This window comes from Roseovarius sp. MBR-154 (genome assembly GCF_053628595.1).
This window is the reverse complement of sequence record NZ_JBRJGR010000003.1, coordinates 225,382-283,052: the sequence shown is the minus strand read 5'-3', so window position 1 is coordinate 283,052 and position 57,671 is coordinate 225,382. Positions and strand designations below refer to the sequence as shown.

Below are 57,671 nucleotides of genomic sequence, written 5' to 3'. Positions count from 1 at the left end.
CCCGCCCAACGGGCAGGGCATCGCGGCGCTGATGACACTGGGCATCCTGCGCCATACGCCGGTCCGAGAGTTCGGCCCCGACGACCCGATGGCGCTGCATTATCAGATCGAGGCCACCAAGCTCGCCTTCCGCGACATGGATGCCTATGTCGGCGACCGCCCGGCGATGACCGATATCACCCCCGAGGCGCTGCTCGACGCGGAGTATCTGGCCAGCCGCGCCGCCCTGATCAGGGCCGACGCGGCACAGGATTTCGGCTCGGGCGCGCCGAAACACGGCGGCACGGTCTATCTGTCGGCGGCCGATGCAAGCGGCATGATGGTGTCGTTCATCCAGTCGAACTATGCCGGGTTCGGCTCTGGCGTGGCGGTGCCGGGGACCGGCATTCACATGCAGAATCGCGGCGCGGGTTTCACGCTTCAACCCGGTCACCCCAACCAGGTCGCCCCCGGCAAGCGACCGTTTCAAACGATCATTCCCGGCTTTCTGATGCGGGACGGCGCGCCACTGATGAGCTTCGGAGTCATGGGCGGCCCGATGCAGGCACAGGGCCACGTGCAGATGACGCTGCGCACGCAGCTCTGGGGTCAGGATGTCCAGACTGCAGCAGACGCCCCGCGCTGGCGGGTGGTGTCGGGGCTGGAGGTGGCCTGTGAGGCGGCGATGTCCCCGCAGACCATCGAGCGCCTGCGTGCGCTTGGTCATGCGATCACGCTGGAAAGCCCTGACAACGCCTTCGGTTTCGGTGGCGCGCAGCTTGTCCATCGCCTGCCCTCGGGAGGATACTGCGCCGGCTCAGACCCGCGCAAGGACGGGCAGGCCGTCGGCTTCTGAGAGCATTTGCACGCCACGGTCCATCTCAGGACCAGGCCGCGACGCGATGCCCGTCGGCTACCGCCGTGAGGGTGACGCGCCGCATCGTCGCGTCAAGCGGCAGCACAGGGCTTGGGGCCTCGGGCGCAGGCGGCAGATGCGGGCGGGCGCGCTGTGGATCAGGCACCGGCACCGCCGCCAACAGCCGTTTCGTATAGGGGTGGCGCGGATCGTGCAGCACCGCCTCGCGCGGGCCCTCCTCCATCACCTGACCGAGGCGCAGCACCATGACCCGGTCAGCCACCTGGTCGATCACCGCCATGTCATGGCTGATGAAGAGATAGGACAGGCCGTCGGCATCCTGCAATTCCTGTAGCAATTCAAGAACCTGCGCCTGCACCGACACATCCAGCGCCGAGACGCTCTCATCCGCCACGATCACCCGGGGCGAGAGGCTCAGCGCCCGCGCGATGCAGACCCGCTGCCGCTGGCCGCCGGAAAACTCATGCGGGTAGCGCGCCAGCATGTCGGCCGAAAGCCCGACGCGCCGGAACAGGAACTCTGCCCGGTCCATCAGTTCCGTCCCCTGTGCCAGACCATGCACCCTTAGCGGCTCCACCACCTGCTCGCCCACGGTCATGCGCGCGTCGAGCGAGGCGCCAGGGTCTTGAAACACCATCTGGATCTTGCGCAGCACCGGCCGCATCGCCGACCGCGACAGACCCTTGGTCTGCTGGCCGTCGATCCGCACCGAACCCTCCCACGGGACCAGCCCCAAAAGCGCCTTGCCGATGGTCGACTTGCCGGACCCGGATTCGCCCACCAGCGCCAGCGTCTCGCCCGCCGCGATCCGGAACGACACGCCTTCCACCGCGTGCAGGCGCGCCACGGCACGGTTGAATATCCCCCCGGTCACGTCGAAGCGAACGCTAAGATCGTCGACCTCGACGATGCTCTGCGCGCCATCCTTCGGCGCGCGCGCGGGTGCCGAACCAAGCCGCGGCACCGCAGCCAGCAATTGCCGCGCATAGGCTGACCGCGGTGCCGCGAAGATCCGCCCCACTGGGGCGCTCTCTTCCGGCCTGCCCTCGCGCATGACAATGACCCGGTCGGCCATTTCGGCGACCACGCCCATGTCATGGGTGATCATCAGAACGGCGGTACCGTGATCCTTTTGCAGCAGGCGGATCAGGTCAAGGATCTCGGCCTGTACCGTGACATCGAGCGCCGTCGTCGGCTCATCCGCGATCAGGATCTCCGGCTCGCAGGCGAGCGCGATAGCGATCATCACGCGCTGTCGCATGCCGCCGGACAATTCGTGCGGATATTGTCCGAGCCGCCGTTTCGGATCGGTCAGTTGCAGATCCTCAAGCAGCCCGAGCGCGCGCGTCGGGGCCTCGCCGCGCGGGCACATGTCATGCTCCAGCAGCACCTCGCAGAGCTGTTGTTCCACGGTCATCAGCGGATTGAGCGAGGTCATCGGCTCCTGAAAGATCATCGAGATCCGCTTTGCCCGGATGGCGCGGTAGTGCCGCTCGCCCAGACCGGCAAGCTCACGATCGCCCAGCCGGATCGAGCCGCCGGTGATCCGCGCCATCGGACGCGGCAGAAGGCCCATGATCGCCAGCGCCGTCATCGACTTGCCCGATCCGCTTTCCCCGGCCAGCGCCAGCGTCTCGCCGGGAAAGAGATCGAGCGACAGCCCGTCGAGCACGGTCTTGCCGCCCGCGCCGGTCGCCACCTGCACGGTCAGATCGCGGACCGAGAGGACGGGGCGCGGATCCGCGCCCCGTCCGTTGAGGGCGTCAGGCGTCATTCGAAGACGATCCGCGGGAAGTAGAACGACACCACCCAGTTCGGCATGTCCACGATTTCCGAGATCCGCAGATCCCCCGCGACCGAGCAGAGCAGATAGGCATCCTCCGCCGAGAGCCCGTGCTGCTTGCCCAGCAGGTCGATCATGCCGGAAACCGCGTTGCGCGCGCCTTCCATCATGTCCGGCCCGATCCCCGTCGTGACCTCGTAGCCCTTGGCATCGAGGTGCCGGGTCACCGGCCCGGGCGTCGAGAAGCGCGGAAAGTCGAGCCGTTCCTGCTTGATCAGGTCGAGCGTGATCTCGACATCCATCGGGCTTTCGATGGCGGTGCCGCAAACCTCCCCGTCGCCCTGTGCGGCATGGGTATCGCCCACCGAGAACAGCGCTCCCGCGACCTCGACCGGCAGGTAGAGCACCGATCCGGTGGAAAGATCGCGAATGTCGAGATTGCCGCCCATCCGGCGCGGCGGCACCACGGAATGCAACCCTGGCTCGGCGGGGGCGAGCCCGATGGTGCCGGTAAACGGCTTGAGCGGCACGCTGGCAATGTCGGAAAAGAGCGAAGGGGCCAGCGTATCGGGATCATAGGACCAGACCTTGAGATGCGGATCGGGGAACTGGTCGGCCAGCAGGCCGAAGCCCGGGATATTGGCGGTCCAGCCAAAGCCGGAGGGGTGAAACTGCTCCAGCGTGATCTTCAGCACGTCCCCCGGTTCGGCCCCGTCGACATAGACGGGGCCAGTGACCGGGTTGATCTTGCTGAAATCGAGGTCGGGCACATCAGCCGTGGTGCTGTCGCGGGTCAGTTGCCCGCCTGAGCTGTCGAGGCAGCGGAAATGCACCCGGCTGCCCGGCACCACGGTCTGCGCGGGCGGGAACGCATGATCCCAGCCGTGGTGATGGTGGCCATGGATCGTGTAGTCACAGGTCTTGCACATGGGCTCACTCGCCTGTCGCGGCATGGATGTAATCGTAGTTCACCGGGATATGCACCGGGTCCACGAAGAGGCTGTCATCGCCGGCGATATTGTCCGAGACCAGCGTGAAGCGCTGTTCGTTGAACACCGGCACCCAGGGCGCGTCTTCCATGATATCGACATAGATCGACCGCCAGGCCGCCTCGCGCTCCGCCGTCTTGGCCGGGTCGGCCATCGCGTCGGCGGCGGTGGCGCGGGCGTCGATCTCCTCGTTGCAGTACCATGACCAGTTCCAGCCCCCCGGCACCGCGCCCGCGCAGCCCAGGATGGGGCCGTAGAAATTGGACGGGTCGGGGAAATCGGCGATCCAGGCCATGCCGCCCGACCAGATCATCGGGGCCTGATCGGCCTCGCCCCCTGCCGCGATCACGTTGGCCTGCGCAAGGCTGCGGATTTCGGCGGTGACACCGATCTCGGCCAGATCCTGCTGGATCGCCTGGGCGATGCGCGGGTTCGGATCGACATTCATCACGTAAAGCTCGGTCGTGAAGCCGTCGGCATGGCCCGCCTCGGCCAGCAGGGCGCGAGCGGCCTCGGGATCGAAGGCATAGCCCTCGTAATCGTCGGCATAGCCTGGCATGGTCGGCGGCAAGGGCTGGTTGGCGGGCACCGCGCGCCCGTTGATCATCTGCACGATCCGCGCCTTGTTGATCGCCATGTTGACGGCGCGGCGCACATCGACATTGTCAAACGGGGCCATCCGCGTATTGAGCGTGATGTAGCCGGTATGCAACTGCCCGCCCTCGACCACGTTCTCGGCCTGCGCCGGATCGTTCATCACCTGCAGGAACTGCGCCGGTGGGATACCATCGCCCGGCACATCCGCCTCGCCGTTTTGCAGACGCAACAGCGCGACGGTCGGATCAAGCCCGATATCAAAGGTCACCCGGTCAAGCTTGGGCACACCGGCGCGGTGATAGTCCTCGAACCGCTCGAACACGAGTTTCTGCCCCGGAGTCCAGTCGGCCAGGCGGAACGCGCCCGAGCCAACCGGCTCGCGCCCGAAATCCTCGCCCGAGGCCTCCACCGCCTCGCGCGGGACGATCGAGGCGAAGTTGAGCGCCATGACATGGCTGAAGGTGGCGTCGGGCCGCGACAGGGTGATGCGCACGGTCTTGTCGTCCAGCACTTCAACCCCGCTCAGCCCCTCACCCTCACCCGCGTTCCAGGTATCGAACCCCTTGATCATCCCGAAGAACCCGGCACCGGGGCTGCGGGTTTCGGGGTTGGTCACCCGCTCCAGCGAGTATTGCACGTCCTCGGCGGTGATCTCACGCCCGTTATGGAACTTGATCCCGTCCTTCAGCACGAAGGTATGCACCATGCCATCCCCGGAAATCTCGTGGCTCGCCGCAAGTTCGTTGCGCAGCGTGGTGGTGCCGGGCTCATAGCCCATCAGCCCGTCGAACAGCGACTTGATCATCGACCAGTTCTGCCAGTCATAGCCGATCGCAGGGTCGAGCGTGGCCACGTCGTCCTGATAGGTCACGACCATCTCGCCGCCCTGCGGGGCGTCCTCGTTCACCTGTGCGCGCGCGCCGCCCGCGACAAGCGCCAGCCCGGCGACGCCGGCCATCAATGCGTTTTTCATCGGTCTTCTCTCCTCTGTCGGTTTCATTTTGTCTTAATGCGGGGATCGATCAGCGGGGCCACCAGATCGGCGAGCAGATTGCCGAGCACGATGGCCGTGGCCGAAACCATGGTGACGCCCATGATCACGGGAATGTCGACGCGTTGGATGGCCTGCCAGGCAAGCTGGCCGATCCCGGGCCATCCAAAAACGCTTTCGACGACGACAATGCCCGACATGAACAAACCGATATCGATGCCGATCATGGCGATGATCGGCAGGATCGCATTGGGCATGACATGGCGGGCGACGATGCGCAGTTTCGACAGGCCTTTGGCCCGAGCGGTGCGCACGAAATCCTGTTCCAGAACGTCGATCATCGACGAACGCATCATCCGGCTGTACCAGCCCGCCCCCAGAAACCCGAGGGTGATCGAGGGCAGCACCAGATGCGCGAAGGTGCCATACCCGCCGATGGGCAGCCAGCCGAGCTGCACCGCAAAGACATAGAGCAGCAGGATGCCGATCACGAATTGCGGCGCCGAGATCGACACGAAACTGAAGATCATCAGCGAGTGATCGGCAAAGCGGTTGCGGCGCAGCGCGGCGATGACGCCGATACTCAGCCCGAGGATCAATTCGGTAACGATGGCCGAGACCATCAGCAGCAGGCTAGCGGGCAGGCGCGCGGCGATCAGGTCCGCCACCTCGGCACGTTGCAGGTAGGACCGGCCCATGTCGCCCTGCAAGAGATTGCCGAGATAGCGGAAATACTGCACGAAAAGCGGATCGTTGAGTCCCAGTTGGTCGCGGATATTGGCGACCGTCTCGGCAGTGGCCGAGCGGCCCGCGATCTGCCGCGCCGGATCGGCGGGAATCAGGTAGAGCAGCACGAAGGTCACCAGCGTGATCCCGAGAAGGATCAGAACGCTCTCGAGCAGCCGCCGGATCAGATAGCCGCTCATCCGTGCCGCCCCTTCAATGTCGGGTCGAGCACATCGCGCAGCGCGTCGCCCACAAGGTTGAAGGCCAGCGCCAGCAGCACGATCAGCAGCCCGGGGATGAATACCAGCCAGGGCGCGGTCGAGAAATAGGTCTGGTTCTCGAAGATGATATTGCCCCAGCTTGGCATCGGCGGCTGCACCCCCACGCCGAGAAAGCTCAGCGTCGCCTCGAGCAGCACCGTGGTCGAGATGCCAAGCGTGCCGAACACGATGATCGACGACAGCAGGTGCGGCAGCAGGTGCTTGCCGAGGATACGCAGCGGCGACGAGCCGATGGCGCGCTGCACCTGGATGAATTCACGTTCGGCCAGGCTGCGGGTCTCGGTATAGATCACCCGGCTCATCTGCACCCAGTTGACCATGGCAATCACCAGCGCGACGATCATCAGGCTGGGCTGAAAGATCGCCGCCAGCACGATTGCCAATAAAAGCGCCGGAAACGCCATCATCAGGTCGGTAAAGCGCATCAGGATCGCCGCCGTCCAGCCACCGAAATACCCCGCCGCGATGCCCACGCCCGCGCCAAGAATGACAGCGATGCCGTTTGCCACGACCCCGATGATCAGCGAGGTGCGCGTGCCCAGAATCAGGCGCGACGCCAGATCGCGGCCCAGCAGATCGGTGCCCAGCAGGTACTCGCCGCCCGGCGGCAGCGGGCCTCCCATCAGATCGAGCCCGTCGAAGCTTTGCTCGAACGGATCATGCGGCATGATCCAGGGCGCGAGCACCGCGCAGAGGACCATCACCACGATCACCGCCATGCCGAAGGCCGCGCGCGGGCGGCGCATCAGCTCGCCCATGATGCGCCAAAACCGGCCCGAGGCGCGCGGTCGAAGGGTCTGCGCGTGGCTCATCTCGCCCGCCCCCGCGCGGTGCGCCCCTCGGCCAGCAGCCGGATCGCGGCCTCCTCAAGCGTGATGCGTTCGACCATTGCCAGGGTGCGCAACTGCTTGAGCGCCAGCGCCTCGTCGCGCCCCTCTTCCATCAGCGCAAGCACGGCGCGGATCACGTCGAGCCGGTGATGGTTACGGCGCGCGAGATCCGCCTCGCGGGCGCGCCGCGCGGCCTTTTTCGCGAAAACCTCATGCGCGATGACCATCGCCGAGAACAGATTGCCCAACCCCCCGACCGGCAGGAAGGCGTCCACCTCCTGCGCCAGCGCCCAGGCGAGACGACCGGGGCTTTCCGATCCGACCAGCCCGATCAGCGGCATCGGCGCTTCGGCGCGCGGCCAGGGCAGCATGGCGTCATCGGACGTGTCGATATCGAGGATCACCATGTCTGCATCGCACGCGGTCCGGATGTCGAGCACGTCCTGTTCCAGACAGGCGCGCACGCCCAGCCGGTCGCAACGCGCCTCGATCCGCTGGCCGATTTCCGGCGAGCGATGCAGGACAAGCGCGGTCTGGCCAGAAAAGTTATGCACCGGCGCATGGCTCATTTCACGACCCTCAGCTTTGGTTGAGCCTGCGCGACGGGGGCGGGCCGTTGCGCGGACCGCGCGGTCATGTAGGGATCGGCGGCCACCGGCGCTCCGGCGCATTGCACGACATCGAACTGCCCGTCGCGCGCGATCGCCAGCCGTGGTGTCAGCATCGCATGCCGCAGCACCGGGTCGATCGGCATCGATCCCATTGCGGTGGGCACAGGCGCGTCCGCTGCCGCGCGGAACACCGCCGAGGGCGTGTCGCTTCCTGCTCGCGCCACCGCAGCGGAAATTATCTCCACCGCGGCAAAGGAGGTTGCGAAGAACGACGACACGCGCCCGTTCGGCGCGTGCCGCCGAGCCGAGTCCCGCAACTCCGCGTCGGCATTGGTCTCAAAGAAACTGCCCGCCGACAGCAATCCGTCCGCCGCTCGCCCGATCTCGGCCAGATCGGCCTCGGTCTGGTTGAAGCTGACCACGCGGACCGGCGGTCGGCCTGCCTCATGACGCGCCGCCAGCCCCCGCAGAAAACTGGAATTCGACGGCCCGATCAGGCTGTCGACGACGCACTCGGCCCGCTGATCGCGGATCTCGTCGAGAATTTGCGACGGCGTCTCCGCCCCGAGCGGCACGTGGCGTTCGCCGACCACCTCGATCCCGCGCTCCGTCAGGCATTCGCGCGCCAACCGCAGGGTCTCCCAGCCCCAGACGTAATTCGATCCGAGCAGGAACGCGCGGCGCAGCCCCTCAGCCGCGATCCAGTCGGTCACCGGAACCACATGATGGTTCGGCGAGGCCCCGAGATAGACGACGTGATCGTTGCTCTCGAACCCCTCATAGGGGCAGGGATACCACAGCAGCCCGCCATGCCGTTCGAGCAGCGGAATCATCTCCTTGCGGCTCCAGGAGGTGATCGCGCCGACGATATGCCGGACCCCGCTTTCCAGCATCTCGCGGGTCATCCGTTCATAGGCGGCCAGATCGCCACCGGGATCGGCGATCACCGGCGTAATCGGTGCCGCGCCGCGCCGAGCCAGCCCCTCTATTGCCCCGAGCGCGCCCGCAAGCGCGCTTTGCCCGAGCGCGCCGTAGCTGCCGGTCGTGGAAAAAACGAGGCCCAGGCGCAGCGTCACGACGGTATCCTTCCCATAAAAAAGCCCCGTCCCTCTGAATGAGGAAAAACGGGGCTCGATTGCCGATGGCTTTTACTGCCAATGTGATGCCAGCTTGCGGGATCTTGGCCGCGCTGTCCAGCGTGCCGTCGCCAATCCACCGGGCAGATCACGGGATATGACTGAAAATTGAGCAGAACGGCGTCGGCGAATCCCCGTGGTTTTCCCGACCGGAGGCACGCAGCTTTCCCCGCGCAATTTGATCTGCAACAAAGTCGTACCGTCGATCCGGACGCAAGATAGGATCATGGAACATATCGAACATCTCAGGGCGCTTGGCCTCTTCGACGCGCGCGTGCCGCGCTACACATCCTATCCAACGGCGGCGGTCTTCACTCCGCAGACCGGGGCAGGCTTTCAGGAGGAGGCGCTCCGGGATCTCGATCCGGCTCTGCCGGTATCGGTCTATATCCACATCCCGTTTTGCGAACGCCTGTGCTGGTTCTGCGCCTGCCATACCCAGGGGACCCGCACGCTCGGCCCGGTTGAGGCCTATATCGCCACGCTTGAGGCAGAGCTTGACCTAATGCGGCGCACATTGCCCGTCGGGTTGCGCATGGGGCGGCTGCATTGGGGGGGCGGCACGCCGACGATCCTGCCGCCGCCGCTCATCCATCGCCTTGCCCGCGCGATCCGCGCGGTCTTTCCGCCGCACGACACGTTCGAGTTCTCGGTCGAGATCGACCCGACGATGGTCGACCGTGCCAAGATCGACGCACTCGCCGCCGAAGGCATGACACGCGCCTCGATCGGCATTCAGGATTTCGACCCCGAGGTTCAGGCCGCGATCGGTCGGTTACAGCCTTTCGAGGTCACGCAAGCCTGCGTCGAGGATCTGCGCGCGGCGGGGATCACCTCGCTGAACACAGATCTGGTCTACGGGCTGCCGCATCAGACACCGGAGCGGATCACCGATACCATCGCCAAAGTGCGCAGCTTTGCACCGGATCGCGTGGCGCTCTTCGGCTATGCGCATGTGCCCTGGGTGTCCAAGCGGCAAAAGCTGATCGACGAGGCGGCGCTGCCCGATGACATGGCCCGCTACCGGCTTGCGACCCTCGCCGCGGCGCAATTCGCCGAGGCCGGGCTGACGGCAATCGGTATAGATCACTTCGCCCGTCCGGGTGACGCGCTCGACACGGCCCTCAGGACCGGGCAGCTGCGGCGCAATTTCCAGGGCTACACGGCGGATACCTGTCAGACCCTGATCGGCCTCGGCGCCTCCTCGATCTCGCGCTTTCCGGCGGGTTATGTGCAGAACGCTCCGGCGACGGCGGCCTATATCCAGCGGATCGAGGCGGGCGGCTTTGCCGGATCTCGGGGCTACGCCCTGACCGACGAGGACCGGCTGCGCGCCCGCGCGATCGAGTGCCTGATGTGTGACTTCGCGCTTGATCTTGACGATCTGCGGGCCGAGTGCGGGCCGCGCGCCGAAACCTTGGCGGCCCTCCTTCCGGCAATCGGCGCCAAATATGACGGGGTCGTGAGACTGGACGCACAACGGCTGGAGATTGCGCCGGAAGGGCGTGCGCTGACGCGCATGATCGCCGCCGAATTCGATCAGCACGTCCCCGACCGGATGACCTATTCCCGGGCGTCCTGAGCCGGAACCGGGGCCGACACATGGCCGCAGCGGCGTCGTGTCATCTGACCCGCCGTCGGTAGAGAGCGACGACTTTTAATGGGTAAATATAATACGAATTACTGCCACATGAAGAGCGAGACCGAATACCCCGGCCCTGTGACGCCCACGACGCGCGTGGTGCGTGCCTTGCGTGTCAATGGGGGTTGATCAATGCAGCCTGCGAGCGTGACGGCACAGGGGCGCGGCGCGTCGGCACATCAGAAAAGGAGGTTACGATGATGGAAATCGACCCGCATGGCGAAGCCGAGACACCGACGGCGGCGCTGATCGCGCATATCCTGTCGCGTTACCATGACACGCACCGGCGCGAACTGCCTGAATTGCTCGCCCTCGCCCGCAAGGTCGAGACGGTCCATGCCGATGATCCCAACAGCCCGCACGGGCTGACACGGGCGCTCGAGACGATGATCACGGATCTGGAGGATCACATGCGCCGGGAGGAGGCGGATTTCTTTGCCGCACGCGGTGGCGTGTCGGCCGGCGGTTCCACCGCCGGGTTGCGCGCGGAGCATGGCGGGCAGGAGGCGGCGCTCAACCGGATTGCGGCGATCACCCATGGGTTCCGGCTGCCCGCCTATGCCTGCGGCTCCTGGGCACGGCTCTATGCCGGGTTGGGCAAGCTGGCGGAGGATCTCGACGAGCACAGATATCTCGAGGAAAATGTGCTCTTTCCGCGCCTCGAGGCCGGGCGATGAGCGCGTCCGGCACGAACATGTCATCCCCCCTGGCGACTGGCAGCGGCCTCGTCTCGCGCCTTGCCTGTCGCGTGGTGCAGCCGGTTCTGTCGCGCGTCGTGCGCCGCATCGCGGCGCGGCACCCGTCGCTTTTCGCGCGGCTCGGGGCCCATCAGGGCACCGATTTCCTGATCGACCCGACAGATATGCCCTTTGCCCTGCATCTGCGGCCCGACCCCGAAGCTCTGGTATTTCGGGCCGTGCCGCGCGATGCCGCGCCGAAGTCAGGCGCCACCATCCGGGGGCGATTCATGCTGCTGCTGGAACTGGTCGATTCCGAGGAAGACGGAGACGCCGCCTTCTTCTCGCGCGATCTCGAGGTGAGCGGCGATACCGAGGCGGTGGTGCGGTTGCGCAACGCGCTCGATGATGTCGAGGGCTCTATCGCCGAAGAGACCGCGGCGATGTTCGGCCCCGCCGGTCGCGCCATCCTCGCGCGGCTCAGGCGCGCCTATTCCAATGACACGAACGCACAGGAGGTCGCATGAGCCTTGCCGAACTGATCTGCCCCGCCGGCACCCCCGCAGCACTCCGCACCGCCGTGGACGCGGGCGCCGACGCGGTCTATTGCGGCTTTCAGGACGCGACCAACGCGCGCAATTTTCCGGGGCTGAACTTCACCCCCGGCGAGTTGGCCGAGGCGGTGACCTACGCCCATGCGCGCGGCACCAAGGTTCTTCTGGCGCTCAACACCTACCCGCCGGCGGGCAAGGTCGATCTCTGGCGGCAGGCGGCGGACCTGGGCGTGCGGCTGGGGGCGGATGCCTTCATCGTGGCCGATATGGGCGTCGCCGATTATATCGCGCGCACCCATCCGCACGCGCGGCTGCATCTGTCGGTGCAGGCTGCGGCCTCATCCCCCGAGGCGATCCGCTATTACTGCGCAAATTTCGGCGTGCGGCGCGTGGTGCTGCCGCGCATCCTGACCATTCCTGAAATCCGCCAGATCAAACGCGAGATCCCCTGTGAGATCGAGACCTTCATCTTCGGCAATCACGGGCTGATGGTCGAGGGGCGGTGCAGCCTCACGAATTATCTCACCGGGCAGTCCACCAACATGGACGGTGTGTGCTCGCCCGCCTCGGATGTCGAATATGCCCGGCACGCTGACGGCGCGATGTCCTCGCAACTGGCAGGCATTACCATCGACCGGTTTGGGCCCGAGGAGAAGGCAGGCTATCCCACCATCTGCAAAGGCCGCTACACCGCGCCGCACCGGCCCGAGGGCTATTACGCCTTCGAGGAACCGGTAAGCCTCAACCTGTCGCGGCTCTTGCCGGACCTGATCGAGGCGGGCGTGCACGCGTTCAAGATCGAGGGGCGGCAGCGGTCGAAATCCTACGTACGCGGCGTGGTGCGCGCATTTCGGGCGGCTGTGGACGATATCCGGGCGGGACGGCAGGCCAACATGGCCGATCTGGTCGCCCTGACAGAGGGGCAGAAACAGACGCAGGGCGCGTTCGAGACGAAGAAATGGCGGTGAGAGAGATGACGAAACTGACCCTTGGCCCCATCGCCTATCACTGGTCCGCCGAGAAGCGGCGCGACTTCTACGCGGGCATCGCCGACGAGAGCCCGGTGGACGAGGTCTATCTCGGCGAGGTGATCTGTTCCAAGCGCGCGCCCTTCCACGAGGGCGACCTGCCCGAGACCATCGAGCGGCTGGAGCGCGCGGGCAAGCGCGTGATCGTCTCGACCCTGGCCGAGGTGATGCTGAAACGCGAGCGCAAGGCGACCGCCGATCTCGCGGCGATGGAGACGCCCGAAATCGAGGTCAACAATGCCGCGGGCCTCTATGCCCGAAGCCCTCGCCCGCACCGCATCGGCCCGTTCATGAACGCCTATAATGAGGCCACCATCGCGTGGATGGCGGCGCAGGGCGCGACCCATGTCTGCCTGCCCGCCGAACTGCCGGGTCCCGCGATTGCCGTCGCGGCGCAGGCTGCGCGCGATCTGGGGTTGGGGGTCGAGGTGCAGGTCTTCGGTCGCGCCTCGCTCGCGATTTCGGCACGCTGCTATCATGCCCGCGCGCATGGCCGGACCAAGGACAATTGCCAGTTTGTCTGCGAAGAGGATGCCGATGGCATGCCCCTGCGCACCCGCGACGATGCGCCGATCCTGCGGGTGAACGGCATCCAGACCCAGTCCGAGAGCTATCTCTGCCTGCTGCCCGAAATCCACGGCCTTGTCGCCGACGGCGTGACCCATCTGCGGCTCATGCCGCAGGCGGTGGACATGGTGGCCGTGGCCGGCGTATTCCGCGATATGCTCGACGGTAGTCTGGCTGTGGAAGAGGCGGATCATCGCCTTGGAGAGCTTAGCGGGGCCATGACCCTCAGCAACGGCTTTTACCACGGTGCGGCAGGCTATCGCCGGATTGCCATGGCCGCGCGGGCATGACGGTGCGCGCGGTGGCACGCCCTGCGCGCGGGCATGACGGTGCGCGCGGTGGCACGCCCTGCGCGTGGGCATGACGGTGCGCGCGGTGGCACGCCCTGCGCGTGGCCATGGCTGCATGTCGCGGGGTCGTCACTCAACGGGTTGGGCCGCGCCGGGCGCCCCGACTTGCCCCGGTCTGCAATGCACAGACCTGTTCGCGTGGATGCCCCCGACCGCCGACGCGCCACAGACCAGGCAGGGGGCCAAGTGTCGGATGCTCTCGATTGTCTCCGCCGCCCCCTCGACCCCAGAGGCCGACGCCCGTTACGAGCCATTCGATTTCGGCCATGACCATCTGAAACCCGTATCCGACATGGATCTGTGCCCCACCGCGCGGCCCCCGACAAAGATCTCCGGCACGGCGATGGAGAAGACCGAGAAGGTCCCGAACTGCGCGGGAATCCTCGGCGGCCGATTCTCAAAGCGGTCGCAGGACGACACCTTCGAGGACCTGCAGAAGGAAATCCATGGGAGACAGACGGCCTTTCGCGCGATCTCGATTGCAGCATCGGGCCGGGACATTTCACAAAGGAGCGTTAGGAATGACCACGTGTCAGGCGATCGAACCACAGGACTATGGCTGTGACGGACAGGAGGTGCTCAAGCACCTGATCGACGTCGATGAGGCACTGGCCCGCCTCAAGGCCCATATCGCCCCCGTCACCGGTATCGAGACCGTGCCGCTCGACCGCGCCACGAGTCGGGTGCTCGCCCGCCTGGTCCGGTCGCGGGCCATGGCACCGGGTTTTGATAACGCCGCGATGGATGGCTATGCGCTCGCGACCCATGATCTGACGGGGGATGGCCCGTGATCCCTGCCGGTGGCCGCACGCGTTCCTGCGGGTGGGAATGCGCCCGCCTTGGCGCGCGGCACGGTGGCCCGTATTTTCACGGGCGCGCCTGTGCCCGAGGGGGCCGATGCCGTGGTGATGCAGGAAGAGGTCACGCGCGACGGGGATATCTTCCGTCTCGCCCGCCGCCCTGCCCCGGGCCTGAGCATCCGCCCGGCGGGCAGCGACATGGCTGCGGGCGCGCGAGCACTGGCCGAGGGAACACGGCTCGGGGATCGGGCCATTGCCGCCTGCTCCGCCGCCGGCGCGGATCATGTCGATGTCACTCGCCGGTTGCGCGTGGCGCTGCTGGTGACCGGTGACGAGGTGCGACCGACAGGGCGCGCGCGGCGCGGCACAGATCCCGGATGTGAACGGCCCGATGCTGCGCGCGGCGCTGTGCTGCGTCCAGATCGACCTGGTCGCCACCACCCACGGGGCCGATAGCCGCGCGGGACTGACCCGGCAATTGGGTGACCTCGCCGAGACGGCGGATCTCGTCATCACCACCGGCGGGATTTCGGTGGGCGAGGAGGATCACGTGAAACCCGCCTTTGACGCCCTTGGCGGCAAAATCCTGTTCAGCGGCGTCGCGACAAAACCGGGCAAGCCGGTCAGCCTCGGGCGGATCGGGCCCACCGTCTGGCTAGGCCTGCCCGGCAATCCGCTCTCGGCCTATGTCACATGGCAGGTTTTTGGCCTTGCCCTGATACGGGCGCGGAGCGGCATGGCCGACACCGGCCCGGCCCATCGGCATGTCGTCACCTCCGCCGCGATCTCGCGCAAGCCGGGGCGCTGCGAATTCCGGCCCGCCACCCTTGCCGGCCTCAATGGCGATGGCCGCGAGCTCATCCGCTTCGCTGACGCCACCCATTCAGGCCGGGTCGCGCGCCTGCCATGGGCGGACGGGCTGATGATCCTGCCCGCGGAGACCGCGCATCTGCCCAAGGGGACACGCGTCGCCTTTCAACCGTTCAGCCAGATCTGAGGAGGCTCCAGATGACCCTTGCCTACACCATGGCCCCTGGGCGCGGGGATATCGACCTGCTGCTCGCCGGGCTGGCCGCTGACCTGGCCGCGCGTGGCCTGCGCTGCTGCGGCACCGTCCAGATCAACACCGCGCGCACGGATGCCCAGACCTGCGACATGGATGTGCGGGTGCTGCCCGATGGCCCGGTTCTGCGCATCAGCCAGGACCGGGGGCCGCTGGCGCGCCTGTCGGCTCGACCCGGACGCGCTGGAAGCCGCGGTGGGGCTGGTCGCGGCACGGCTCACAGAGGGCGCGGACCTGCTCATCATCAACAAGTTCGGCAAGCATGAGGCCGAGGGAAGGGGCTTTCGCGACGTGATCGCCGAGGCGCTGTCACAGGGCGTGCCGATTCTCATTGGCCTCAATGCCCTGACCCACGCTGCTTTTGAGGATTTTGCGCACGGGATGGCGCGCCGATTGCCCGCCCAAGCGGGTGCCTTGAGGGATTGGGCGCAGAATGTGGCCGGGACGGCCGCTCAGACCACCTGACGGCCCCCTGCCCCGTCGTCACGCCGCCGGTGACGGGGCAAGCGCGATGTCGGCGAGCGTGGAGCGATCAAGATCGGCGAGAAACGCCGCCTCCGCCGAGCGCAGCCGGGTCTTGAGCCGACAGCGGCCGTCAAGCGTACAGGCCCCGCCATCTGCACCCAGACACTCGACCAGCGGGTGCCCTTCTTCGAGCACGCGCACCACGGCACCAAGCCGGATGTCCGCCGCCGACCGGGCCAGCGCGGCACCGCCGCCGCCGCCACGGCGTGTCGTGATCAGCCCGGCGCGGGCGAGGCGCTGCACGATCTTGGCCAGATGATTGCGCGACAATCCGAGGTCTTCCGAAAGCTCGGCGGTGGAGAACGTGCGCGATGGCGCACCCGCCATCCGCATCAACATGCGCAGGCCGTAATCGGTGAAGGAGGTGAGACGCATGACCGCTGGGCCCTCTGCCGTAAAGGAATTCACAATACCAATTAACATGATCGACACCAGCGGCAACCGGAACTCGGTGCGGCGCGCACCATCCGCCGATATTGTCCGGGGCGGGATGGCCCATGACATAAGACGCAACGCTGTCATGGTGGCGCGCGCCGGGATCAATCCCCCGGACCGACGTGATCTGGAGTGCCCCGGCGAAAGCTGCTTTTCATTACCTTTCCGCGCCAAATGTGTTAGCGCTAACCAAGACCAGTTCTTCAGCCTTGACCTGCCGCTGCGACGGAGGAGATGACATGACAGACGCATTCGCACTCACCAATTTCGGATGGATCGGGTGTTCTGCACCGCGACGCACGCCGCAGGCGAGAGATAGACATATGACCCTCGAATCGATCTTCTGTTTCAAGTGTCCAATATCGGTGATGATCGCCGCACGCGTTTGCCACCAGACAGGAGCCTCAAGATGACCGCAGTGAACGACACCGTACGGCGGGTGACCGACCGGGTCATCGCGCGCAGCGCGCCCACGCGGAGCGCCTATCTTGAGACCATGGCAGCGGCGCGTGCCAAGGGAGTGGCGCGGGCGCATCTGTCGTGCAGCGGGCAGGCGCATGCCTATGCCGCCTCGGGGCCGGACAAGGCGCGGCTGGCGGGCACGAGCGCTGGCAATCTCGGCATCGTGACCGCCTATAACGACATGCTGTCGGCCCATCAACCATTCGAGCGCTACCCCGATCTGATCCGTCAGGCGGCGCGCGCGGCGGGCGGCACCGCACAGGTGGCGGGCGGGGTGCCCGCGATGTGCGACGGGGTCACCCAGGGCGAGGCGGGGATGGAGCTGTCGCTCTTTTCGCGCGACGTGATCGCGCTCGCGGCTGCGGTGGCGCTCAGCCACAACACCTTTGACGCCGCCGTGTTTCTTGGCGTCTGCGACAAGATCGTGCCGGGGCTGGTGATCGCGGCGCAGGCCTTCGGCCATCTTCCGGCGGTGTTCCTGCCCGCAGGGCCGATGCAGAGCGGACTGCCCAATGACGAAAAGGCTAAGATACGCCAGCAATTCGCCAGTGGCGAAGTCGGCCGCGACGCGCTGATGGAGGCCGAGATGGCCTCCTATCACGGGCCGGGGACCTGCACCTTCTACGGCACCGCCAATACCAACCAGATGCTGATGGAGTTCATGGGGCTGCACCTGCCGGGGTCGAGCTTCGTGACCCCCAATACCGACCTGCGCGACGCGCTTACCGTCGAAGGGGCGAAACGCGCCCTCGCCCTCAGTGCCTTGGGCAACGACTATACCCCGGTCTGCGACATTCTCGACGAACGCGCCTTTGTGAACGGCATCGTCGGGCTCAACGCGACAGGTGGGTCCACCAACCTGCTCATTCATCTGATTGCCATGGCCCGCGCGGGCGGCATCCTGCTCGACTGGCAGGATTTCTCGGACCTGAGCGAGATCACCCCGCTGATGGCGCGGGTCTATCCCAACGGGCTCGCGGATGTGAACCATTTCCACGCCGCCGGGGGCCTCGGCTACATGATCGGCGAGTTGCTGGATCACGGCCTGCTGCATCCCGACACTAAAACCGTCGCCGGGGGCGGGCTTGGTCAGTACCGGCAAGAACCGAAGCTCACCCCGGAGGGGCTGACATGGCAGACCGGCACGGGCACGAGCCTCAATGACCGAATTCTGCGGCCGGTCTCTGACCCGTTCCAGCCCTCAGGCGGTCTCGTGCGTCTGGCCGGATCGCTGGGCACGGCAGTGATGAAGGTGTCGGCGGTGGCGCCCGAGCATCGGGTGATCGAGGCGCCGGCGCGGGTCTTTGCCGATCAGGACGCGGTCAAGGCGGCGTTCAAGGCGGGGGATCTGACCGGCGACGTCATCGTCGTTGTGCGTTTTCAGGGGCCCAAGGCCAACGGCATGCCGGAACTGCACAGCCTGACGCCGCTCCTGTCGATCCTGCAGGGGCGCGGGCAGAAGGTGGCGCTGGTCACCGACGGGCGCATGTCAGGGGCCTCGGGCAAGGTGCCGGCGGCAATCCATGTCAGCCCCGAGGCGGTGGAGGGCGGCCCGATTGCGAGGCTGCAGGACGGCGACCTGCTGCGGGTGGACGCGACGCAGGGCACGCTCGACATCCTGACACCGGGCGCGGCGGAGCGTGCCCCTGCCACGGCGGATCTGAGCGCCACCCACACCGGCACGGGCCGCGAGCTTTTTGCCGTGTTCCGCAACACAACCGGTTCAGCCACCACCGGCGCCAGCATTTTCGGAGGCTGATCCCCTGCCCTTCGGCGTTGCCACATCAGGCAGATGACGGTGTCCGGACCGCCCGCCCATCCTCGCGCCATTCCGGCAGGCCACCGTTCATGCGGCGCGCGTTGAAGCCGTGGTGGCGCAGGCGGGCCACGGCCTGATGGGCGTAGATGCAATAGGGCCCCCGGCAATAGGCGACGATTTCGGTCTCGGGGTCGAGCGCGGGCAGGAGCCGGTCTAGATCGGCCAAAGTGGTGTTGCGCGCGCCGGGGATGTGGCCTGCGGCGAACTCGTCCTCGGGGCGGATGTCGAGCAGGGTAACGGCGCCCTGCGCGAGCCGCCGGGCCAGATCGGCGCGGGTGATCGGCTCGGGCGCGGGGGCATCCCCGGAGAGCCCGGCGAGGATATCGGTAACCTGCGCCAGATTGGCCTCGGCCACCTCGCTCAGCAGCCCCATGAGCGCGATGCTGCGCGCGTCCTGCAAGCGGTAGATCACCGCCTTGCCCGCGCGGCGGCCGGTGACGAGCCCGGCGCGGCGCAGCTGTTGCAGATGCTGCGAGGCGTTGGCGACCGTGAGCCCGGTCTTGCGCGCCAGCGTCTCGACCGCCGCCTCCACCTGCGCCAATTGCTCCAGCAGCATGAGGCGCGCGGGAGCGGCCAGCGCCTGCGCGACGAGGGCATATTCCTTCAGCAGGGCCTGTTTCGGGCTGATTGACAGGGCGGGGGTGCGCCTATAATCGTTCAAGTGATTGCTTGAATCATTGCTGCTTGGTGCCACGTCGCAACCCCGAAAAGCCCGCTCATGTGGGACATGCTCCTGAATGCAGAGGCCGCGATCCGTCTCGCGATCTTTCTGGGCATTCTCATCGGCATGATGCTCTGGGAACTCTCCGCGCCGCGCCGACGGCAGGACATCCCGCGCGTGCTCCGCTGGACCAACAATCTCGGGCTGGTGGTGCTGGACACCGTGATCCTGCGGCTGACCTTTCCGGTCCTCGCGGTCGGGCTGGCGGTGATCGGGGGCGAAAAGGGCTGGGGCCTCTTCAACAATATCGCCGCGCCCGGCTGGGTGGCGATCCTCGTCTCGGTGCTGGTGCTCGATCTTGCGATCTACCTGCAGCATGTGCTCTTTCACGCGGTGCCGGGGCTGTGGCGGCTGCACCGGATGCTGGAGCAGCCCTTGCGCGGCCCGGCGAGCGGCGGTGCGCTGGATGTGGATACCATCAGGAAGGAGCGACCGTGAAATACCTGTCCTGCTCCACGATCCGCCCTATGGCACCGAGCGCAGCTGCAATGGGCGGCGGATGGCGCATGCGCTGGCCAAGCATGATGCAGACGCCGAGATGATGGAGGGCACCACGCGCTCGACCATGGACGACCTGACCGAGGCGACGACCGCCGCCGACAAGGTGCTGGTGTTCTGAATGCAAGAAAATTCCGAATTTTCTTGCACATGCCTCGGATGGGGGCGTGCCCTCTCAGCCGCCCGATACCAGCGCGTGCCGTCGCATCCATGCCGCGATGGCGTCGCCGATGGCCTGCGGCTGATCCTCCTGCACGTAATGCAGGCCCGCGCCGATCTCGGTTATCTCCAGATTGGGCAGCCGCGCGCGATAGCCTTGGGCCGCCGCGTGTGGCAGCATCAACCCCGGGTCGGCCTGCAACAGGAGCTTGGGCAGGTCGCTCTGCTCGAGCCAGCGCATATAGGCGGTCTGCATCACATGGACATGCGCAGGCTCGCCGCCGATGCACAGAAGCTGCGGGAACCGGCAGAGGATGTGGCGGCTGGTCTTGTCGGCCCAGGGCATCCGGTAGGCGTCCGTCTCCGCCGCGCTCAGCTCGCGCCGGATCATGGCGGGCAGGATCCCCTCGACGAACTGGTTGTCCTCGACCATCATCCGCTCGGCATTTTCCTGCGAGGCGCGCAGCGTCTGGAAAAAGTCGCGCGTTGCCGGATCGAACGCCTCATAGCCCGGCACCGGATCGAGCAGCGCCTCCATGAAGGCGATCCCCTTGATCCGGTCAGGGTGGCGATGCGCATAGTGAAAGCCCAGAAAAGACCCCCAGTCATGCGTCACCAGCGTGATCGGGTCTGGCCCCAGCGTGTCGATGAAGGCGTCGAGATAGCGGATGTGATCCTCGATCCCGTAGTCCAGATCGGGCTTGTCCGACAGGCCATAGCCGATGAGATCGACGGCGATCAGCCGACCGCAACCCTCCAGCCGGGGCATGACATTGCGCCAGAGGTAGGACCATGTCGGCTGACCGTGCAGAAACAGCACCGTGTCGCCCGCGCCGTGGGCCATGCAATGCATCCGTGCGCCAAGAACCTCGGCGTAATGCGAGGGATAGGGCAGATCGGGCGTGCCGGTGGCGGACATCGGGCAAGGCTCCTCTGGCGATGGCGTGCCCCTGCCTGCGCGGGGCACGCGGCCCTTGTCAACGATCACGCGCGCGGCTCACGCCGGGTTGATCGCGACAGGGGTTGTCAGGGCGTCAGATTGTCCGCAGCATCCCGTCTGCCACAAGGCGGCGCAACCGGTTGAAAGGACAAGGCCATGACCGACACCACCTCGCGACGCGGATTGGCCCCGTTGGCGACCGCCCTGTCGCTCATTGCCTGTTACGGCACGCTGGCGGCAGTGGGGCTTCTGGGTGCGCTCGGCATCGGCATCGCGCTGAACGAGGCGGTGTGGGCCGGGGTCATCGTGCTTCTCGCCGCGCTCGCGGTGGCCGCACTGGCGCTGCGGTGGCGGCGGCACGGGCGCGGCGTGCCGGTTCTGCTGGGCGCTGCCGGATTGGCGCTGATCGGTTTTGCGATGTATGTCAGCTATTCCCTGCCCGCTGAGTTGGGCGGTTTCGCGCTCCTGTGCCTCGGAACATATGCCGATTGGCACGGCGGGCGGGCATGAGCGACGCGGACCTGCCGCCGCTCCTGCGCGACAAGGATCACGGCGCGCCCTCGGCCTTTACGCCTGAGAGTCTCTTGCGCGAGGCGCGGCGGCAGAAGGGCGCAGAGCGGCTGACGGTGCCGCAGATCTGCCTGCTCGATCCCGATGGCGATATCGTCCGCGCGCTCTGTGCGCAGGGTCGTGCACGGCGGCACAAGGGGTGGGTCTGCTATCACACCGAGATGTGGGTGTTCGACCTTGAGGGGCAGGAAATTGGCGTGGTGGGCTGCGCCGTGGGGGCGTCCTTCGCAGTGCTGGTGGCCGAAGAGATGTTCGCATCAGGCTGCCGGTTGCTGATCAGCGTCACCTCCTCGGGGCAGATCACGCCGCAGGGCGCACCGCCCTATTTCATCGTGATCGACCGGGCGTGGCGGGACGAGGGCACGAGCTATCACTACCTGCCAGCCTCGGATTGGAGCGTCGCGCCCGACCATCTTCTGGCACGGATCAGAGGTATGGACGATGATGGCCCGCGCGTCCTGAGCGGCCCGACATGGACCACCGATGCTCCGTTTCGCGAGACAGAGGCCGCCATCACGGCAGCACGCGCTCGCGGCATCCTCGCGGTCGAGATGGAGGCCGCCGCCCTCTATGCCTTTGCAAAGGCGCGCGGGCGCGACGTGATCTGCCTCGCCCATGTCACCAACCAATTGGGCGCCATCGAAGGCGACTTCGAGAAAGGCGCGGAGAATGGCAGCGACGAGGCGCTGCGCGTCGTCGCACGGATCGCGGCACGGCTGAGATAAGCAACACCCGGCGCGCGAGCGGGTCGCACACCGCGCAGCCAGGCACCGTCGTGCCGGAGCATTGCGCGGCTGTCTCGGCCAATGCCGCCTCGATGCGTTGAAGTTCCGCAATCCTTGGCCGGATATCAGCCAGAAGGCGCTCGGTGCGGGCCTTGACGTCGGCGCAGGATGAAACGCAGGCGCACGACATGGCGGCGCAAATAGATGCGGTGGCGCGCCTGCGCGTGCGGCGGTCCGGGCCGCATGCAGAACAGGAGGGCTAGGCCATGACATCGCTCCACGCGATTGAAGAATGCGACATCGCCCTGATCGGCGCCGGATCAGCCGGGTATCCACCACGATCACCGCCGCCGAACGCGGCAGGCGGGTCGCGATGATCGGGCATCCAACGCCGCTCGGGCAGGTCCGCGAACCGCTTCGGCCCATGTCCGCGCACCGAAGTCCGCAGCACCGGTCAGGACAACCGCCGTGGCAAGAGCGACCAGGATCTTTCTCATGTCCATTCTTTGCCTTTAACGGCTGCTCGGCACGATCGGGGACGACCGCGTGCGGCTCGGCGACGGCATACCAACCAGCGGCGGTGATCTTGGCCTCCGCATCCTCGATCGCCACCGGATAGGGCCAACCCGGCTCAGCCTGTCCTTCCTCGACCGAAACCGCCCCGACGAAGAACGCATCGCGCGCTCCCGCGTCGCCGCTCAGCAGAACGCGCGCGACGGAGGTCCAGCCCGTGCCCTGCGCAGGCGCCGTCAGGACGCGCAGAGAGGACAGATCAGGCCACCTATGGCGCAGCACGCAGCCCGTAGCTTCCACGGCAATCTCGGCCTCACGGGCACGCTCGGCGCACTGGATCTCGGAGCGAGGTGGAGCTTATGGGCGTCCCAATTCGTCTTTCTTCCATTCGGTGTCCGCGATCTTGAAACGCTGTATTCTTGAATAGAGGGTCGTCGGTCTGACGCCCAGCAGTTCAGCCGCGCCGCCGGGCCCCGAGACCTTGCCGCGGGCCTCGCGCAGGCAGGCGATCACGTTGTCACGGACCATGTTCTCCATCTCGGTTTCCGTTCGGATAGGTGTCATGTCGCCGCTCGTGCCCGGACGGGTCCGGCCGATTTCGAGGATGATCTTGCCGCCGACCGACAGGATCGCCGCCCGTTCGAGGACGTTGCGCAACTCCCGCACATTGCCCGGCCAGGGATAATCCATCATCTGCTGCACCGCGCGCTCGGTGATGGTCGGTCGCGCGAGGTTGAGCCGCCGACAGGTGACCTCGAGCAGATGCGAGGCCAATAGCGGAATGTCTTCCGGGCGCTGGCGCAGAGGGACGCACGCGATCGAAAAGACATTAAGGAAAAACAAGAGGTCTTCTCGAAACTTTCCGGATTTCACTGCGCGTTCGGGGTCGTCGTTCATTGCCGCGATGACATGCAGATCGAGCGATTTGGCGCGGGTATCGCCAAGCCGGGTCACGGTGCCGGTCTGAAGCGCCTGGAGCAGCCGACCCTGCGTTTCGAGAGGCAACTCCGTGATATCGTCGAGAAAGAGTGTGCCACCATGCGCCAGTTCCAGTTTGCCTGGCTTGTCGCGGGTGGATTCTGCAAAGGCACCGCGCACCTGACCGAAAAGCTCGACCTCGACATCGTCGGCGGACACCGCACCACATTTGAAATTGATCATGGCCCGCCGCGACCGCGCACTGGCCTTGTGAATGGCATTCGCCACAAGCGCCTTGCCGGTCCCGGTCTCGCCAGAGATGAGAACGGTTGCATCGGTCGGGGCGACGAGATCGATCCGCGCGCGAATTTGCCGGATGGCTGCGGATGTGCCGACAATGTCGTGATGTGCGCGCTCGGATGTGATCGCCTCTTGCAGGTAGGCGTTCTCCTGCTCGAGCTTGTCACGAAGCGAGGCGACTTCCTGCAGCGCCTCGTGCAATTTTCTTTCGTTTTCCTTTCTCGCGGTGATGTCCCGGAAAATGACCACCGCGCCCACCAGAACCTGCTGGTCGTAGATCGGGGTCGACACATATTCGACACGGATCGGCTTGCCATCCTTTCGCCAGAACACCTCGTTGTCGATGCGATTGACCTTTTCGAAGCGAAACGACTGGTAGATCTTGCAGTCATGCGCCGGATACAGATCGCCGTTCAGGTGATGGTGGTGGATGATCGCATGGATGTTCCGGCCGAGAAGATCCTCGGCGGTCCAGCCCAGCATTTCGCGCGCGGCGCGATTTACGAAGGTCGTCTTGCCTTCGGCATTGACGCCGTAAATCCCCTCACCCGCGGCGTTCAGAATCAACTGGTTTTCACGCTCGAGCTCCGCAAAGAACCGCTCCGCGCGCTTCCACTCGGTCACTCCCGCACGATGCATCTTTGCGGTTTCGACCCTCGCCGTGCGCCGCTCGAAGGCAGCGAGATCCGTGAGGACCAGCAGCATGAGGCCCGGCTGGTCCGACATAAGGCGCGCACGAAGTTCGCATCGCAACGGCCGCCCGTCCAGCGACACGAGTTCGACATCGCGGGTCCAGCTTTCACCACGGTGGTCCACCTCTTCGACAAAAACCACAAACAGGGGCAGTGACGGTCCCAGCAACGTGGAAAAGCGCACGCCTGCGGGCGTCTCGGTCGCGCCCGTCAGCAGCAAGGCAGCCGACCCGTTCCAGCCCCGCACAGTATCAGATCGCGTGTCAAGGATCAGCGCAGGCTGGGGAAGGGCGGAAACAAGGGAATCGATGGCATCAGACGGAGTGTTCATGCACGCAGCATAGTGGAAACGGGAAATCGGTAATCACGAATTCTCGTGACTTACGATTTTTCGAATTTCTGCACTGCGGCCACAACCCGTTAAATATCTGTTATGCTTGAATTTTCATGGATCGCACAAATTTTAGACACAGGCTTCCCCGGTGACGCTTCCCTTGGAAATATGGGCGCAATCATGTCCGAAAGGAAAGCCAATGACGTTCAAGAGCCTTGGAAATCCGTTTTCCGAAAAAACCGATCTGCGCCACGCGGCTGACTGCGGCTGCGACAGGTGCGAGACGGGGCATGGCCACGATGCTGGCCACGCCGAGCCCGCCAGCATGTCCTCCGAGGACATGCTGGAACGAGCGGTCGAAAGTGCTGTGGTGCGCTCGGTCTTTGGTCATAGCGACATTGGTCGTCGTTCTTTCATGGGGATGATGGGCGGCGGCACGGTCGCCGCGGCGCTGGCGTCGGTATTCCCGCTCGATGCGGCCAAGGCGGCGATCCTCGACAATCTTGGTGCGCCGGAAAAGACCGATCTCAACATCGGGTTCGTGCCGATCACCTGCGCCACGCCGATCATCATGGCGCAGCCGATGGGCTTTTACGAGCGCTACGGTCTCAATGCCAGCGTCATCAAGACCGCCGGATGGGCGGTGGCGCGCGACAAGTCGCTCTCGGGGGAATATGACGCCAGTCACATGCTGACGCCGATGCCGCTCGCGATGACGCTTGGCGCGGGCTCGACCGCTGTTCCCTACATCATGCCCGCCGTCGAGAACATCAACGGACAGGCCATCGTGCTGTCGAACGAGCATCTGGACAAGCGTGATCCCAAGCAATGGAAGGGCTTCACCTTCGGGGTGCCATTCGAGTACTCGATGCACAACTTCCTGCTGCGCTATTACGTGGCCGAGCATGGGCTTGATCCGGATGTGGACATCCAGATCCGCGTGGTGCCGCCGCCCGAAATGGTGGCGAACCTGCGCGCGGGCAACCTTGATGGCTACCTCTCGCCCGACCCGTTCAATCAACGCGCCGTGTGGGAGGGGATCGGCTTCATCCATGTGCTGACCAAGGAGATCTGGGAGGGGCATCCGTGCTGCGCCTTCGCCGCGCCGCTCAGCTTTGCGACCGACCTGCCCAACACCTATGGTGCGCTGCTGAAATCCATCATCGACGCGACGCAATACGCCTCCAAGGCCGAGAACCGCAAGGAAATCTCCGAAGCAATCGCGCCGACCAACTATCTCAACCAGCCGGTGCCGGTGATCGAACAGGTGCTGACCGGCACCTATGCCGACGGTCTGGGCGAGGTGAAACAGGTGCCCGACCGGATAGATTTCGACCCGTTCCCGTGGCATTCGATGGGCGTCTGGATTCTGACCCAGATGAAACGCTGGGGCTATATCGAGGGCGATGTGGACTATCGCGCGGTGGCCGAGCAGGTCTACCTTGCGGCCGATGCCAGGAAAGTCATGGAAGATCTGGGCTACACGGCACCCGACATCACCTATAAATCGCACACCATCATGGGCAAGACCTTCGATCCGGCGGAACCGGACGCCTACGTCAAGAGCTTCGCCATCGGGAAGGGTTGAACGATGGCAACGCTTTCCCTCAATCAACGCGCGCTGCTGCTGTCTGTCGTGATGCTCGTGGTCGGTCTCCTGATCTGGGAGGCCGCCATCCCGGCGCAAAAGGCCGTCGGTGAGTTAACCGAATACGAGCGCCTGACCGGCGGCGGCGCGCAAAAGGCCGGTGTGCCCCCGCCAAGCGCGGTCATCGCCAAGGCCTGGGCCGAACTGAGCAACCCGTTTTATGACGCGGGCCCCAACGACAAGGGCATCGGTATCCAGATCGGCTATTCGATCTACCGGGTGCTGACCGGCTATGCGATGGCAGCGGTGATCGCCATTCCGCTCGGCTTTCTGATCGGCATGTCGCCCGTGGCCTACAAGGCGCTCAACCCGTTCATCCAGGTGCTGCGCCCTATTTCGCCGCTGGCGTGGATGCCGCTTGCGCTGTTCATCATCCAGGATTCCGAGGCAAGCGCGATCTTCGTGATATTCATCTGCTCGATCTGGCCGATGCTGATCAATACCGCCTTTGGCGTGGCCGGGGTCCGTCAGGATTGGGTGAACGTGGCGCGCACGCATGAACTGGGCCACCTCAAGACCGCCTTCATGGTGATCTTGCCCGCCGCCGCGCCCACCATCGTGACCGGCATGCGCATTTCCATCGGCATCGCCTGGCTGGTGATCGTTGCCGCCGAGATGCTCGTGGGCGGCACCGGCATCGGGTATTACGTCTGGAACGAGTGGAACAACCTCGACCTCACCTCGGTCATCTTCTCGATCCTCATGATTGGCGTTGTCGGCATGATGCTGGACGCGGCCTTTGGCGCGCTTCAGCGGGCCGTGGCCTACGCGGAATAGGAAAGGCAAACCGATGTCCATCAAACCATTTCTTTCCATCGAGCATCTGACCCAGCGTTTCCCGGATGGGCAGGGCGGCATACTCACCGTGTTCGAGGATGCGACATTCGGCATCGACAAGGGCGAATTCGTCTGCATCCTCGGCCATTCCGGCTGTGGCAAGTCCACCATCATGAACATCCTCGCCGGGCTGGCAGAGCCCACCAGCGGGGTGGTCAAGATGGACGGCTTCGAGGTGTCGGGCCCCAGCCTCGACCGGGGCGTCGTGTTCCAGAACTATTCGCTTCTGCCGTGGCTGAGCACGCTCAAGAACGTGAGCTTCGGCGTCGCCGCGCGCCACCCCGACTGGTCCCGCGCCCAGGTACTGGCGCATTCGCGCGAGTATCTCGCCATGGTGGGGCTGGAGGGTGACGTGATCCACCGCAAGCCCAGCCAGTTGTCGGGCGGCATGCGGCAACGGGTCTCTATCGCGCGGGCCTTTGCCAATCACCCCAAGCTCTTGCTGCTGGACGAGCCGTTCGGCGCGCTCGACGCGCTGACACGGGGCACGATCCAGGATGAGCTTTTGAAGATTTGGGGCGGTACCGAGCAGACGGTGTTCATGATCACCCATGACATCGACGAGGCCATTCTGCTCGCGGATCGCATCCTGCTGATGTCGAACGGCCCCTTTGCGCGCGTGGCGGAATCGGTTGAGATCACCATTCCGCGTCCGCGCAACCGCACCGAGATCGTGGAGCACCCGAATTACTACGCGATCCGCAATCATCTGGTGCAGTTCCTCGGGCAGCGCTCGCGCGAATTGTCGGGCACCCCGTCCGGTGGTGAGCCGCAGAGCCCCGCGCCGGTCCGCATCGACAAGACCGCGCCGTCAGATGACGACGAACCCCGGCTACTTGCCGTTAACCTTTGAGTGACCCAGGAGAGGAGAGAGAGATGAAGGATAATTACGATATGCCCGGCCTGATGACCAAGGAGGATGTGACCACGCAAGTCCTCATCGCCAAGAAGAAATCCGGCCTGACATGGGAGGCGATCGCGCAGGGCATCGGCATGTCGCCGGTCTGGACCCATTCCGCCTGCATGGGCATGAACGCCATGCCCGCCGACAAGGCCGCAGCACTGGTGAAACTGCTGGACCTGCCCGCCGAGTCCAAGGACGTGCTGGAAGAGTACCCGACCAAGATCTGGGAACAGGCGGTGCCGACCGACCCTTGCATCTATCGCCTCTACGAGATCGTCGGCGTCTACGGCCCGACGATCAAGGCGTTGATCCAGGAAGAGTTCGGCGACGGGATCATGTCGGCGATTGACTTCGACATGCAGATCGAGCGTGTCGCCAACCCAAAGGGCGACCGCGTGAAGATCGAGATGTCGGGCAAGTTCCTGGGCTACAATTCCTGGTGACCAGATTCCCGTGACAGCCCACACCCGTGCGCAGATGCAGGATTGACGGCCATCGAACAGGCTTTCGCGCAAGCGCGGGCCTGTTTTCACTTCGGTCACATGACTGGAAAGATCAGCCATGACAGCGCCGGAAACCAAGCTTTGCAGGAGCGAACCGTCGTGCTTGCTCCGTCCGCATGATCGGGTCGGCGGGCTGGCACCGTGCGGGACAGGGCACCTCACCGCCGTGACGTTTGTCCCCGTCATCCCTGGTGCTGGCCGCCGATCCCCTCGAACATCGCACGCAGATCGACGGTCGCGCGTGTGCCTATGTCGGAGAAGTTGTCATCAAGCCAGCGGGTCGCCGTCTCGCGGCCCATGTCGCGCAGCATGGTCAGGAAATCCCATTCCACATTCATCTTGGACGAGGCGCCAAGGGGTTTCAATTCGGCCTGGTTCTCGATCACATGCACCCGCACCTGCCGGTAATCCTCGGCCGAGAGCTTGCCCTCGCGGATCAGCCGGTCGACGAAGTCGATCGCGCGAAGTTCCTTGAGCAGGCTGCCGTTGAAGCTGATCTCGTTCATTCGGTTCTGGATATCCATCGGCGTCTTCGGCGCGCCCTTGCGCTCGATCGGATTGACCTGGATCACCACGATATCATCGGTTCCGGTCTCGCCGTGAAACGGAAACAGCGACGGGTTACCCATATAGCCGCCGTCCCAGTAGGGCACGCCGTCGATCTCGACCGCCTGATAGAGGTTCGGCAGGCAGGCCGAGGCCATCACCATGTCCACGGTCAATTCCTCGCGCGGGAAGACCTTGACCTTGCCGCTCTCCACATTGGTGGCCGAGATGTAGAGCTTGAAGGCGGTGCAGTTGCGCACCCTGTCAAAATCTATGCTCTCCTCCACCAGATCGCGCAGAGGATTGCTGTTCATCGGGTTGAGCTGATAGGGCGAGGCAATCCGCGAGAGGGCGTCCATGGCGTGATAGATCGGATTGTTCTCCAGCCCCCAGTTGCCGGTCAGCTTGTCATAGAATGTGCGCTTCAAGGGACTGTTCTTCGCGCCATCACTCATGGCGCGCCAGAAACGATCAAGCGCCGCGCGCCCACCTTCGGAACCGTCGCGGTTGAAGCCTTCGGCCAGCGCCACGGCGTTCATCGCCCCCGCCGAGGTGCCGGAAACCCCGGCGATCCGAAGCCGCCCATCCTCGAGGATGCGGTCCAGCACCCCCCAGGTGAAGGCACCATGTGCGCCGCCGCCCTGCAGGGCGAGATTGACAAGTTTGGTCTTGGGTGCCATGTGATTGGCCCTTCTTGGGTTGGGAATGCGCTGACCGCGCGACACTCAGGTCAGATAGTCGTGCACGACGCGCCCATAAGGCAGCGCCAGATCCGCGATGATATGCTGGCCCTCGACGATGCGGCGTACCGGCAGGTCCGCCACCGGCGCGTTGACATGCGGCACCAGATGCAGCCGCGCGCGCCCGCGCCAAAAGCCCTTGACGGTGATCTCGGTCATCTCGAAGGCGACCAACTCGGCGATCCGGGGCTTTCCGGTGACGCAGGGAATGAGCTTGAGATTGACCGCAGTCTTGGCCAGTTTCCTGGCGCATTCTTCGGGATCGTCGCAGGCGGTCTCGTGCTTGTAGACCATGGTCCCCATCGCCACCCGCTGCCCGGCATAATTGAGCGTCCCGGTCAGCGTGTCCTTTTCCACCCGCAGCGACGGCTCACCCCAGCGTTTGGGAAAGCCCCAGATCTCGCGCCCTGCGGTAATGGGGGGCTCGATGTCGAGAAACATCATCGCGGTGTAGTTGACCGGCTCGCCGTTTAGCAGGCAGGGGATCACGATGCCAGACTCCTGATAGGCGCCGAAGCCGGAACTGTCGGGCATGTCGATCCATTCATAAACCACCGTATTCGAACCATCGGGTTCCAGCGGCTCCGGAACCATTTCGCGAATCGCCTCGGGGTCGCTCTCGTAGATGACATTGAAATATTGCCGGTCGACAAAGCGGTAAGGCCCGTGCGGATAGCTCGGGTTGCCCGCCGGCATGCCGGCGAGCGACAGGATGTCTTCTTTTTTCATGATACGTCTTTCGGTTGTGGTTGGAGGTCACGCGCCAGGACCGCAGTCGATGGAATGCGGTGGATTTTCGGAGCGGTGACCCAGCTTCACGCTCAGGTCGCGCAGGGCGCTGCGCAGCCCTTCCTCGATGACAGGGTGATAGAAGGGCATCTCCAGTGCCGTATCCACATCCATGCCGGTCTGCACCGCCCAGGCCAGAAGATGCGCCAGATGCTCGCCCCGCGGCGCGACCATCTCGGCCCCCAGAAGACGACCCGTGCCGCGCTCACCGTAAATGCGCAGCAGGCCGCAGTTTTGGCGCAGAACGCGGGCGCGGCCCTGATCGGCGAAATCCACCTCACCCGTGGCGAAGTCGCACGCGGCGTCGGACAGGTCGGCAAAGGACGCGCCGACCGTGGCGATGTTGGGATCGGTAAAGACGATGCCCAGCGGCGTGCGGCGGCGGTGGGTCTGCACCTTCGGAAAGCGCCCGGCATTATCACCCGCGATACGGCCGTCATCGGCAGCCTCATGCAGCAGCGGGATGCGGGCCGCGACATCGCCTGCAAAGAAAATGTGGCCGCCTTCCGACTGCATGGTCGCCGGATCGACTTCGGGGGCGCCGCGCTCATCGAGGGTCAGCCCCGAGGCGGCAAGGTCAAGCCGATCGAGCGCCGGTGCCCGGCCCGTTGCGGCCAGAAGCCAGTCGAACCGCTCTTGCCGCACTTGGCCATGCTCCGTGAAGTGCACCACCACCTCATCCCCCTCGCGGGTGACCTCCTGCACATCGGCATCCGGATCGAAGGGCAGATCGGCACCGATGGCGGCGGCAGCAGCGTCGCGCACCGCCGGATCGCTCAGCGGGCCGACGCCCCCTCCCTTGCCAAAGAGCCGCACGCGCACGCCGAGCCGGTGCAGCGCCTGCGCCAGCTCCAGCCCAAGAACCCCGCCGCCGAAGACCGCGACCGCACCCGGCAGATCGGACCAGCCGAACACATCGTCATTGACGATCAGCCGGTCGCCGACAGCGTCGAATATCTTCGGGCGGACCGGAGCCGAGCCGGTGGCGATCACGATGCGCGCGGCGCGCACGGTCTCGCCGGTGTCGAGCCGCAGCAGGTTCGGCCCCTCGAACCGTGCACAGCCCCTGAGGCGGTGCGAGGGGTCGATCGCCTCCACCGCCTCAATCACGAAACCGACAAAGCGGTCGCGTTCGCGCCGCACCCGGCCCATCACCTCCGCCCCGTCAATGCGCGGCGCGGCGGCGTGAACGCCGAACCCGGCAGCCTCGCGCACGGCCTCGGCCGCCTCCGCCGCCGCGATCAGCAGCTTGGACGGCATGCAGCCCACACGCGCGCAGGTGGTCCCGTAGGGACCGCCCTCGATCAGGACGATCCGGTCGGTATGTTTGCGCGCCGCGCGGTAAGCCCCCATGCCCGCCGTGCCCGCGCCGATGATGGCAACATCAACCTCAAGCATGATCAATCCATCCGCCAGCCGTGGCTGACCACGATGCTCTGACCGGTCAGCGCGTTGCTCAGAAAGGTGGCGAGAAACAGCGCGGTGTGCGCCACATCCTCGACGGTGGTGAATTCCTTGTCCACCGTCTCGCCCAGCATGACGGTATTGACGACCTCCTCCTCGGAGATGCCGAGATCCTTGGCCTGTTCGGGAATCTGCTTTTCCACCAGCGGCGTCTTGACGAAGCCGGGGCAGATCACATTGGTCCGCACACCCTTTTCGCCGCCTTCCTTGGCGATGGTCCGCGCCAGGCCCATCAGGGCGTGCTTGGCCGACACATAGGGTGCCTTGAGCGCCGAGGCCTCCTGCGAATGCACCGAGCCCATGTAGAGGATCGTACCCGAGCCCTGCTTGTACATCTGCGGCAGCACCGCTTTTGAGGTCAGGAAGGCACCATCGAGATGGATGGACACGACCTTGCGCCATTCGTCGAAGGAGAATTCCTCGACGCGTTTCACAATCTGGATACCGGCATTCGACAGCAGAATGTCCACCTGCCCATAGGTGTCGATCACCGATGCGATGCCGCGTTGCACGGCGCCCTCATCGGTCACATCCATTTCGACACCCATATGCCCGTCGCCGAGCGACGTCGCGGCCTTTTTCGCCGCATCGAGGTCGATATCGGCGATCGCCACCTTGCCGCCCGCCGCCGCAAAGGTCCTGGCGATTTCAAGCCCGATACCGCTCGCGCCGCCAGTGATGACGCAGATCTTGTGTTCGAGGTTCATGGGTATGGTGTCCTTCTTGACGCTTAAAAGAATGAGCCCGTCATCCGCGCCGCGCGCCGGATGACGGGTGTGTTCGACGGGACCAGCTGTCAGATGTTTCTTCAAGCTGCCAGTTGGCCACGGATCGGATAGTCGTTGTCGCGGATGAACTTCAGCCCATTGGCGAGCCCCTCGAGATCCGGGCGGGCGAACGGCGCGTTCGAGATGTCGACGACCTGCAACAGCCCGTCGCCATTGATCACGAATATCCCCGGTTCGGCAAAGGGACGGTCCGTCTCCTTCTCGGAGCGCGGCTCGGACACATAGAGGCCGAGCGTCTGCATCTGCTCCACCGTCAGGCCGTAGCCCACCGGGACTGTGACGCCGATCTCGTCAGTGAAACTCCGGGCGCGATCCTCGGGATCGCTGGATACGGCCACGATCCCCACCCCTGCCTTGGCGAACTCGGGCGCGGTGCGTTCGAGCTCCGCGAGGTAGGTCTTGCAGATCGGGCAGTGCTGGCCGCGATAGACCACCACCATCTGCCAGTCGTGATCGTCCACCGGTTTGCCAAGGGTCATGTCGCCGCCGCCAAGGCGCGCGACGCTGATCTCGGGCAGGCGTTCACCGGATTTGAGCTTCTTCGTCATGATGATCTCCTTCAATTTGCAGAACTTTCATACTCGGCCTTTCGGTCGCGGCCCAGGCACCGCTCAGGGATGTGCGGTCCCGCGGCCCAGCAACATGCCGTAGACCCAGCCAAGCACCGCACCGAACACGATATGCATCACCAGTGTCATCACCGGGGCCATCATGCCCAACTGCATGCCAAAGAGCCCGGCCCCCGCCATGGGCATCATCGCCACCATCATGATGAGCCAGGCGCCGATGGCGAACACGACACCTCTCAGCCACATCTCCTTGCCGGGCAGGCGCGGCTCGAGTACCGCGAATCCGCCGCCCCAGATAACGGTGCCGATCATGAAGTGAATCGCCCAGCCAATCGCCGTCGACACCCCCATCATCATCGCGATCATACCGATCGGATCCAGTGCCGGCATCAGCCCCATCGCCCCCTTCATGAGCATCAGAAGCGAGAGTACGATAGTGGCCGCAAACCCGGCGAGCAGTCCTTTTGCGATATTGGTCATGGTGATGGCCCTTCCTCTATGTGACATATCCTGTGCCGTGAACGCCGAGACATGTGCTTCGTTCCGTGCGTTCCACGCTTCACACGACAACGTGATGTCGCGCCGCAGAGGATCGGTGCCCGGCATCGACCGGTCGGCAGCAAGCGCCGACCATGGAAACATCGTGCAAACCCGGCTTGGTCGGGGCTATTTCAGTGACAGACATGGGGCTTTGCAGCATTGTTCGACACTACGCATCGGGCTGCCTCGCACCACCATCCAGGCATATCTGCGGACGGCGATTGTTGAACCCCGGTTCCAGTCGCCGGTCCGGTTGCCGAGACGCTGCCAGGCTGGCTGATGGCGCAACAGCGCATGTCGTGCAGGAACCGGCGCACGGCTGTCCGTGCGGACCAGGACACCGGTTCTGAACCTGCGTCTCAATTTGATGAAAGGCACACCGGAAGAGCAGCCGGATTGTGTCCCCGTTCAACTCTCTGCCTGAGACCCCTGAGGCCAATGCCACGCGCGATGCCGGGCTGCGGCGGTCCGAGCAGGTAGCAGTCTCGACATCGATCAAGGAACCTATGCGACGGTTGCGCGTTCAACGGTCATGGAAAGCTTTCGTCAAAAACTTACCAAACCGGTCCACAAATGGGCCTCGAAGACCCTGCCATCGCTTTCGGATACGGAACGCGAGGCGCTCGAAGCGGGCGATGTCTGGTGGGAGGGAGAACTCTTTTCCGGCAATCCCGACTGGTCGAAACTCCAAAGCGTTGCGGCACCGCGGCTGAGCGACGCTGAGCAGGCCTTCATCGACGGGCCCTGTCGTGAATTGTGTGGCATGATCGACGATTGGAAGATCAATCAGGAAGAGGCGGATCTGCCCCCCGAAATATGGGATTATCTGCGCGACAACGGGTTTTTCGGGATGATCATCCCAAAATCCTACGGTGGGCTCGGGTTTTCGGCCTTTGCCCATTCCATGGTAATTCGGTTTCTGTCCACGCGCTCTGTCGCGGTGGCGGTCACCGTGATGGTGCCCAACTCGCTGGGGCCGGGTGAACTGCTCATGCAGTTCGGCACGCAGGCTCAGAAAGACCACTGGTTGCCGCGGCTGGCTCGGGGCGATGAGCTGCCGGCCTTTGGGCTGACCAGCGCCGACGCCGGATCCGACGCCTCGTCGATGACCGACGAGGGCGTGGTCTGCAAGGGCGAGTGGAATGGCGAGGAGGTGCTTGGCATCCGCCTCAACTGGGCCAAGCGATATATCACCCTGGCACCGGTCTGCACCGTTCTGGGCCTGGCCTTCAAGATGCGCGACCCGGACGGGCTATTGGGCGGGCCCGAGGATATCGGCATCACCTGCGCGCTGGTTCCCACCGATCTGCAAGGGGTCGAGACCGGACATCGGCACTTGCCGTCCTCGACCATGTTCATGAACGGTCCGACCACGGGCGAGGATGTGTTCATCCCGCTCGACCATATCATCGGTGGCAAGGACTACGCCGGGCAGGGCTGGACCATGCTGATGAGCGCCCTGGCTGCCGGCCGGGGTATTTCGCTGCCCTCCATGGGCTGTGCGGCGATTGCGCTTTCGGCGCATACCTCAGGCGCCTATGCGCGCATCCGCGAGCAATTCAACCTCCCCATCGGCAAGTTCGGCGGCATCCAGGAGCGATTGGGACGGCTTGCGGCGGATGCCTATGCGATGGATGCCGCGCGGCAACTGACCTGTGCGGGCCTCGACGAAGGCCATGCGCTGTCGGTGATCTCGGCGATCATGAAAACCCACGCGACCTATCGCATGCGAGAGGCCTTGAACGACGCGATGGATGTCCATTCGGGCAAGGCCGTGATCGACGGGCCATCCAACTATCTCTTGCCCTTCTATCGCGCGGTTCCAATCGGCATCACCGTGGAAGGCGCCAATATCGTAACCCGCAGCCTGATCATCTTCGGTCAGGGTGCGATCCGTGCACATCCGCATATGCTGGACAACATCCAGGTACTGGGGCTCGCGGATGAAGAGGACTCGCTGCGGCGCTTCGACGAAAGCCTCTGGGCGCATATCGGCCACACCACACGCACGTTCTTCCGCGCCTGGGGGCGGGCCTGGACGGGTGGCCGCTTTGCCCCCGCGCCCGAGGATGCCGGTGCGGTCGCACCGATCTACCGCCAGCTTGCGCGCTGGTCGGCGGCCTATGCGCTGACCGCGGATTTCGCGTTTCTGACGATGGGCGGGGCGCTCAAGCGCAAGGAAATGATCTCGGGCAGGATGGGTGATGTGCTGTCGGAAATGTACATCCTTTCGGCCACCTTGAAACGCTGGGAGGATGACGGCCGCCGGTCGGAGGATCTGCCGGTGGTGCGCTATGCCGCCGCCCGTGGCTTCAGGGCGATGCATGACGCGCTGGATGGCGTGCTGTCCAATTTCCCGGCGCGCTGGGCGGCAGGTGTCCTGCGGGTCATCACGCTCGCCGGTGGTCCCCCGGCCCTGCCCGATGACAGGTTGACCGAAGCCTGTTCCGATCTGATCTACTCCCCCTCCGAGAGCCGAGACCGCATTGTCGGTCATATCTTCGAAGGCTGCCATGCGGACGAGATCGAATTGCTCAATCGCTGCTATGCGGCGGTCAACGAAGCCGCGCCTCTTATGAAAAAGCTGCGCGATTTGGACAAGACGCCTGAAGAGGCACATGAGGCCGGTGTCGTGAGCGATGCCGATATCGAACAACTGAACGAAATGAATGCGCTGGTCGCCAAGGTGGTGGCAGTCGACGAGTATACGCCCGAGGCGTTCTCGAAACTCTTCCCCGGCCAGCGCTCTCCGGTCGAGAGGGCTGCGAAATGACGGAACGTGCGGTTTATCTGGTCGATGGGGCCAGAACCCCCTTTCTGAAGGCGCGTGGCGGGCCCGGTCCGTTCACGCCTGTCGATCTGGCGGTGCAATGCGGTCGACCTTTGCTGATGCGCCAGCCCTTCGAGAAAACGGCCTTCGATCTGGTGATCCTCGGCTGTGTGAACGTGATCGCCGACGAGATGAACCCGGCGCGTGTCGCGGCGCTGCGCCTCGGAATGGGCGAGCAGATGGTCGCCTTCACGACGCAGATCAACTGTGGCTCGGGGATGCAGTCGATCGATACCGCGTTCCGCTACATCCGCGAGGGCAAGCATGATCTGGTACTGGCCGGGGGCGCCGAGGCCCTGAGCCATGCGCCGCTGGTTCTGCGTCAAAGCGCGGTCGAGTGGTTCGGCGAAATGAACCGCGCCAAGGGGCCCAAGCAGCAGGCGCATGCGCTGACGGGACTGCGGCCGGACTTCTTCAAGCCGGTGATCGGCCTCGAGCGCGGTTTGACGGACCCGATCACGTCGTTGAACATGGGGCAGACCGCAGAGGTTCTGGCGCATCGCTTCGACATCGAACGCGAAACTGCGGATGCCTATGCGATGGACAGTCATCACCGCCTTGCCCATGCGCAAAAGGAAGGCTGGCTGGAGACCGAGGTCATGACCGCCTTTGACAGCGAGAATGGCCAAGTCTACGACCATGATGACGGGGTGCGCCCTGACAACGACATGAAATCGCTGGCCAAACTTTCCCCCGCCTTCGAGAAACCATATGGCAAGGTCACGCCCGGCAATGCCAGTCAGATCACCGATGGCGCGTCCTGGGTGATTGTCGCGTCCGAGGCTGCCGTCGAGAAACACGGCCTGCACCCCTTGGCACGGATCGTCGACAGCGAATGGGCCGGGCTTGATCCGTCGGTCATGGGGCTTGGGCCGGTTCTGGCATCCACACCGCTGGTGATGCGGAACGGGCTGGACCTTGCCGGTGTCGACCTTTGGGAGTTGAACGAGGCATTCGCCGCGCAGGTCCTGTCCTGTATCGCCGCCTGGAACGACCCCGCATTTTGCAGCGATGTGCTGGGGCTGGATCAGCCCTTCGGAGTGATCGACCGTGACCGGCACAATGTCGATGGCGGCGCGATCTCGCTGGGTCATCCGGTCGGCACAAGTGGCAATCGCATCGTGCTGCATCTCGCCAATGCGATGAACCGCAAGGGGGCAAGGACCGGCGTGGCGACGGAATGCATCGGTGGCGGATTGGGTGGCGCGATGTTGCTGGAGGCTGTGGCATGACCAAACCGGTTCTGGAACACATGGGTGAAACCAAGCTGGCGCTCGGGCCGGTCGGCGATAATGCCGACGCGGCGGGCGGCGCAGAATGGCAGAGCGGCGTGGACGCGAACGGCATCGCATGGCTGGTGCTCGATCGTCCGGGTCAAAGCGTCAACACCATTTCGCAAACCGTGCTGCAGGGGCTGTCGGACCATCTGGAGAGGTTGGAAACAGACAGACCGAAAGCGGTCGTGATCCGCTCGGCCAAGCTGGACGGGTTCGCGGCGGGCGCTGATATCACGGGCTTTGACGATCTGTCCGACGAGGGCGCGGAGGACCTCTTGAAACAGGGCCACGATATCCTTGACCGGCTTGCGGCGCTGGACTGCCCGACAATCTGTGTGACCCATGGCGCGGCACTGGGTGCGGGCTTTGAACTGGCGCTGGCCTGCGACTGGCGGATCGCCGTCGATGGTGCGTCATTCGGCTTTCCCGAAGTGAAGCTGGGTCTGCATCCGGGTCTTGGAGGCAGCTTTCGCCTGCCCGCGCTGATCGGTGCGACCGAGGCGCTGACACTGATGCTGACCGGCAAGACCGCGCATACGAAAAAGGCGAAATCGCTCGGCATTGCCGATGTGGTGTGCCCAGAGCGTCATGTCGAAGCCGCCATCGCCGCGATCATCGCGGGCGATGTGCAGCATGACGGGGCGGGCCTTGTGTCGCATGCCTTTAAACTCGCCCCGGCGCGCGCGCTGGCGGCCCGGACGATGCGCGCCAAAACCGCCGAGAAGGCCGCGGCTGAGCACTACCCGGCCCCCTATGCGCTGATTGATCTCTGGGAAGAACATGGCGATGACCCCGCCAAGATGCAGAAGGGGGAAATTGACTCCTTTGCCCGCCTTCTGAAAAGCGAGACCTCGCAGAATCTGCGCCGCGTCTTCTTTCTGCGCCAGAGCCTGAAGGACAAGGCCAAAGGCGAGGATGAGGTCGCGCATGTGCATGTCGTGGGCGCCGGGTCCATGGGGGCCGGGATCGCGGCCTGGGCCGCGTTGAAGGGCAAGTCGGTCACCCTGGGCGATGTCGAGAGCGCCCCATTGGCAAAGGCGGTGAAACAGGCGCGCGACATCTGCGGCGACACGCACCTGACCCGGGCCGAAACCCGGGATGTGCTCGATCAGCTTGTTCCCGATCCGCAGGGATACGGCGTCGCCCGCGCCGATCTGGTGATCGAGGCGGCACCGGAAGAGCCCGACCTGAAACGCAGGATCTTTGCCGATCTGGGGGCCAGAATGAAGCCCGACGCGATCCTGGCGACCAACACGTCGAGCCTGCGGCTCTCGGATCTGGCGGATAAGGCCAAGACACCGGAACACTTCGCCGGGCTGCATTTCTTCAACCCGGTGTCCAAGCTGGAACTGGTCGAGGTTGTCGCGCATGAGAGAACGGCAAAGCCGGTTCTTGACCGGCTCTCGGCCTTTTGCGGTGCCATCGACCGCCTGCCGGTAAGGGTGCGGGACAATCCGGGGTTTCTGGTGAACCGTGCGCTGACGCCCTATTTGATGGAAGCGATGCTCTTGATGGAGGAAGGCGTCGCGAAAGAGGTGATCGACCGCGCCGCCGTCGATTTCGGGATGCCGATGGGACCGGTCGCGCTGGCCGACCAGGTGGGGCTCGATATCTGTCTGCATGTGGCCGAAAGCCTGAAGGACCATCTCGACAAGCCGATGCCCGATATCTCTCCGGCGTTGCACCGAAAAGTCGAGGCGGGCGAGACCGGCAAGAAGGCAGGCACGGGATTTTACGACTGGTCCGATGGCGACCCGACGCCCAAACCCGATGGTGAGGGGCCCGATGATCTGACCGACCGGCTGATCCTGCCGATGCTGGATGCCTGCGTCGAATGCCTGCGCAAGGAGGTTGTGGTCGATGGCGATGAGGTTGACGCCGCGATGATCTTTGCCACCGGTTTCGCGCCGTTCCGAGGCGGGCCGATGCATTATGCACGGACACGCGGGGTCAAGGATGTCGTCGAGAGGCTTTCCGAACTGGCGGGCCGCCACGGCGCGCGGTTCGAGCCGGATGCGGGCTGGTCCGACCTTGGTTGAGCCCGCCCTGACAACGCAGGACGCGGATGATCTGGCCGCAAGGATCATCGCCGATACCGGCGGCGACATCCGGCTGGCGCTGCCACTGGGCCTGGGCAAGCCGGTGACACTGCTGAATGCGTTGACGCGCGCGGCTTGCGATGACCCCGAGGTCAAACTGTCGATCTTCACCGCATTGACGCTGGAACGCCCCGCGCCCCGATCCGATATGGAGAAGCGGTTTCTTGCCCCGGCAATGGATCGCCTCTTCGGGGCATATCCGGAGATCCTTTATGCGCGGATGCTGCGGGATGGTGACCTGCCCGCGAATATAGAGATCCGCGAGTTCTTCCTGCTGGCAGGGCGCTGGCTCGGCGTGGAGCAGATGCAGCAGAATTACATTTCGGCGAATTACACCCATGCGCTCGACGTGTTGGTGGCGCAGAAGCCGAACCTCCTGATCCAGCTTCTGGCACGCGACGGGGCGCGTTACTCGCTGTCGTGCAATACCGATATCACGGCCGATCTTCTGGCCCGTCGCGAGGCGGGGCAGATGGATTTTCGGATGGCGGGCGAGATCAACGACCAACTGCCGTTCATGCCCGGACCCGCAGCCGAGATCGACGCCGAGACATTGGAGTACTGTCTCGATCCGCCCCGGCAATTCGAGCTGTTCTCGGCGGTGCGTCAGCCGGTCTCGACCCGATATCACGCGATCGGCGTGCATGTTGCGGGGCTGATCAAGGATGGAGGAACGCTGCAACTGGGGATCGGCAAGACCGGTGATGCCATCGCCCATGCGCTCATTCAGCGTCAGACGGGGCAATTCTCGCGGATCATGCAGGATCTTGCACCCGGCGGTGCAGCGGAAACCACCGGTTTTGAAACCGGGCTCTATGCCGTGGCGGAAATGCTGGTGGGCGGTCTGCTGGCCTTGTTCGAGGAGGGGCTGCTCAAGCGACAGGTGGAGGGGGCCGCGATTCACGCGGCGTTCTTTGTCGAGGATCGGGAGTTTTATGCCAAACTGCGCGCCATGACGCCCGAGCGGCGTGCACAGATCCAGATGCGCCCGGTCAGTTTCACCAATGCGCTTTACGGCGACGAAGCGGCCAAGCGCGCCGCCCGAACCGATGCCCGCTTCGTCAACAGCGCGATGAAAGCCAGCCTGCTGGGCGCGGTGGCGTCGGATGTGAAAGACGACGGTCAGGTCGTCAGCGGGGTCGGTGGGCAGTTCAACTTTGTCGAGCAGGCCTTCGCGCTCGAGGGCGCGCGCTCGATCCTCACGCTGCCATCGACGCGCGAAAGCGGCGGCAAGACGGTGTCGAATATTGTCTGGGATCTGCCCTTTGCCACCGTGCCGCATCACATGCGCGACATTGTCGTCACGGAATACGGCGTCGCCGACCTGCGCGGCCAGCCCGATCACGAGGTCATTGCGCGGATGCTGGCGATCACCGACGCGCGGTTTCAGGATTCGCTCTTGAAGACGGCGCAGCAGGCAGGAAAGATCGGCAAGGATTTTCGCCTCGGCGCGCGCCGGAACACGCCCGAACGGCTTGAGAAATGGCGCAAGGCGCATCAGGCGAGCCTTCCGGATTTCCCGTTCGGCACCGATTTCGACACACTGGAGCGCCTGTTGCTGCCCGCCTTGGCGCGCTTGGCGCGCGCGCGCCACAGCCCGACCTCCCTCGCCGGGCTGGTTGCGGCAAGCCTGCTGCGTGCCGCCCCCGAGCACGAGCCGGATGCAATGGCGCGCATGGGATTTGACGCAAAGCCCCGTCTGGGTGAGCCGCTGACCGAGCGGGCCCTTCGTGGTGCGCTGCGTCGGGAACAGGCGGGCTGTGACAGCGCCTAGACACATGAGAACGGCGCGGCGTCAATTGACACCAGCATCCTGCGCCTCCTCAAAGCCTTGATGATCCGCATGTGTCTCCAGGAATTCGACGAAGTGCTGTGTCGGGAGCCGCAGGTTTTCGGACGCCCAGACCGCCTCTGTCACCATGACCTCGGCGATGTCGCTGATCGGCAAGGGCACCAGCCGCCCGGTCGCGAAATCGTAGATGCTTTCGGTCAGGATGGTGATGCCCATGCCACAGGAAACCAGACCGAGAATGCCGACGGAATTGAACGCCTCCTGCACGATGCGCGGCTGAAAGCCCGCCTTGCGGCACAGCGGAAACAGGTAATCGTAGAAATGTGCCCAGGCCTCGGCAGGGCCGTGCACGAAATCCTCATCCGCCAGATCCGCAAGCGTAACCGAGGCGCGCGATGCCAGCCTGTGGCCCTCTGGCACGATGCAGATCGGACGGTCGGTCTGCACCACCCGGCTGTCAAATCCCGGCTGCCGCACCGGCCCGGTGACAAATCCGATATCAAGCTTGTCGTCCCGCAACTCCTGAAGTTGTGACGTGGTGACGCCGTGATGCGGGCGTACGGTGATGCCGGGATGCCTTTGGTGAAATTGCTTGAGCAGTTCGGGCAGCGCATCGGCGATGGCGAAATCGGTATAGCCCACCCGCAGCGCGCCCGCCTCGCCGATGCTGACCCGGCGCGTGAGATCAATGGTGGCCTCCATCCCGTTCAGCACACGTTGACCGCCCTCGCGAAAGGCGCGCCCCGCATCGGTCAGGCGCACAAAGTTCTGCGACCGGTCGAAAAGCGTGACCTGCAACTCCGCCTCGAGATGCTGGATCGTGCGGGTGAGCGCCGGTTGCGAGATATGCAGATGCTCCGAGGCGCGTCGGAAATTCAGATCCTCGGCGAGGATCAGAAAATAGCGGATATGGCGCAGACCGATCTTCATGATACCTTTTATGCATCAGAAACTAATCAATTGATATTATACTTGCAGATCCGGCCCGGCTACCCTGACCGGATAACAAAAACAACAATTCCACATCCAACCGGGAGCGATCATGTCACATTCACTCTTTCAGTTCATCGCCGGGCCGCTTGCGGCCCTGACCCTCGTCGCGGGCACGGCCTCGGCGCAAGATGTCACCATCAATCTCGGCTATGCGGCCTCCGAGACCAGCACCTATGCCGTGCTTGCCGACAAGTTCGAGGTGCTGGTCGAGGACTATTCCGAAGGCAGCATCGACGTGAAGGTGCGCTGCTGTGGCCAGTTGATGGGCGAGGATGAGGCATTCAAGGCCATGCAGCTTGGCACCGTGGACATGTTCGTCATCACCGGCAACAACGTCTCGCCGCATTTCCCGCTGATGGACGCGTTCGTGCTGCCCTATATCTTCCAGAACAAGGAGCATGCCTACCGCGTGCTCGAAGGCGAGGTCGGGCGCGACTTTGCCGCGCAGCTTCAAGCGGCGACAAACGTGCACCTGCTGACTTACGGCTTTGTGGGCGACCGCGATTTTTACAATTCCCGCAACCCGATCACCTCGGTCGAGGACATGGCAGGTCTCAAGGTCCGCGTGCCCAAGAACCAAGTCATGATCGACACCTACGCAGAGTTCGGCGCGGCCCCCATCCCGCTGCCCTGGGCCGATACGCCGACCGCGCTGCAGACCGGCACGGTCGAAGGCGCGGATAACGGCACCTCGTTCATCAAGTCGCAGAAGTTCTACGAGATCATGCCCTATTTCACGGTGCTGGAGCATTTCACCTATTTCTCGCCGCTTTTTGCCAGCGACCGCGTGATGAACAAGCTGGATGAAGCCCAGCGCGACGCGGTGATGCGGGCGGCCGCCGAGGCGGGCGTCTATCACCGCAACGAGATGGCCGCACAGACCGACGAAATCCGGGCCTTCCTGATCGGTGAGGGCGGCATGGAAACGGTGGCAATCGACCCCTCCGGCTTTATCGAGGCCGGGCTACGGGTGCAGGATCGCTATGCCGCCGACAAGGGCGAGGCCTTCATCGCCCTCGTGGATGCCATCCGCGCCGAAGCCGAGTAACGCCTCCGAAGCACCGCATGGGGGCAATGCCCCCGTGCCATCAACACCTTCTGGACGGAGGCCGGGGAATGTTGTCCAAGATCGACAGGTATTTCGAAGAGGTGATCTGCACGATCTGCCTCGTGGTTGTGGTGGGCTCGGTCCTTCTTCAGGTGATCTTGCGCTACTTCTTTTCGACCGCCGCCGCCTGGGCCGAGGAGACCGCCGTCTATGGAATGATCTTCGCGGTTTATCTTGGCGCGACGATGGCGGTGCGCGAACGCGCGCATATCCGCATCACCCTGCTGGTCAGCCGCCTGCCACGCGCCGTGCAGGTGGGGGCCGTGGTGCTGGCCGATACGCTCTGGGCCGGGTTCGTGATCTTCATGATCGTGCAGACCACGATCTATACGCAGCTTCTGTTCAACGTCACCTACATGACCCCCGGTTTGGGAATCGAACAGCGATGGGTGCAGATGATCATCCCGATGGCGTTCGGCCTGATGCTGTTTCGCATTCTTCAGGTCTATTGGCGATGGGGCCGTGACGGCTGGAAGGATCTGCCGCTATGAATGGCCCCCTTGTCATGGCTGCCGCCTTCGTCTTTGCGATGGCCATTGGCGTTCCTATTCCCTTCGCCGCCGGGCTGGCCACGGTCGCGGGCCTGCTGATTGCCGACATCCCCCTGACCCTGATGGCGCAGGCGGCCTGGACCGCGTTCGAGCCGTTTCCGCTGGTGACTATCCCTCTCTTCATCCTTGCGGGACAGTTGATGGAACAGGGCGGCATGTCGGAAAAACTGGTCACAATCGCGAAACGCCTTGTGGGTGCCTACAAGGGCGGGATGGGGCTGGTGACGGTGGTGGCCTGCATGTTCTTTGCCGCGCTCTCGGGGTCGGGCCCGGCCACCACCGCCGCCATCGGCTCGATCACCATTCCGGCGATGCAGAAAGAGGGCTATCGCTCGCGCTTTGCCGGTGCCATCGCCGCCTCGGCGGGCGCGCTTGGCAGCATGATCCCACCCTCCAATCTGCTGATCATCTTCGCCTTGGTCACGGATGTCTCCATTCCGCGGCTTTTTCTGGCGGGGATCCTGCCGGGCCTTCTGCTGGGGCTGATGCTGATGGTCGTGGTCTTCGCCATCTCGTGGAAGAACGGCTACGGCGGCACAGAAGAACGGTTTCGTTGGAGCCCGTTGCTCTGGGCATTATGGGATGGCAAATGGGCGGTCTTCGCGCCGGTCCTCATCCTGGGCGGCATCTATGCCGGCATCTTCACCCCGTCCGAGGCGGCGGCGGTCGCGGTGGCTTACGGTCTCTTCGTCGGGCTCTTCATCTATCGCGGCCTGACATGGATCAAACTGCTGCACGCGTTCAAGTTCACCGCCATCGTCATAGGCACGGTGCTGTTCATCCTCGGCTCCACCAAGGCGTTCGGGCAACTGGTCACGATTTTCGACATTCCCAGCGACATCCTCGCGCTCTTTCAGGGGCTGGTCGCCTATCCTTGGCTGATCATGCTGTTCATCGGGATTTTCTATATCCTCGTCGGCATGTGGCTGGAGAGCATTCCGCAGATCATCATCTTTACCGCCGTGTTCTTTCCGCTGGTGACCAGCCTCGGCGTGGACCCGGTGGTGTTCGGCATCTTCACCGTGATGACCTGCGAGATCGGGTTCCTGACCCCGCCCATCGGCGTCAACCTTTTCGTGGCCGCACGGATCAGCAAGACCAGCATCGAGGATATCTCTGTCGGGGTGCTGCCGCTGCTGATCCCCTACATGCTGATGATCCTGCTTCTCGTCTTTTTCTCGGGTTGGGTGACCTGGCTGCCCGATCTCGTCTACGGCCCGCAACTGAGGTAAGCCCATGAAAGAAGTTCCCCTGACCGGCTATACCGACCGCCTCTCGGCGCGGCCGGGCGAAGCGATCGAATTCAAGGTCTCGTCGACCAGCGGCGGCCGCTATCGCGCGCGGCTGGCCCGGTCGATCTGCGCCGATCCAAACCCGGCGGGCGTCGGCATCACCGAAGAGGATGCCAGCGCATGGTTCGCACCGCGCTATCTGCCCGCCCGGCATCAGCCGTTCTTTCCCGGCTCCTATGGTCACAGCGAGGCGGCGATCACGCTTCCCGCGCGAGGAAACGTCATCCTCAGCGCGACGATCCAGCCCACGCATTTCAATGGAAGCGATCAGGCGGTGCTGTCCTGCGGGCCTTTGACCATGGGACTCGACGCGGCGGGCTGTCTTTTTGTCGCGGTTGGCGAGGCGCGGGTCACGTCCCCGGTGCCGCTGCCGCCGCATCGCTGGTCGCAGATCGAGGCGCGGCTGACGGAGGGGCGCGCCACACTTGTCCAGACGGTTCTGGGACATCACAGCCGCGAGACGCATGACACAAGCGGTGCGCTGCCCCGCGCGGCGATCACAGCCCCCGTTACCATCGCCGCGTGTCTGACCAACACAAGAGCGGCGGATTTCTTCAACGGCAAGATCGAGGCCCCGGCCACCGCAGGCCCGGATGGCCCGATCGCGGCCTGGGATCTGGCCGCGGATATCCCGTCAACCCGCGTGTCGGCCCTGACCGGCCCGGCTCTGCGCCTCGTCAACTTTCCCACCCGCGCAACGACCGGCGCGCAGTGGGACGCCTCCGAGATGTGCTGGCGGCACAAGCCCGAGCATTACGGCGCGATCCATTTCCACGAGGACGATATCTACGATTTCGGCTGGCAGACCGATTTCACCCTGACCGTCCCCGAGGACATGCCGTCGGGCGTCTACGTCATGCATATCGAGGGCGATCACGGCAGCGACGCCTTACCGTTCTATATCTGCCCGCCCAAGGGCATGCGGCGCGCCGACCTTTGCGTGTTGATCCCGACCTTCACCTATGTGGTCTATGGCAACCATGCCCGCCCCGATTACGACCCCTCGTGGCAGGGACGTATGCGCGACTGGGGCGCCTATCCGCATAACCCCTCGGAATATCCGGACTATGGCCTGTCGACCTACAATACCCATTCCGACGGGTCGGGCATCTGCCACGCCTCGCACCGGCGGCCGCTGTTCAATCTGCGGCCCGGATTTCTGACCTTCGGGGCAACCGCCTGCTCGGGCCTGCGGCATTTCCCGGCCGACAGCCACCTGATCAGCTGGCTGCATGCCAAGGGCATGGAGTATGATATCATTACCGATCACGAGCTGCATGCCGAAGGGGCCGAAGTTCTGTCGGGGTACAAGGCCGTCACCACCACCACCCACCCCGAATACCACACCGCCGAGACGCTGGACGCGCTGCGCGACTACCGCGATGCGGGTGGCAATCTTCTGTATCTCGGGGGAAACGGATTCTACTGGCGCATCGCCCGGCATACAGAGAATGACAGCCTGCTCGAAATCCGCCGGGCAGAGGACGGTATCCGCGCATGGGCGGCGGAGCCGGGCGAGTATTACAACGCCTTCGATGGCACCTATGGCGGCCTCTGGCGGCGCAGCGGGCGGGCGCCGCAGGCGCTGGTGGGGATCGGCTTTGCCGCGCAGGGCGAGTTTCACGGCGCACCCTATCAGCGGATATGCTTCGATCCGGCCTTCGACTGGCTTTTCGAGGGGGTGACCGACGATCTCTTCGGCGATTACGGGTTCAGCGGCAACGGCGCGGCAGGGTTCGAGCTTGATCATGTCGATCACCGCATCGGCTCGCCGCAGGACCACGTTTTGCTGGCACGCTCCGCGGGCGACAATCAGGCCTTCATGCTGGTCCCCGAAGAGCAGCTGACGCACCTCACGAACCTGACCGGCGGGCCGGAGGAAGACGCCAAACACGCAGATCTGATCTATTTCGACCTGCCAAGAGGCGGATCGGTCTTTTCAGTCGGCTCGATCACCTTTTGCGGCAGCCTCCCGTGGAATGGGTTCGACAATGATGTCTCGCGCCTGCTGGAAAACTACCTGCGCCGAAAGTTGATGGCGCAGCACTAGCCGGGGCCAAGCCCCGGGATGCGCGAAAGATGCGCGAAACCCGCTGGTGGGACGGGGACCGAAGTCCGACCTGGCCACTGAGGTTTCGACCCGCAGACAGATTTCGGGGTCAGACTCATGCTGCGGCCATGGTTTTTCTCAACCATGGTGGCCGACCGCAGCCTTATCGCCGGAACGCTTGCGGAGACGGGAACATTGGAGACGGCGTGACACCCAGGTTGTGTCCCAAGGCGGCGCGTAAGAACGCCGATCTTCGGAAAGGCCCTGCTTCGGTCCGGACGCCACAACGGACCGCCTGACATTGAAATGGTCACGCAGGCGCGCGATGGGTTCAAGGTGATGGAACGACGCGCCCGCTCTGCCGAAAACCGCCTGACACGAGCGACCCGCCCCCCGAAACCTCCACCCGGATCACCGGACGCCCACGTCACCGCCCGGCCAACACCCGGATGCCGCCTGCGCCCATGGCCGTCACCGGATCGCCGGAGGCCGAACCGCGTCCGCGGCTGCGGGATCTGGCCAATGAGCGCCGCCGGGTTGGCTATCGGCGGATCTTTGCGCTGCTGCGCCGCCGACGAGCCTGACGTAAGGCCGCAGGCAGCCGAGCTCCGATCCTGGTCGAAGCGCGGCCAAACGCCCGGTCGTCGCGCGACTTCACGCAGGACCAGCTTGCCACCCTGATCGAGGGCCGAACACTTTCGCCAGGAACGGACGAAGGTTCGGGCCGGACCACGACCCGGAGATCTCCGGGTCGTGCTGGATTAAGCTTCAGTGGCTGGTCACTCTGCCTCAGATAAAGCTCACATCATCCAGGATGGCGCCGGTATTGGTGATGCCGGTGAAGGTGAGCGTGTCGCCACCCCCGAAATCGAGCAGCAGGAAGCCGTCGGCGTCGAGGCTGGAGATATCGCGCAGATCCTCCGCGTCGGGGTTGCCGCCGCCCAGGAGCGCCGCCTCGAGCGCGACCGCATCCACATTGCCGAAATCCACGATCCGGTCATTGCCCGAACCGAGCCGGAACACGAAGGTATCCGCCCCGAGCCCGCCGCGCAGCACATCAGTGCCCGCGCCGCCATCGAGCGTGTCGCTGCCCGCGTTGCCCTCGAGCCGGTCATCGCCCTCGCCGCCATTCAGGACATCGGCGCCGTTTCCGCCATTCAACGTGTCATTGCCCGCCTCGCCGTTGAGCACGTCATTGGCAAAGCCGCCCTCGAGCAGGTCGTCGCCCACCCCGCCATTCAGCAGATCGTCACTGTTGTTGCCCTGCAGCGTGTCACTGCCGTCGCCACCGTCGAGCGTGTCGAACCCGCCCTGACCCTGCAAGAGGTCATTGCCGCCATCCCCGCTCATCACATCCGAGCCGATGCCGCCGACCAGCAGGTCGTCATCCGCGCCACCCGACATGACATCGTTGCCGGCATTGCCCTGCAGCGTGTCATTGCCGGAACCACCATTGAGCGTGTCGAAGCCATTGAGCCCCTGCACCAGATCATTGCCGCCCCCGGCCTCCACCAGATCAAAGCCGATGCCGGTATTGATCACATCATCGCCATCGCCGCCATTCAGCTCATCATTGCCGGCATTGCCCTCGAGCGTGTCATTGCCGGCACCGCCATTCAGCGTGTCGAAACCGTTGAGCCCCTGCACCAGATCATTGCCGCCCCCGGCCTCCACCAGATCAAAGCCGATGCCGGTATTGATCTGGTCATCGCCATCGCCCGCGTCGATGGTGTCATTCCCGGCACCGCCGAACACTACGTCATTGCCGCCGCGCGCCTCCAGCTGGTCGTCTCCGCCCAGCCCGTCTATCACGTCTGCGCCCTCCCCTCCGGTCAGATCTTCTCCGAGCGCCGTGCCGATGAGCGAAAGCGGCGTGTTTAGCGCCGAGGTCAGGAAGCTGGTGTCGCCCGTGAGCGCGAAATCGAGCACCGCATTGTCATAAGCCGAGGTGCCCGGAGACAGGCCGGCCGCCTGCGCCGCTGCCTCGGCCGTCTCGCGCACATCCGGGTCGAGCGTCTCGAGCGTCACCAGCGCGCCCGGCATCGCAGGGTCGTAGAAACCCGCCAGGCTTTCTCCGGCGTCGTAGGTGAACAGGCTCTCGGCCTCGGTGTCGACGCGCCAGTCATCGCGATAGGTGCCGTAGAGATCGGCAAAGGTAAAGGGGCGGGCCAGCACCGTACCATCGGCCAGCGCCACATCATTGGCCGCGTTGCCGTCGCCATCCCCCAGAAGCCCCTCGAGCGTGCCCAGCAGTTCGGCATTCAGACGCACATCGAGGTCCATTCGCCCATCTTGCACCCGCACCAGCACCTGGCTGTCACCGTCGTTCACCACACCGTCCGAGCCGGGATAGGCGATCGCATAGGTATCGCCGTTTCGGAAGACGCGACCGTTGCCTACCGCGATGGACGCGCCGTCATCCAGTGCTGTGGCGGTACCGCCGATATGCAACGGCGTGGCGTCGGCGGCATCTATCATCACCGCGACACCGTCGAGATTGGTCGAAATCGACTCGTTCACGCTGACATTCGGACCGACCGGCACCATGCGCGCCTGCAGCATGAAATCGCCCGCGTCGGCAGATTGCAACAGCACGAATTCCCCGGCTGCCTGAAAGTCATAGCCGATCCCGTCCAACGTCTGCAGGTGCGGGTCGCCCGACACCCAGCCAAGGGTGGGCAGGTCGGGCAGTTGGGGCAAGTCGAAATCGCCCGGATCGACAGGCCCGGTCCCGATCAGCCCGTCAAACAGCGGCGTGTCGCGTGGCACACCCTCCAGAAGCGAACGTATCGTGTCGAATGTGCTTGTGATAAAGCTGAAATCCCCCGCCGCCAGATCCTCAAGAAAGCCCACAGAGGCATCGACGATATCCTCCACTGTGGTGCCGTCGGGCAGGTCCGCATCCTGCAGGCTCGCCTCGATCTGCGCCTCTAGCGTCGGAATGATCGAGTTCAGATGGCTGAAATCGGTGGCCAGAAGCGATGCCTCGGCCACGTCCAGCAGATCGAGGTATTCGCCCACGGTGACAGTGGTCGGGTCGGCGCTCAATGCGGCCTGGAAATCCGTGTCGCCGGTGAAGGCCGCGACCGAGGACAGCAGGCCGCTCCATAGCGTGAAGTCTTCGGGCGAGGTGATTTCGGGAAAGTCGGGCAGCATGGGTGCTCCTCCTGAATTTGGTTTGAATTGATTCTATTCACAGCCCCCCAATGGGCAGCGGCACTCGTCCCAATACACTCTCTCAGCATGTCAATTCAGGGGCTATCCGGCAAGGGGCTGTACGCTTCAGCCTTGCAAGATCTCTCGTTTGCATCAGGCCGACCGGGCAAGATCAGATGATACACACATCTTTCGGAAGAGCGTCGGTATTGATCACGCCGGAGAAGGTGAGCGTGTCGCCACCGAAACCCGGCACCCGGCCATTGCACGGGCCCAGGCGGCAGGCGAAACCATGCTGGTGGCAGAGATGCCGGGGCCGGGTCGGTTGCATGCTGCAGAGGTGGCCCCGCCGACCAACCTCGCACCCGCGCCGCGTGACGGCGGCCCCCCGAGAGGAAAACCCTCAAGCGTCGGAAGGCCGCGCGGCCTTGCGCCATCTGGCCCTTCAGGCCGTACGCAAGAAGCCTCACCAGCCGACCATTTTCGCCATCGAACTCAGGCCCTCCCCTGTCGCCAAGGCGATTCACTGATCACGCAGGCCATGGCCAGCAGTCCCCATCGCCTCGACACCGGTTCTAGAAGTTCAGCGAGATGTCACGGTGCTTGGAGTTGCAGGAGGCGACAAACAGCGCCTGTTCGCGCGGCAGTTTCGGCTGCTGACGCAGGCCGATGGTTCCGCTGATCGCAGCCTTGTACTCTCTCAGATCGGGCAGCAACTCCTCCTGTGCCCGCAGCCGCCACGCCACCTCGGCCTCGAAGAGCGCGCGCGCCTCGGCGATAAACTCGGCGGCGCGTTCGGGATCCGGCGACCTGTCGTCAATCTCGCGGCGCGCATCCGAGAGCAACCCGCGAATGTCATTCGCACCGGCGACATCGCCGAGCGCGCGCTCGACCTCCTTGAATCGCGCATCGGCGGTTTCACGGTCCATATCCGGCGCATCGTCGGCGAGCGCGGCGATTTGCTCATCGAGAGCGGCAAGCGTGTCCGCCGTCGCGATGACATCAATCAACTCCTGAACCGGCTCATAGGCCTGATCCACCGTGCGGCGATACAGGCCGCGCGCACGCCGATCCGCAGAGGTGATCTGGGAATAGGCCGCCTGCAACGCCTTCCACTCTTCAGGAACCTGCTCGAGCAGCGCTTCGCGTTCGGCTTCCATCCTGTCGACCCGCGCCTGCAGCGCGTCGGTATCGCCAAAGCCGCGCTGGATCTGCACACGCAGATCCTCGAGTTCGGCCTCGAGCCGGCGCGCATCGCGCTGCAGGGCGCGGACCACCGTATGTTGCGGGCGATAAGCGACTGCCTTCTCCGCCAGCTGCTGCTTGATCTCCTCGATCTCCGCCATCATCGGGAACGCGCTGCGGGCCTTCTCCAGACCCTGCTCGAAATCGTCCCGCAGGTCTTCGGGCAGGTAAGACAGATCGAGCCTGCCTGCCCGCTCGATGGCGGCCAGGATGCTGTCGCCATTGCGCGCGAATTCCTGCGCGACGTAGTTCTCGACGCAATATTGCAGCGCCGGATTGATCGGTGGCGGCGCGGTTTCCGCCGTCAGAGAGCTGCGCATCGGCAGATAATTCACCAGCGGCGGATAGGCGGCGACGATCAGCAGCGCCACGATCTGAAGGGCGATGAAGGGCAGGACACCGATATAGATCTGAATCGTCTTGACCGCCTTCGACGCGACCCCGCGCAGATAGAACAGCGCGAATCCGAAGGGCGGGGTGAGGAACGATGTCTGGATGTTGAGGCCGATCATGACACCGAGCCAGACAGCGGTCACATTCGCCTCGGGATCGGCCAGCAGGATGGGGGCGACGATCGGCACCACGACCACGGCGATCTCGATGAAATCAAGAAAGAAGCCGAGCACGAAGATCACCAGCATGACGATGGCGAATTTGGTCCAGAAGCCGCCGGGCAGTCCTTCGAGGAAATGCTTGACCAGTTCCTCGCCGCCGAACGCCCGGAACGCAGAGGTCAGCATCGCCGCCCCGAGAAGGATGATGAACACCAGCGAGGTTGTCTTGGCGGTCTCGAGCATAACGCCGGTCAGGGCGTTCTCGGTCACAAAGGCGCGGTATCCGCTCCAGATGATCGAGATTGTGATGATCACCACGCCAAGGATAGCCAGATTGACGCCGAACGCATCCTCCGCGTTTGTAATATTCTGTACATTGGTGTCGTAATTCGCCAGCACGAAGGCAATCAGACCGAGCCCTGACAGCGCCATTATGGCGGGCACGAATTGCAGCCGACCGCCGGGATGAAGACGGTATCCCGCCATGACCAGCGCGCCGACGGCCCCGATGGCCCCCGCCTGATTGACCGTGGCGATCCCGCCGATGATCGACCCCAGCACCATCATGATGAGCGTGAGGGGCGGCACCATCGCAAGCAGGACCCGGCCCAGGAACCGGAGGTCGAAATTGCCCTCGTGATGCACGGCGGGCGCAAGGCGCGGGCGCAGGATGGCGACGGTGAGGATGAACAGGATATAGAGGCCAACAAGCACCAGCCCCGGCACCAGAGCGCCAAGGAACATGTCCCCCGCACTGGTCGAGACCACGCCGTATTCCGACGGCATCATCAATTCGCCGGTGACTTCCTTGTAGAGCGTCTGACGCATCTGTCCGGCCTGATCCACCGCCGAGGCCAACTGGTCGGCGAGAATGATCAGCACGATCGAGGGCGGGATGATCTGGCCAAGCGTCCCCGAGGAGGCGATGATGCCGCTGGAGAGCGAATTGGAATAGCCGTTGCGCATCATCGCGGGCAGCGAGATGAGCCCCATGGCGACCACCGTCGCCCCCACGATCCCGGTTGTGGCGGCCAAGAGCGCGCCCACCACGACGACCGATATCCCAAGACCACCCGGAACCGGCCCGAACAGCTGCGCCATGGTGACCAGCAGGTCTTCGGCGATCTTCGAGCGCTGCAACATGATGCCCATGAAGATGAACAGCGGAATCGCGATCAGCGTGTCTCGTTCAGGCTCCCAATAGACGCCACGCAGGTTGGTCACCCCCGCGCTCAACCATTGCGATGGACCACCGGATTCGAAATAGGCGTCAACGCTGCCCTCGAAGAGATAGCCCGAACCGGCGGCCAGCAGGATCGTGAGGATCGCAGACCCGGGAAGCGCAAAGGCCACCGGATAGCCCGAGCCAAGCGCGGTTGCCATGATCACGATGAGAAGAAGAAGGAAGAACAGCTCCATCAGGTCGGGCCTTATCTCTTACATTATTTCGGCATGCGTCTCGCGCGCACCGGGTTCGCCGCGCTTGTCGGCGACGGCCTCGAAGAATTGCGCGACGAACTGGACCATCATCGTGACGGCGAAGACCCCGAGAAAACCGGCCATGAAATATTTGACATACATGCCAAACCCGGCCTGCGTGACCTCGAAGACCAGGATCGGCCCGACAATGATGCTCGACGACGAGCCGAAACCCAGGATGAGGATGGTCCAGCACAGCAGCATGCCCAGCAGGACCGCCCCCCACGCGTTGACCCGGCCCTTTTTCTCGCGCCGCATGCTGGCGTAGAACAGATCGACCCGCACATGCCCGTCCTCGAGCAGCGTATAGGCGGAGGCAAACAGGAAAAGCGCGCCATACCAGAAGCGCACCAGATCCGCCATGAAGGCCTGTTCATAGGAAAACACGAACCGGCTGAACACGATCAGAAGTTCCGCGATCACCACCAGAAGGGCCAGCCAGATGAACCCCAAGGACCGCGTGACCGCTGCGATCAGGATGCCGAGGATCACCAATGGGGTGTGAAAATAAAGGCCGCGAAACTCCGCCCGGCCGAGGTTTCCAGCCAGATCCGCGCCCACCATGCCCTCCAGCATGCTATTGACTCGCAGGAAAGACACCACTGCATCTCCCAGCCCGACCAGCAGCACGACCCAGAACGCCGCGCGCACAAGGAACGTGTTGAATGTGGTGATCTCCGCGGCCTCTGACCGGAGCGTCCTGTGGGGCGTCTTCAGAACATGCCACATGCCGAGAAGGATCGCGACGCAGTAAAGCGCGATCTGGACGACCGCCCCAAGGCCGCCGCCAGAGAATGCCGATGTCGCTCCTGGAAAATCGAACCAGAATTTCAGAACTGCGTTAAGCAAGAATGCGACCATGACACTCAGCATGGTCCAGCCGAATATTCGCACCAGCGGCGCCGGTGCGCCCTGCGACTCCATCATCCGGACTCCCCCGTCCCTTGTTTACTGTAGCCGTGGTGGGTCGGGCCAGATGAAAATCCGGCCCGACCATGACTGACAGGCAAACCGCCGGCAAACCGGCGCGGTCCGCCTCAGATCTTCAGGTAGCGGTTCCGCTTCACGACATAGGGAGCGTCCGAAAGGTTCGACCAGGTGCCCACATTGTTGCGGACCTCAAGGAAACTGTCGAAGATTTCCTTGGCCAGCGGGCTGTGATCGCGCGCTTCCTCGATCACCTCGGTGGCCGCATCGCCGAAGGCCTCGTAGACATCATCGTTGAACTCGCGCAGTTCGACGCCGTACTCATTGATCAGACGGTTCAGGTAAACACCGTTGTTGTAGTTGGTCTCGGCGGCCTGCAAGGCGTTTTCCTCTGCGCAGGCGGCGGTCAGTATGCGCTTGTTGCTGTCCGACAAAGCCCCCCACCATTCGGCGTTGAAGCCCATGCAAAGCTGGCTGCCCGGCTCGTGCATGCCCGGCCAGTAATAATACTTCGCCGCCTCGTAGAGTTTGAGGAAGAAGTCGTTCCAGGGGCCGACCCACTCGGTCGCGTCGATGGCACCGGAGACGAGGTTTTCGTAAATCTGACCGCCCGGAAGCGAGACCGGCGAGGCGCCGACCTTGGCCATGACGTCGCCGCCGAGACCCGGAATACGCATTTTCAGACCCTTGAGGTCTTCGGGCGAGTTGATTTCCTTGTTGAACCAGCCGCCCATCTGCACGCCGGTATTGCCGCATGGCATGCCGCGGATGCCGAACTCGGCCCCGAGTTTTTCCAGCAGCTCCTGACCACCGCCGAACTTCATCCAGGCGTCGATCTCGGTATAGGTCAGGCCGAACGGAACGGCGGTGAAGGGCGCCCAGGCCGGGTGCTTGCCTTTCCAGTAATAATCGGCACCGATATAGGCGTTGGCATTGCCCGAGGCGACCTCGTCAAAGCTGTCGAATGCGCCGACACGCTCGCCGGCGGCGAAATATTGAACGGCGATGGCACCTTCGGTCAGTTCTTCGATCCGCGCGGCCAGCCGTTGGGCGCTTGTTCCCAGACCCGGAAAATCCCGTCCCCATGTGGACACGATGACCAGATCAATGCGCTCTTGCGCGATTGCCGGGGCCGCGAGAGCCGCGGATGCGGCGGCACCCCCCGTCGCAACCTTGAGAAACTTGCGTCGTTCCATTAATTCACTCCTCCTGTTGCACCCATCTTTGGTGACGGGCGTTCTTTTGATTTGTTAGCCCGGGTACATGACCATCAAATCAAACGAAATGGAAGCCTCGTTTCGCCTGTTGCGACCGAACGTCCCTGCGGAATGTTGCAAAATTAGCGGCATCGGATCCGCTGCTTTGACCGGACATGTCGCCCTGACCGGGGGAGCCGAAAGCGTTGCCCATTAAACAGGCATAATTTCAGGCATTTGACGCTAGCTTGGGCAGTTTCGGAACGGCAATCATCGAGTCGTCGCGACGCAGACGGGCGGTGCAGGCGTGGCTCGCCGTCGATAAACCTCATGTTCGCGCGGCCCCCTCACGGTCTTGCGACGTCAACGCCATCGTGCCGCGCGCCTGCCCGACAGTCGCGGATTCCGGGCACGGCGCGGGATCTGGCAGTCGCGGCGCAAGCGCGCTAAGAGCAGGGGGTACGGGCACGATCATGTGCCCGCTTGCGCCGCCCAATGCCTGGGCCTCCGCGTTTAATACATGCCCCGACGCCCCCACGGGCCTCTCAGTCAAACGGATGATGAACGATGCTGCATTCTGCTCTGGGTTTCGAAGGCGCGATGAGCGCGCCACACCGTGCCGCCGCGCTGGCCGGGCGCGATGTGCTGCGCGAGGGTGGCACGGCCGTCGAGGCGATGGTCGCCGCCGCCGCCACAATAGCC

46 protein-coding genes and 3 pseudogenes (2 of these 49 only partly in view) are annotated in these 57,671 nt (G+C 64.4%); 27 read left to right on the top strand and 22 right to left on the bottom strand.

What is annotated here, in order from left to right:
* On the top strand, nucleotides 1–835 hold the 3' portion of the coding sequence (locus tag ACSSV4_RS06280; RefSeq protein WP_454274148.1) for a gamma-glutamyltransferase family protein. It extends 761 nt beyond the left edge of the window; 835 of the gene's 1,596 nt are visible here — the last part of the coding sequence; its start codon lies beyond the left edge, outside the window; the stop codon is at nucleotides 833–835.
* A gap of 25 nt (nucleotides 836–860) precedes the next feature.
* Here ACSSV4_RS06280 and ACSSV4_RS06275 read toward each other — a convergent pair whose 3' ends face one another.
* The 7 genes from ACSSV4_RS06275 to ACSSV4_RS06245 are packed head-to-tail and all read right to left on the bottom strand — an operon-like array spanning nucleotide 861 to nucleotide 8,740.
* Nucleotides 861–2,630: an ABC transporter ATP-binding protein gene (locus ACSSV4_RS06275; protein WP_454274146.1), complete on the bottom strand. Its 1,770-nt coding sequence runs from the start codon at nucleotides 2,628–2,630 to the stop codon at nucleotides 861–863.
* Entirely contained in the window at nucleotides 2,627–3,568 is a 942-nt protein-coding gene (locus ACSSV4_RS06270) for an acetamidase/formamidase family protein (protein WP_454274145.1), read from the bottom strand. Before ACSSV4_RS06270 ends, ACSSV4_RS06275 begins: the two co-directional genes overlap by 4 nt.
* A 4-nt stretch (nucleotides 3,569–3,572) precedes the next feature.
* Nucleotides 3,573–5,198 carry an ABC transporter substrate-binding protein gene (locus tag ACSSV4_RS06265; protein WP_454274143.1) on the bottom strand — a complete coding sequence of 542 codons (1,626 nt, stop codon included), beginning with the start codon at nucleotides 5,196–5,198 and terminating at the stop codon, nucleotides 3,573–3,575.
* 23 nt (nucleotides 5,199–5,221) lie between these two features.
* Nucleotides 5,222–6,142: an ABC transporter permease gene (locus tag ACSSV4_RS06260; RefSeq protein ID WP_454274142.1), complete on the bottom strand. Its 921-nt coding sequence runs from the start codon at nucleotides 6,140–6,142 to the stop codon at nucleotides 5,222–5,224.
* Nucleotides 6,139–7,035, bottom strand: coding sequence for an ABC transporter permease (locus tag ACSSV4_RS06255; protein ID WP_454274140.1), 897 nt, complete (start codon nucleotides 7,033–7,035; stop codon nucleotides 6,139–6,141). Before ACSSV4_RS06255 ends, ACSSV4_RS06260 begins: the two co-directional genes overlap by 4 nt.
* Entirely contained in the window at nucleotides 7,032–7,622 is a 591-nt protein-coding gene (locus tag ACSSV4_RS06250) for an ANTAR domain-containing response regulator (protein ID WP_454274139.1), read from the bottom strand. Before ACSSV4_RS06250 ends, ACSSV4_RS06255 begins: the two co-directional genes overlap by 4 nt.
* Complete coding sequence (locus ACSSV4_RS06245) at nucleotides 7,619–8,740, bottom strand: transporter substrate-binding protein (protein ID WP_454274138.1); 1,122 nt, start codon at nucleotides 8,738–8,740, stop codon at nucleotides 7,619–7,621. Before ACSSV4_RS06245 ends, ACSSV4_RS06250 begins: the two co-directional genes overlap by 4 nt.
* A 286-nt stretch (nucleotides 8,741–9,026) precedes the next feature.
* Between ACSSV4_RS06245 and hemN the strand changes: the two genes are divergently transcribed.
* The 8 genes and pseudogenes from hemN to ACSSV4_RS06205 all read left to right on the top strand — a co-directional run bounded on the left by hemN (nucleotide 9,027) and on the right by ACSSV4_RS06205 (nucleotide 15,946).
* Complete coding sequence (gene hemN / locus ACSSV4_RS06240) at nucleotides 9,027–10,382, top strand: oxygen-independent coproporphyrinogen III oxidase (protein WP_454274137.1); 1,356 nt, start codon at nucleotides 9,027–9,029, stop codon at nucleotides 10,380–10,382.
* Nucleotides 10,383–10,639: 257 nt separating this feature from the next.
* On the top strand, nucleotides 10,640–11,119 hold the full coding sequence (locus ACSSV4_RS06235; RefSeq protein ID WP_454274135.1) for a hemerythrin domain-containing protein: 480 nt from the start codon (nucleotides 10,640–10,642) through the stop codon (nucleotides 11,117–11,119).
* Nucleotides 11,120–11,136: 17 nt separating this feature from the next.
* Nucleotides 11,137–11,646 carry a ubiquinone anaerobic biosynthesis accessory factor UbiT gene (gene ubiT, locus ACSSV4_RS06230; RefSeq protein ID WP_454274134.1) on the top strand — a complete coding sequence of 170 codons (510 nt, stop codon included), beginning with the start codon at nucleotides 11,137–11,139 and terminating at the stop codon, nucleotides 11,644–11,646.
* Complete coding sequence (gene ubiU, locus ACSSV4_RS06225) at nucleotides 11,643–12,641, top strand: ubiquinone anaerobic biosynthesis protein UbiU (RefSeq protein ID WP_454274132.1); 999 nt, start codon at nucleotides 11,643–11,645, stop codon at nucleotides 12,639–12,641. Before ubiT ends, ubiU begins: the two co-directional genes overlap by 4 nt.
* 5 nt (nucleotides 12,642–12,646) lie before the next feature.
* Nucleotides 12,647–13,558: a ubiquinone anaerobic biosynthesis protein UbiV gene (gene ubiV, locus ACSSV4_RS06220; protein WP_454274130.1), complete on the top strand. Its 912-nt coding sequence runs from the start codon at nucleotides 12,647–12,649 to the stop codon at nucleotides 13,556–13,558.
* A gap of 506 nt (nucleotides 13,559–14,064) precedes the next feature.
* Nucleotides 14,065–14,874: pseudogene (locus tag ACSSV4_RS06215) on the top strand (hypothetical protein).
* Nucleotides 14,798–15,415: a molybdopterin-binding protein gene (locus tag ACSSV4_RS06210; protein ID WP_454274129.1), complete on the top strand. Its 618-nt coding sequence runs from the start codon at nucleotides 14,798–14,800 to the stop codon at nucleotides 15,413–15,415. Before ACSSV4_RS06215 ends, ACSSV4_RS06210 begins: the two are co-directional and overlap by 77 nt.
* Nucleotides 15,325–15,946: pseudogene (locus tag ACSSV4_RS06205) on the top strand (DUF2478 domain-containing protein). Before ACSSV4_RS06210 ends, ACSSV4_RS06205 begins: the two are co-directional and overlap by 91 nt.
* A gap of 18 nt (nucleotides 15,947–15,964) precedes the next feature.
* Here the strand turns inward: ACSSV4_RS06205 and ACSSV4_RS06200 are convergent.
* A complete protein-coding gene (locus ACSSV4_RS06200) occupies nucleotides 15,965–16,381 on the bottom strand; it encodes an Rrf2 family transcriptional regulator (protein ID WP_454274127.1) in 417 nt (138 codons plus the stop codon).
* A gap of 469 nt (nucleotides 16,382–16,850) precedes the next feature.
* Here ACSSV4_RS06200 and edd point away from each other — a divergent pair, with 469 nt between their 5' ends.
* Nucleotides 16,851–18,662, top strand: a complete 1,812-nt coding sequence (gene edd, locus ACSSV4_RS06195; RefSeq protein WP_454274126.1) for a phosphogluconate dehydratase — start codon at nucleotides 16,851–16,853, stop codon at nucleotides 18,660–18,662.
* A gap of 25 nt (nucleotides 18,663–18,687) precedes the next feature.
* On the opposite strand, the gene ACSSV4_RS06190 is transcribed toward edd, so the two are convergent.
* Nucleotides 18,688–19,383: an ArsR/SmtB family transcription factor gene (locus tag ACSSV4_RS06190; RefSeq protein WP_454274124.1), complete on the bottom strand. Its 696-nt coding sequence runs from the start codon at nucleotides 19,381–19,383 to the stop codon at nucleotides 18,688–18,690.
* A 66-nt stretch (nucleotides 19,384–19,449) separates the two neighbouring features.
* Between ACSSV4_RS06190 and ACSSV4_RS06185 the strand changes: the two genes are divergently transcribed.
* Complete coding sequence (locus tag ACSSV4_RS06185; protein ID WP_454274123.1) at nucleotides 19,450–19,881, top strand: sterol desaturase family protein; 432 nt, start codon at nucleotides 19,450–19,452, stop codon at nucleotides 19,879–19,881.
* A 235-nt stretch (nucleotides 19,882–20,116) separates the two neighbouring features.
* Here the strand turns inward: ACSSV4_RS06185 and ACSSV4_RS06180 are convergent, their stop codons facing one another.
* Nucleotides 20,117–21,019, bottom strand: a complete 903-nt coding sequence (locus ACSSV4_RS06180) for a haloalkane dehalogenase (protein ID WP_454274122.1) — start codon at nucleotides 21,017–21,019, stop codon at nucleotides 20,117–20,119.
* 177 nt (nucleotides 21,020–21,196) lie between these two features.
* Between ACSSV4_RS06180 and ACSSV4_RS06175 the strand changes: the two genes are divergently transcribed.
* Together ACSSV4_RS06175 and ACSSV4_RS06170 are read left to right on the top strand one after the other, a co-directional pair.
* Complete coding sequence (locus ACSSV4_RS06175; protein ID WP_454274121.1) at nucleotides 21,197–21,550, top strand: MerC domain-containing protein; 354 nt, start codon at nucleotides 21,197–21,199, stop codon at nucleotides 21,548–21,550.
* Entirely contained in the window at nucleotides 21,547–22,335 is a 789-nt protein-coding gene (locus tag ACSSV4_RS06170; protein WP_454274119.1) for a nucleoside phosphorylase, read from the top strand. The genes ACSSV4_RS06175 and ACSSV4_RS06170 overlap by 4 nt, the downstream gene beginning before the upstream one ends.
* Nucleotides 22,336–23,205: 870 nt before the next feature.
* On the opposite strand, the gene ACSSV4_RS06165 is transcribed toward ACSSV4_RS06170, so the two are convergent.
* Complete coding sequence (locus ACSSV4_RS06165) at nucleotides 23,206–24,978, bottom strand: sigma 54-interacting transcriptional regulator (RefSeq protein WP_454274117.1); 1,773 nt, start codon at nucleotides 24,976–24,978, stop codon at nucleotides 23,206–23,208.
* A 313-nt stretch (nucleotides 24,979–25,291) separates the two neighbouring features.
* On the opposite strand from ACSSV4_RS06165, the gene ACSSV4_RS06160 reads away from it, so the two are divergent.
* Genes ACSSV4_RS06160 through cynS form a run of 4 tightly spaced genes read left to right on the top strand, consistent with a single transcriptional unit; the run spans nucleotide 25,292 to nucleotide 28,924 of the window.
* Complete coding sequence (locus ACSSV4_RS06160) at nucleotides 25,292–26,680, top strand: CmpA/NrtA family ABC transporter substrate-binding protein (protein ID WP_454274115.1); 1,389 nt, start codon at nucleotides 25,292–25,294, stop codon at nucleotides 26,678–26,680.
* Nucleotides 26,681–26,683: 3 nt separating this feature from the next.
* Complete coding sequence (gene ntrB, locus ACSSV4_RS06155; RefSeq protein ID WP_454274113.1) at nucleotides 26,684–27,517, top strand: nitrate ABC transporter permease; 834 nt, start codon at nucleotides 26,684–26,686, stop codon at nucleotides 27,515–27,517.
* A gap of 13 nt (nucleotides 27,518–27,530) precedes the next feature.
* On the top strand, nucleotides 27,531–28,430 hold the full coding sequence (locus ACSSV4_RS06150; RefSeq protein WP_454274111.1) for an ABC transporter ATP-binding protein: 900 nt from the start codon (nucleotides 27,531–27,533) through the stop codon (nucleotides 28,428–28,430).
* Between the two features lie 23 nt (nucleotides 28,431–28,453).
* Nucleotides 28,454–28,924 (top strand): cyanase, encoded by a 471-nt coding sequence (gene cynS / locus ACSSV4_RS06145; protein ID WP_454274110.1) that lies wholly within the window; start codon nucleotides 28,454–28,456, stop codon nucleotides 28,922–28,924.
* A 242-nt stretch (nucleotides 28,925–29,166) separates the two neighbouring features.
* On the opposite strand, the gene ACSSV4_RS06140 is transcribed toward cynS, so the two are convergent.
* From ACSSV4_RS06140 to ACSSV4_RS06115, 6 genes are all read right to left on the bottom strand, one after another.
* Complete coding sequence (locus ACSSV4_RS06140) at nucleotides 29,167–30,210, bottom strand: patatin-like phospholipase family protein (protein WP_454274108.1); 1,044 nt, start codon at nucleotides 30,208–30,210, stop codon at nucleotides 29,167–29,169.
* Nucleotides 30,211–30,255: 45 nt separating this feature from the next.
* Nucleotides 30,256–30,999 carry an acetoacetate decarboxylase gene (locus tag ACSSV4_RS06135; protein ID WP_454274106.1) on the bottom strand — a complete coding sequence of 248 codons (744 nt, stop codon included), beginning with the start codon at nucleotides 30,997–30,999 and terminating at the stop codon, nucleotides 30,256–30,258.
* A 27-nt stretch (nucleotides 31,000–31,026) separates the two neighbouring features.
* Nucleotides 31,027–32,457 (bottom strand): dihydrolipoyl dehydrogenase, encoded by a 1,431-nt coding sequence (locus ACSSV4_RS06130; RefSeq protein WP_454274105.1) that lies wholly within the window; start codon nucleotides 32,455–32,457, stop codon nucleotides 31,027–31,029.
* Between the two features lie 2 nt (nucleotides 32,458–32,459).
* On the bottom strand, nucleotides 32,460–33,230 hold the full coding sequence (locus tag ACSSV4_RS06125; RefSeq protein ID WP_454274104.1) for a 3-hydroxybutyrate dehydrogenase: 771 nt from the start codon (nucleotides 33,228–33,230) through the stop codon (nucleotides 32,460–32,462).
* Nucleotides 33,231–33,331: 101 nt separating this feature from the next.
* Nucleotides 33,332–33,859 carry a peroxiredoxin-like family protein gene (locus tag ACSSV4_RS06120; RefSeq protein ID WP_454274103.1) on the bottom strand — a complete coding sequence of 176 codons (528 nt, stop codon included), beginning with the start codon at nucleotides 33,857–33,859 and terminating at the stop codon, nucleotides 33,332–33,334.
* A gap of 63 nt (nucleotides 33,860–33,922) precedes the next feature.
* Entirely contained in the window at nucleotides 33,923–34,360 is a 438-nt protein-coding gene (locus ACSSV4_RS06115) for a DUF6789 family protein (protein WP_454274102.1), read from the bottom strand.
* Between the two features lie 592 nt (nucleotides 34,361–34,952).
* On the opposite strand from ACSSV4_RS06115, the gene ACSSV4_RS06110 reads away from it, so the two are divergent.
* From ACSSV4_RS06110 to ACSSV4_RS06095, 4 genes are read left to right on the top strand one after another with little or no spacing between them, the layout of a single operon-like run.
* Nucleotides 34,953–37,193, top strand: a complete 2,241-nt coding sequence (locus ACSSV4_RS06110) for an acyl-CoA dehydrogenase (RefSeq protein WP_454274101.1) — start codon at nucleotides 34,953–34,955, stop codon at nucleotides 37,191–37,193.
* Nucleotides 37,190–38,482 (top strand): acetyl-CoA C-acetyltransferase, encoded by a 1,293-nt coding sequence (locus ACSSV4_RS06105; RefSeq protein ID WP_454274100.1) that lies wholly within the window; start codon nucleotides 37,190–37,192, stop codon nucleotides 38,480–38,482. Before ACSSV4_RS06110 ends, ACSSV4_RS06105 begins: the two co-directional genes overlap by 4 nt.
* The gene (locus ACSSV4_RS06100; protein ID WP_454274099.1) at nucleotides 38,479–40,566 is read left to right on the top strand and encodes a 3-hydroxyacyl-CoA dehydrogenase NAD-binding domain-containing protein; all 2,088 of its coding nucleotides are present in this window, start codon (nucleotides 38,479–38,481) and stop codon (nucleotides 40,564–40,566) included. The genes ACSSV4_RS06105 and ACSSV4_RS06100 overlap by 4 nt, the downstream gene beginning before the upstream one ends.
* On the top strand, nucleotides 40,559–42,400 hold the full coding sequence (locus ACSSV4_RS06095; RefSeq protein WP_454274098.1) for an acetyl-CoA hydrolase/transferase C-terminal domain-containing protein: 1,842 nt from the start codon (nucleotides 40,559–40,561) through the stop codon (nucleotides 42,398–42,400). Before ACSSV4_RS06100 ends, ACSSV4_RS06095 begins: the two co-directional genes overlap by 8 nt.
* Nucleotides 42,401–42,421: 21 nt before the next feature.
* Here the strand turns inward: ACSSV4_RS06095 and ACSSV4_RS06090 are convergent, their stop codons facing one another.
* Nucleotides 42,422–43,348 carry a LysR family transcriptional regulator gene (locus tag ACSSV4_RS06090; protein WP_454274097.1) on the bottom strand — a complete coding sequence of 309 codons (927 nt, stop codon included), beginning with the start codon at nucleotides 43,346–43,348 and terminating at the stop codon, nucleotides 42,422–42,424.
* 112 nt (nucleotides 43,349–43,460) lie between these two features.
* On the opposite strand from ACSSV4_RS06090, the gene ACSSV4_RS06085 reads away from it, so the two are divergent.
* From ACSSV4_RS06085 to ACSSV4_RS06065, 5 genes and pseudogenes are all read left to right on the top strand, one after another.
* On the top strand, nucleotides 43,461–44,459 hold the full coding sequence (locus ACSSV4_RS06085) for a TRAP transporter substrate-binding protein (RefSeq protein ID WP_454274096.1): 999 nt from the start codon (nucleotides 43,461–43,463) through the stop codon (nucleotides 44,457–44,459).
* A 68-nt stretch (nucleotides 44,460–44,527) separates the two neighbouring features.
* Nucleotides 44,528–45,010 carry a TRAP transporter small permease gene (locus tag ACSSV4_RS06080; RefSeq protein WP_454274095.1) on the top strand — a complete coding sequence of 161 codons (483 nt, stop codon included), beginning with the start codon at nucleotides 44,528–44,530 and terminating at the stop codon, nucleotides 45,008–45,010.
* Nucleotides 45,007–46,302 carry a TRAP transporter large permease gene (locus ACSSV4_RS06075; protein ID WP_454274094.1) on the top strand — a complete coding sequence of 432 codons (1,296 nt, stop codon included), beginning with the start codon at nucleotides 45,007–45,009 and terminating at the stop codon, nucleotides 46,300–46,302. The genes ACSSV4_RS06080 and ACSSV4_RS06075 overlap by 4 nt, the downstream gene beginning before the upstream one ends.
* A 4-nt stretch (nucleotides 46,303–46,306) precedes the next feature.
* Nucleotides 46,307–48,412: a N,N-dimethylformamidase beta subunit family domain-containing protein gene (locus ACSSV4_RS06070; protein WP_454274093.1), complete on the top strand. Its 2,106-nt coding sequence runs from the start codon at nucleotides 46,307–46,309 to the stop codon at nucleotides 48,410–48,412.
* Between the two features lie 482 nt (nucleotides 48,413–48,894).
* Nucleotides 48,895–49,086: pseudogene (locus ACSSV4_RS06065) on the top strand (IS3 family transposase); the annotation flags it as partial.
* A gap of 115 nt (nucleotides 49,087–49,201) precedes the next feature.
* On the opposite strand, the gene ACSSV4_RS06060 reads toward ACSSV4_RS06065, so the two are convergent.
* The 4 genes from ACSSV4_RS06060 to ACSSV4_RS06045 form a co-directional block, all read right to left on the bottom strand.
* Nucleotides 49,202–51,568, bottom strand: coding sequence for a VWD domain-containing protein (locus tag ACSSV4_RS06060; protein ID WP_454274092.1), 2,367 nt, complete (start codon nucleotides 51,566–51,568; stop codon nucleotides 49,202–49,204).
* 575 nt (nucleotides 51,569–52,143) lie between these two features.
* Complete coding sequence (locus ACSSV4_RS06055; RefSeq protein WP_454274091.1) at nucleotides 52,144–54,786, bottom strand: TRAP transporter large permease subunit; 2,643 nt, start codon at nucleotides 54,784–54,786, stop codon at nucleotides 52,144–52,146.
* Nucleotides 54,787–54,804: 18 nt separating this feature from the next.
* Nucleotides 54,805–55,773 carry a TRAP transporter small permease subunit gene (locus ACSSV4_RS06050; RefSeq protein WP_454274090.1) on the bottom strand — a complete coding sequence of 323 codons (969 nt, stop codon included), beginning with the start codon at nucleotides 55,771–55,773 and terminating at the stop codon, nucleotides 54,805–54,807.
* 110 nt (nucleotides 55,774–55,883) lie between these two features.
* Nucleotides 55,884–56,969 carry a TRAP transporter substrate-binding protein gene (locus ACSSV4_RS06045; protein ID WP_454274089.1) on the bottom strand — a complete coding sequence of 362 codons (1,086 nt, stop codon included), beginning with the start codon at nucleotides 56,967–56,969 and terminating at the stop codon, nucleotides 55,884–55,886.
* A gap of 567 nt (nucleotides 56,970–57,536) precedes the next feature.
* On the opposite strand from ACSSV4_RS06045, the gene ACSSV4_RS06040 reads away from it, so the two are divergent.
* Nucleotides 57,537–57,671: the beginning of a gamma-glutamyltransferase family protein gene (locus tag ACSSV4_RS06040; RefSeq protein ID WP_454274088.1), read on the top strand. Its footprint extends 1,446 nt past the window's final position; the window shows 135 of its 1,581 coding nt (coding positions 1–135); it begins with the start codon at nucleotides 57,537–57,539; its stop codon lies off the right edge, out of view.

Bases quoted from the DNA above. Each gene is read 5' to 3' on its own strand.
- ACSSV4_RS06275 (WP_454274146.1), bottom strand. From the start codon at position 2,630: ATGACGCCTGACGCCCTCAACGGACGGGGCGCGGATCCGCGCCCCGTC.
- ACSSV4_RS06270 (WP_454274145.1), bottom strand. From the start codon at position 3,568: ATGTGCAAGACCTGTGACTACACGATCCATGGCCACCATCACCACGGC.
- ACSSV4_RS06265 (WP_454274143.1), bottom strand. From the start codon at position 5,198: ATGAAAAACGCATTGATGGCCGGCGTCGCCGGGCTGGCGCTTGTCGCG.
- ACSSV4_RS06260 (WP_454274142.1), bottom strand. From the start codon at position 6,142: ATGAGCGGCTATCTGATCCGGCGGCTGCTCGAGAGCGTTCTGATCCTT.
- ACSSV4_RS06255 (WP_454274140.1), bottom strand. From the start codon at position 7,035: ATGAGCCACGCGCAGACCCTTCGACCGCGCGCCTCGGGCCGGTTTTGG.
- ACSSV4_RS06250 (WP_454274139.1), bottom strand. From the start codon at position 7,622: ATGAGCCATGCGCCGGTGCATAACTTTTCTGGCCAGACCGCGCTTGTC.
- hemN (WP_454274137.1), top strand. From the start codon at position 9,027: ATGGAACATATCGAACATCTCAGGGCGCTTGGCCTCTTCGACGCGCGC.
- ACSSV4_RS06235 (WP_454274135.1), top strand. From the start codon at position 10,640: ATGATGGAAATCGACCCGCATGGCGAAGCCGAGACACCGACGGCGGCG.
- ubiT (WP_454274134.1), top strand. From the start codon at position 11,137: ATGTCATCCCCCCTGGCGACTGGCAGCGGCCTCGTCTCGCGCCTTGCC.
- ubiU (WP_454274132.1), top strand. From the start codon at position 11,643: ATGAGCCTTGCCGAACTGATCTGCCCCGCCGGCACCCCCGCAGCACTC.
- ubiV (WP_454274130.1), top strand. From the start codon at position 12,647: ATGACGAAACTGACCCTTGGCCCCATCGCCTATCACTGGTCCGCCGAG.
- ACSSV4_RS06200 (WP_454274127.1), bottom strand. From the start codon at position 16,381: ATGCGTCTCACCTCCTTCACCGATTACGGCCTGCGCATGTTGATGCGG.
- edd (WP_454274126.1), top strand. From the start codon at position 16,851: ATGACCGCAGTGAACGACACCGTACGGCGGGTGACCGACCGGGTCATC.
- ACSSV4_RS06185 (WP_454274123.1), top strand. From the start codon at position 19,450: ATGCTCCTGAATGCAGAGGCCGCGATCCGTCTCGCGATCTTTCTGGGC.
- ACSSV4_RS06180 (WP_454274122.1), bottom strand. From the start codon at position 21,019: ATGTCCGCCACCGGCACGCCCGATCTGCCCTATCCCTCGCATTACGCC.
- ACSSV4_RS06175 (WP_454274121.1), top strand. From the start codon at position 21,197: ATGACCGACACCACCTCGCGACGCGGATTGGCCCCGTTGGCGACCGCC.
- ACSSV4_RS06170 (WP_454274119.1), top strand. From the start codon at position 21,547: ATGAGCGACGCGGACCTGCCGCCGCTCCTGCGCGACAAGGATCACGGC.
- ACSSV4_RS06160 (WP_454274115.1), top strand. From the start codon at position 25,292: ATGACGTTCAAGAGCCTTGGAAATCCGTTTTCCGAAAAAACCGATCTG.
- ntrB (WP_454274113.1), top strand. From the start codon at position 26,684: ATGGCAACGCTTTCCCTCAATCAACGCGCGCTGCTGCTGTCTGTCGTG.
- ACSSV4_RS06150 (WP_454274111.1), top strand. From the start codon at position 27,531: ATGTCCATCAAACCATTTCTTTCCATCGAGCATCTGACCCAGCGTTTC.
- cynS (WP_454274110.1), top strand. From the start codon at position 28,454: ATGAAGGATAATTACGATATGCCCGGCCTGATGACCAAGGAGGATGTG.
- ACSSV4_RS06140 (WP_454274108.1), bottom strand. From the start codon at position 30,210: ATGGCACCCAAGACCAAACTTGTCAATCTCGCCCTGCAGGGCGGCGGC.
- ACSSV4_RS06135 (WP_454274106.1), bottom strand. From the start codon at position 30,999: ATGAAAAAAGAAGACATCCTGTCGCTCGCCGGCATGCCGGCGGGCAAC.
- ACSSV4_RS06130 (WP_454274105.1), bottom strand. From the start codon at position 32,457: ATGCTTGAGGTTGATGTTGCCATCATCGGCGCGGGCACGGCGGGCATG.
- ACSSV4_RS06125 (WP_454274104.1), bottom strand. From the start codon at position 33,230: ATGAACCTCGAACACAAGATCTGCGTCATCACTGGCGGCGCGAGCGGT.
- ACSSV4_RS06120 (WP_454274103.1), bottom strand. From the start codon at position 33,859: ATGACGAAGAAGCTCAAATCCGGTGAACGCCTGCCCGAGATCAGCGTC.
- ACSSV4_RS06115 (WP_454274102.1), bottom strand. From the start codon at position 34,360: ATGACCAATATCGCAAAAGGACTGCTCGCCGGGTTTGCGGCCACTATC.
- ACSSV4_RS06110 (WP_454274101.1), top strand. From the start codon at position 34,953: ATGGAAAGCTTTCGTCAAAAACTTACCAAACCGGTCCACAAATGGGCC.
- ACSSV4_RS06105 (WP_454274100.1), top strand. From the start codon at position 37,190: ATGACGGAACGTGCGGTTTATCTGGTCGATGGGGCCAGAACCCCCTTT.
- ACSSV4_RS06100 (WP_454274099.1), top strand. From the start codon at position 38,479: ATGACCAAACCGGTTCTGGAACACATGGGTGAAACCAAGCTGGCGCTC.
- ACSSV4_RS06090 (WP_454274097.1), bottom strand. From the start codon at position 43,348: ATGAAGATCGGTCTGCGCCATATCCGCTATTTTCTGATCCTCGCCGAG.
- ACSSV4_RS06085 (WP_454274096.1), top strand. From the start codon at position 43,461: ATGTCACATTCACTCTTTCAGTTCATCGCCGGGCCGCTTGCGGCCCTG.
- ACSSV4_RS06080 (WP_454274095.1), top strand. From the start codon at position 44,528: ATGTTGTCCAAGATCGACAGGTATTTCGAAGAGGTGATCTGCACGATC.
- ACSSV4_RS06075 (WP_454274094.1), top strand. From the start codon at position 45,007: ATGAATGGCCCCCTTGTCATGGCTGCCGCCTTCGTCTTTGCGATGGCC.
- ACSSV4_RS06070 (WP_454274093.1), top strand. From the start codon at position 46,307: ATGAAAGAAGTTCCCCTGACCGGCTATACCGACCGCCTCTCGGCGCGG.
- ACSSV4_RS06060 (WP_454274092.1), bottom strand. From the start codon at position 51,568: ATGCTGCCCGACTTTCCCGAAATCACCTCGCCCGAAGACTTCACGCTA.
- ACSSV4_RS06055 (WP_454274091.1), bottom strand. From the start codon at position 54,786: ATGGAGCTGTTCTTCCTTCTTCTTCTCATCGTGATCATGGCAACCGCG.
- ACSSV4_RS06050 (WP_454274090.1), bottom strand. From the start codon at position 55,773: ATGATGGAGTCGCAGGGCGCACCGGCGCCGCTGGTGCGAATATTCGGC.
- ACSSV4_RS06045 (WP_454274089.1), bottom strand. From the start codon at position 56,969: ATGGAACGACGCAAGTTTCTCAAGGTTGCGACGGGGGGTGCCGCCGCA.